45 protein-coding genes, 1 tRNA gene and 2 pseudogenes (1 of these 48 running past the window's edge) are annotated in these 57,671 nt (G+C 37.7%); 27 read left to right on the plus strand and 21 right to left on the minus strand.

The genetic code is table 11. The features are described from left to right. The first annotated feature begins 119 nt into the window (after positions 1-119). From sdhA to sdhE, 3 genes are read left to right on the plus strand one after another with little or no spacing between them, the layout of a single operon-like run. On the plus strand, positions 120-1,982 hold the full coding sequence (sdhA, locus tag CVT18_RS05430) for an 8-methylmenaquinol:fumarate reductase flavoprotein subunit (RefSeq protein WP_103629381.1): 1,863 nt from the start codon (positions 120-122) through the stop codon (positions 1,980-1,982). A 9-nt stretch (positions 1,983-1,991) separates the two neighbouring features. Beyond that, positions 1,992-2,957 carry an 8-methylmenaquinol:fumarate reductase iron-sulfur subunit gene (gene sdhB, locus CVT18_RS05435; RefSeq protein WP_103629380.1) on the plus strand — a complete coding sequence of 322 codons (966 nt, stop codon included), beginning with the start codon at positions 1,992-1,994 and terminating at the stop codon, positions 2,955-2,957. Positions 2,958-2,959: 2 nt separating this feature from the next. Further along, entirely contained in the window at positions 2,960-3,817 is an 858-nt protein-coding gene (gene sdhE / locus CVT18_RS05440) for an 8-methylmenaquinol:fumarate reductase membrane anchor subunit (RefSeq protein WP_107824321.1), read from the plus strand. Positions 3,818-3,953: 136 nt separating this feature from the next. Here sdhE and htpG read toward each other — a convergent pair whose 3' ends face one another. Beyond that, on the minus strand, positions 3,954-5,810 hold the full coding sequence (htpG, locus tag CVT18_RS05445; RefSeq protein WP_103629379.1) for a molecular chaperone HtpG: 1,857 nt from the start codon (positions 5,808-5,810) through the stop codon (positions 3,954-3,956). 309 nt (positions 5,811-6,119) lie between these two features. On the opposite strand from htpG, the pseudogene CVT18_RS10785 reads away from it, so the two are divergent. Continuing rightward, a pseudogene (locus CVT18_RS10785) lies at positions 6,120-6,953 on the plus strand (Cache 3/Cache 2 fusion domain-containing protein); the annotation flags it as partial. A gap of 27 nt (positions 6,954-6,980) precedes the next feature. Next, a pseudogene (locus CVT18_RS10790) lies at positions 6,981-8,033 on the plus strand (methyl-accepting chemotaxis protein); the annotation flags it as partial. A 144-nt stretch (positions 8,034-8,177) separates the two neighbouring features. Here CVT18_RS10790 and CVT18_RS05455 read toward each other — a convergent pair. Genes CVT18_RS05455 through CVT18_RS05480 form a run of 6 tightly spaced genes read right to left on the minus strand, consistent with a single transcriptional unit; the run spans position 8,178 to position 13,073 of the window. Further along, positions 8,178-8,852: a lysophospholipid acyltransferase family protein gene (locus CVT18_RS05455; RefSeq protein WP_234410300.1), complete on the minus strand. Its 675-nt coding sequence runs from the start codon at positions 8,850-8,852 to the stop codon at positions 8,178-8,180. Next, positions 8,833-10,128 carry an SH3 domain-containing protein gene (locus CVT18_RS05460; RefSeq protein WP_103629376.1) on the minus strand — a complete coding sequence of 432 codons (1,296 nt, stop codon included), beginning with the start codon at positions 10,126-10,128 and terminating at the stop codon, positions 8,833-8,835. Before CVT18_RS05460 ends, CVT18_RS05455 begins: the two co-directional genes overlap by 20 nt. Next, entirely contained in the window at positions 10,122-10,787 is a 666-nt protein-coding gene (gene purQ / locus CVT18_RS05465) for a phosphoribosylformylglycinamidine synthase I (RefSeq protein WP_103629375.1), read from the minus strand. The genes CVT18_RS05460 and purQ overlap by 7 nt, the downstream gene beginning before the upstream one ends. Next, entirely contained in the window at positions 10,784-11,020 is a 237-nt protein-coding gene (gene purS / locus CVT18_RS05470; protein ID WP_021091323.1) for a phosphoribosylformylglycinamidine synthase subunit PurS, read from the minus strand. The genes purQ and purS overlap by 4 nt, the downstream gene beginning before the upstream one ends. An 8-nt stretch (positions 11,021-11,028) precedes the next feature. Then, positions 11,029-11,739: a phosphoribosylaminoimidazolesuccinocarboxamide synthase gene (gene purC / locus CVT18_RS05475; protein WP_021091373.1), complete on the minus strand. Its 711-nt coding sequence runs from the start codon at positions 11,737-11,739 to the stop codon at positions 11,029-11,031. 17 nt (positions 11,740-11,756) lie between these two features. Next, positions 11,757-13,073: a S41 family peptidase gene (locus CVT18_RS05480; RefSeq protein ID WP_374048482.1), complete on the minus strand. Its 1,317-nt coding sequence runs from the start codon at positions 13,071-13,073 to the stop codon at positions 11,757-11,759. A 207-nt stretch (positions 13,074-13,280) separates the two neighbouring features. On the opposite strand from CVT18_RS05480, the gene CVT18_RS05485 reads away from it, so the two are divergent. Beyond that, positions 13,281-15,854, plus strand: a complete 2,574-nt coding sequence (locus CVT18_RS05485) for an ATP-dependent Clp protease ATP-binding subunit (protein ID WP_103629373.1) — start codon at positions 13,281-13,283, stop codon at positions 15,852-15,854. 106 nt (positions 15,855-15,960) lie between these two features. Here CVT18_RS05485 and CVT18_RS05490 read toward each other — a convergent pair whose 3' ends face one another. Beyond that, a complete protein-coding gene (locus CVT18_RS05490) occupies positions 15,961-17,499 on the minus strand; it encodes an inorganic phosphate transporter (RefSeq protein ID WP_103629372.1) in 1,539 nt (512 codons plus the stop codon). Positions 17,500-17,629: 130 nt separating this feature from the next. Here CVT18_RS05490 and CVT18_RS05495 point away from each other — a divergent pair, with 130 nt between their 5' ends. Both CVT18_RS05495 and CVT18_RS05500 read left to right on the plus strand, forming a co-directional pair. Next, the gene (locus CVT18_RS05495; RefSeq protein WP_103629371.1) at positions 17,630-18,532 is read left to right on the plus strand and encodes a disulfide bond formation protein DsbA; all 903 of its coding nucleotides are present in this window, start codon (positions 17,630-17,632) and stop codon (positions 18,530-18,532) included. 30 nt (positions 18,533-18,562) lie between these two features. Then, positions 18,563-18,994, plus strand: coding sequence for a GatB/YqeY domain-containing protein (locus CVT18_RS05500; RefSeq protein ID WP_054196646.1), 432 nt, complete (start codon positions 18,563-18,565; stop codon positions 18,992-18,994). Positions 18,995-19,547: 553 nt separating this feature from the next. On the opposite strand, the gene CVT18_RS05505 is transcribed toward CVT18_RS05500, so the two are convergent. Genes CVT18_RS05505 through CVT18_RS05520 form a run of 4 tightly spaced genes read right to left on the minus strand, consistent with a single transcriptional unit; the run spans position 19,548 to position 26,106 of the window. After that, complete coding sequence (locus CVT18_RS05505; RefSeq protein WP_103628203.1) at positions 19,548-20,894, minus strand: TolC family protein; 1,347 nt, start codon at positions 20,892-20,894, stop codon at positions 19,548-19,550. 1 nt (position 20,895) lies between these two features. Continuing rightward, entirely contained in the window at positions 20,896-22,824 is a 1,929-nt protein-coding gene (locus CVT18_RS05510) for a MacB family efflux pump subunit (RefSeq protein WP_103628204.1), read from the minus strand. Beyond that, positions 22,825-24,018, minus strand: a complete 1,194-nt coding sequence (locus CVT18_RS05515; RefSeq protein WP_103628205.1) for an efflux RND transporter periplasmic adaptor subunit — start codon at positions 24,016-24,018, stop codon at positions 22,825-22,827. 54 nt (positions 24,019-24,072) lie between these two features. Next, positions 24,073-26,106: an ATP-dependent helicase gene (locus CVT18_RS05520; RefSeq protein WP_103628206.1), complete on the minus strand. Its 2,034-nt coding sequence runs from the start codon at positions 26,104-26,106 to the stop codon at positions 24,073-24,075. A 65-nt stretch (positions 26,107-26,171) separates the two neighbouring features. Between CVT18_RS05520 and pbpC the strand changes: the two genes are divergently transcribed. The 8 genes from pbpC (at position 26,172) to CVT18_RS05560 (ending at position 40,463) form a co-directional block, all read left to right on the plus strand. Continuing rightward, complete coding sequence (pbpC, locus tag CVT18_RS05525; RefSeq protein ID WP_103628207.1) at positions 26,172-28,340, plus strand: penicillin-binding protein 1C; 2,169 nt, start codon at positions 26,172-26,174, stop codon at positions 28,338-28,340. A gap of 1 nt (position 28,341) precedes the next feature. Further along, on the plus strand, positions 28,342-33,462 hold the full coding sequence (locus CVT18_RS05530) for an alpha-2-macroglobulin family protein (RefSeq protein WP_107824322.1): 5,121 nt from the start codon (positions 28,342-28,344) through the stop codon (positions 33,460-33,462). Positions 33,463-33,582: 120 nt separating this feature from the next. Beyond that, positions 33,583-36,207, plus strand: a complete 2,625-nt coding sequence (locus CVT18_RS05535) for a valine--tRNA ligase (protein WP_107824323.1) — start codon at positions 33,583-33,585, stop codon at positions 36,205-36,207. Beyond that, positions 36,207-37,163, plus strand: a complete 957-nt coding sequence (locus CVT18_RS05540) for a methionine ABC transporter ATP-binding protein (protein ID WP_103628210.1) — start codon at positions 36,207-36,209, stop codon at positions 37,161-37,163. The genes CVT18_RS05535 and CVT18_RS05540 overlap by 1 nt, the downstream gene beginning before the upstream one ends. Next, positions 37,163-37,837, plus strand: a complete 675-nt coding sequence (locus CVT18_RS05545) for a methionine ABC transporter permease (protein WP_021086223.1) — start codon at positions 37,163-37,165, stop codon at positions 37,835-37,837. Before CVT18_RS05540 ends, CVT18_RS05545 begins: the two co-directional genes overlap by 1 nt. 258 nt (positions 37,838-38,095) lie before the next feature. Next, positions 38,096-38,878 (plus strand): MetQ/NlpA family ABC transporter substrate-binding protein, encoded by a 783-nt coding sequence (locus CVT18_RS05550; protein ID WP_103628211.1) that lies wholly within the window; start codon positions 38,096-38,098, stop codon positions 38,876-38,878. A gap of 76 nt (positions 38,879-38,954) precedes the next feature. Continuing rightward, positions 38,955-39,734: a MetQ/NlpA family ABC transporter substrate-binding protein gene (locus CVT18_RS05555; RefSeq protein ID WP_103628212.1), complete on the plus strand. Its 780-nt coding sequence runs from the start codon at positions 38,955-38,957 to the stop codon at positions 39,732-39,734. A 138-nt stretch (positions 39,735-39,872) separates the two neighbouring features. Then, positions 39,873-40,463 (plus strand): DedA family protein, encoded by a 591-nt coding sequence (locus CVT18_RS05560; protein ID WP_103628213.1) that lies wholly within the window; start codon positions 39,873-39,875, stop codon positions 40,461-40,463. Positions 40,464-40,535: 72 nt separating this feature from the next. On the opposite strand, the gene murI is transcribed toward CVT18_RS05560, so the two are convergent. Beyond that, positions 40,536-41,324, minus strand: coding sequence for a glutamate racemase (gene murI, locus CVT18_RS05565; protein WP_103628214.1), 789 nt, complete (start codon positions 41,322-41,324; stop codon positions 40,536-40,538). Positions 41,325-41,416: 92 nt separating this feature from the next. Between murI and CVT18_RS05570 the strand changes: the two genes are divergently transcribed. Further along, the gene (locus tag CVT18_RS05570) at positions 41,417-42,577 is read left to right on the plus strand and encodes an FtsW/RodA/SpoVE family cell cycle protein (RefSeq protein ID WP_103628215.1); all 1,161 of its coding nucleotides are present in this window, start codon (positions 41,417-41,419) and stop codon (positions 42,575-42,577) included. Further along, positions 42,574-43,596, plus strand: a complete 1,023-nt coding sequence (murG, locus tag CVT18_RS05575) for an undecaprenyldiphospho-muramoylpentapeptide beta-N-acetylglucosaminyltransferase (protein WP_107824324.1) — start codon at positions 42,574-42,576, stop codon at positions 43,594-43,596. Before CVT18_RS05570 ends, murG begins: the two co-directional genes overlap by 4 nt. Here murG and CVT18_RS05580 read toward each other — a convergent pair. Both CVT18_RS05580 and CVT18_RS05585 read right to left on the minus strand, forming a co-directional pair. Continuing rightward, the gene (locus CVT18_RS05580; protein ID WP_084041322.1) at positions 43,588-44,322 is read right to left on the minus strand and encodes an imidazole glycerol phosphate synthase; all 735 of its coding nucleotides are present in this window, start codon (positions 44,320-44,322) and stop codon (positions 43,588-43,590) included. The genes murG and CVT18_RS05580 overlap by 9 nt on opposite strands. Positions 44,323-44,393: 71 nt before the next feature. Then, positions 44,394-44,470, minus strand: a tRNA-Arg gene (locus tag CVT18_RS05585). A gap of 110 nt (positions 44,471-44,580) precedes the next feature. Between CVT18_RS05585 and CVT18_RS05590 the strand changes: the two genes are divergently transcribed. The 3 genes from CVT18_RS05590 to CVT18_RS05600 are packed head-to-tail and all read left to right on the plus strand — an operon-like array spanning position 44,581 to position 46,417. After that, a complete protein-coding gene (locus CVT18_RS05590; protein ID WP_054196631.1) occupies positions 44,581-44,766 on the plus strand; it encodes a hypothetical protein in 186 nt (61 codons plus the stop codon). Positions 44,767-44,816: 50 nt separating this feature from the next. After that, positions 44,817-45,647 (plus strand): adenylosuccinate lyase, encoded by an 831-nt coding sequence (locus tag CVT18_RS05595; RefSeq protein WP_107824325.1) that lies wholly within the window; start codon positions 44,817-44,819, stop codon positions 45,645-45,647. 26 nt (positions 45,648-45,673) lie between these two features. Beyond that, on the plus strand, positions 45,674-46,417 hold the full coding sequence (locus tag CVT18_RS05600) for a hypothetical protein (protein ID WP_103628218.1): 744 nt from the start codon (positions 45,674-45,676) through the stop codon (positions 46,415-46,417). Here CVT18_RS05600 and CVT18_RS05605 read toward each other — a convergent pair whose 3' ends face one another. From CVT18_RS05605 to CVT18_RS05630, 6 genes are read right to left on the minus strand one after another with little or no spacing between them, the layout of a single operon-like run. Continuing rightward, on the minus strand, positions 46,418-47,668 hold the full coding sequence (locus tag CVT18_RS05605) for an RNA polymerase factor sigma-54 (protein ID WP_103628301.1): 1,251 nt from the start codon (positions 47,666-47,668) through the stop codon (positions 46,418-46,420). A 3-nt stretch (positions 47,669-47,671) separates the two neighbouring features. Next, entirely contained in the window at positions 47,672-48,400 is a 729-nt protein-coding gene (lptB, locus tag CVT18_RS05610) for an LPS export ABC transporter ATP-binding protein (RefSeq protein WP_103628219.1), read from the minus strand. Then, positions 48,393-48,791 carry a tRNA (adenosine(37)-N6)-threonylcarbamoyltransferase complex ATPase subunit type 1 TsaE gene (tsaE, locus tag CVT18_RS05615; protein WP_021086198.1) on the minus strand — a complete coding sequence of 133 codons (399 nt, stop codon included), beginning with the start codon at positions 48,789-48,791 and terminating at the stop codon, positions 48,393-48,395. Before tsaE ends, lptB begins: the two co-directional genes overlap by 8 nt. Further along, positions 48,791-49,036 carry an RNA-binding S4 domain-containing protein gene (locus CVT18_RS05620; RefSeq protein ID WP_002940508.1) on the minus strand — a complete coding sequence of 82 codons (246 nt, stop codon included), beginning with the start codon at positions 49,034-49,036 and terminating at the stop codon, positions 48,791-48,793. The genes tsaE and CVT18_RS05620 overlap by 1 nt, the downstream gene beginning before the upstream one ends. Before the next feature lie 33 nt (positions 49,037-49,069). Continuing rightward, on the minus strand, positions 49,070-49,897 hold the full coding sequence (locus CVT18_RS05625) for an alpha/beta hydrolase (RefSeq protein ID WP_103628220.1): 828 nt from the start codon (positions 49,895-49,897) through the stop codon (positions 49,070-49,072). Further along, positions 49,891-52,002, minus strand: a complete 2,112-nt coding sequence (locus CVT18_RS05630) for a TonB-dependent receptor domain-containing protein (protein WP_103628221.1) — start codon at positions 52,000-52,002, stop codon at positions 49,891-49,893. Before CVT18_RS05630 ends, CVT18_RS05625 begins: the two co-directional genes overlap by 7 nt. A gap of 199 nt (positions 52,003-52,201) precedes the next feature. Here CVT18_RS05630 and CVT18_RS05635 point away from each other — a divergent pair, with 199 nt between their 5' ends. The 6 genes in view from CVT18_RS05635 to CVT18_RS05660 are tightly spaced (at most 59 nt apart) and all read left to right on the plus strand, a layout consistent with a single transcriptional unit that may run on beyond the window. Beyond that, positions 52,202-53,425: an argininosuccinate synthase gene (locus CVT18_RS05635; RefSeq protein ID WP_103628222.1), complete on the plus strand. Its 1,224-nt coding sequence runs from the start codon at positions 52,202-52,204 to the stop codon at positions 53,423-53,425. Positions 53,426-53,449: 24 nt separating this feature from the next. Then, positions 53,450-53,896 carry a 50S ribosomal protein L9 gene (gene rplI, locus CVT18_RS05640; RefSeq protein ID WP_107824326.1) on the plus strand — a complete coding sequence of 149 codons (447 nt, stop codon included), beginning with the start codon at positions 53,450-53,452 and terminating at the stop codon, positions 53,894-53,896. Next, positions 53,897-54,430, plus strand: a complete 534-nt coding sequence (gene hslV / locus CVT18_RS05645; RefSeq protein ID WP_021084582.1) for an ATP-dependent protease subunit HslV — start codon at positions 53,897-53,899, stop codon at positions 54,428-54,430. A gap of 8 nt (positions 54,431-54,438) precedes the next feature. Next, on the plus strand, positions 54,439-55,761 hold the full coding sequence (gene hslU, locus CVT18_RS05650; RefSeq protein WP_103628224.1) for an HslU--HslV peptidase ATPase subunit: 1,323 nt from the start codon (positions 54,439-54,441) through the stop codon (positions 55,759-55,761). Next, positions 55,758-56,627: a GTPase Era gene (gene era / locus CVT18_RS05655; RefSeq protein ID WP_107824327.1), complete on the plus strand. Its 870-nt coding sequence runs from the start codon at positions 55,758-55,760 to the stop codon at positions 56,625-56,627. Before hslU ends, era begins: the two co-directional genes overlap by 4 nt. A gap of 59 nt (positions 56,628-56,686) precedes the next feature. Beyond that, a protein-coding gene (locus tag CVT18_RS05660) for a C4-dicarboxylate ABC transporter (RefSeq protein WP_103628226.1) crosses the window boundary here: on the plus strand, positions 56,687-57,671 show its 5' portion. It continues 536 nt past the right edge of the window; 985 of the gene's 1,521 nt are visible here — the first part of the coding sequence; its start codon is at positions 56,687-56,689; its stop codon lies off the right edge, out of view.

Genomic DNA, 57,671 nt, shown 5'->3' on the forward strand with positions numbered 1-57,671 from the left:
ATTTAATGTAATCTTTCATTATTAATTATTTAATTAATATTGTTGTTTTAAAAAATATTAAGAAATGAACTGGCGGTGCGTTTTAAACGCTAAAAATTTACTAAGATAGGAAGTTATCAATGAGTGAAAAATTTACCAGAAGAGAATTTCTACAAAGTGCCTGTATCAGCGTAGGTGCGCTAGCTACAACGGCTGGTGCGACCAATGTTTTTGCTGGTGAGTTGCCAAAAGGTAATGAAAATGGCTTACCATCTGTTGATGTGCTAATAATCGGCTCTGGTGGTGCTGGACTTCGTGCAGCAACAGCCGTTCGCAAGCAATATCCAAACTCAACCGTCGTTGTTGCTACAAAGATGATGCCATCACGTAATGCGACCTGTATGGCAGAGGGTGGAATAAACGGCGTTACTGACTTTAGTAATGGCGATAGCTTCAAGCTTCACGCTTATGACACAGTTAAAGGTGCGGCTTATCTTGCTGATCAAGATGCAGTTGTGAAATTTTGCGAGGCAGCAGGCGCAGTCATCCACGAGCTAGACCACAATGGTATGCTCTTTTCTCGTATAGATAATGGTGACGTGTCCCGTAAAGATAATGGCGATGTTGCTTTTCGCTTCATGGGTGGTGCTAGTAAAAAGCGCTGTAACTACGCGGCTGATAAAACTGGCCACGTTTTGATGCACGCCTGTCTTGACGACGCTATCACAGCTGGCGTTAAATTTCTAATGGATCATGAGCTACTTGAGATCGGTCTTGAGGATGGCAAGGTTGAAGGCGTTGTTCTTCGCAACATCCAAGATGGTCAAATTTACCCAGTTCTTTGCAAATCTCTAGTCATTGCAACTGGCGGATACACTAGAATTTTTTATAACCGCACATCAGTTCCATTTATAGCAACTGGTGATGGCATCGCTGCTGCGCTTAAAGCAGGTCTTGGTTTTGAAGATCCTGAGATGCTTCAGTTTCACCCAACTGGCGTTCAAAATGGTGGCACACTAATCACTGAAGCAGCTCGTGGCGAGGGTGGATACTTGTTAAATAACAAGGGCGAGCGCTTTATGAAAAACTATCATGAAAAGATGGAGCTAGCTCCTCGTGACGTTGTCGCTCGTGCGATCGAGACAGAAATTCGCGAGGGTAGAGGCTTTGGTGAGGGTATGAGCGCTTACGTGCTTTGTGACGTTCGCCATCTTGGCAAAGATACTATTATGAAAAAGCTTCCAAAAATTCGCCACACAGCCATGCTTTTCCAAAATATTGATCTAATCGAGCAACCAGTGCCTATTCGTCCAACAGCTCACTACTCAATGGGTGGCATAGAGGTAGCTAAATTTGATGATATGAGCACAAAAATCTCTGGAATTTATGTAGGTGGCGAGGCTTCATGTGTATCTATCCACGGCGCAAACCGCCTTGGTGGTAACAGCCTAACTGACGCAGTTGTAACTGGCGATCTAGCTGGCAAGGGTGCTGGCGCTTACGCTCAAAATGCAAAATTTGCAAGCGGCAAGAAAACTTCTGAGCTAGCAAAAATGTGGCAAGATAAATTTAAATCTATCGCAACAGGCGAGGGCGGTGTGAACGACATGTACGCACTTCGTGAAGAGCTTGGTAAAAACAACTGGGATCTAATGGGTATCTTTAGAACTGGCGCAAAACTTGATCAGCTCTCTAAAAATTTAGAAGCTATCCAAGCAAAATATGACACCCTTAAAGTGCCAAATCAAAACCCAGTCATGAACACAGCATTTACTGACTATGTCGAGCTTGGCAACCTTATACTTCTTTCTCGTGCAGCATGCCTTGCAGCGCAAAATCGTCTTGAGAGCCGTGGTGCTCACACAAGAGAGGACTATCCAAAAAGAGATGATGTAAATTTCTTAAAACACAGCATAGTCACACTAAAAGACGGCAAGCTTGAGCTTAGCTACAAAGACGTTGTGACAGGCATATTTTCACTTGATGGCAAGAAGCCAGAGTAAGGAGCTAGGATGAAAATTATTATCGACCGTTTTGACGGAACTAAAAAATATGAATCAACTTATGAGCTAACAAATGAAGAGATCAAAGGCAAAACTCTTTTAACAGTGCTTCTTGATATCAAACAAAAAAAGGATGCGACGTTAAATTTCACAGCATCTTGCCGCTCAGCGATATGTGGAGCGTGCGCTGTTAGAGTAAATGGCCACTCATATCTAGCCTGTGATACGAAGATGAATGAGCTTTTGGCGGAGTATGATAACCCAGAGAGTATAAGAATTTCGCCTCTTGGAAATTTTAAAGTGATCTCAGACCTCATGGTGGACTGGGAACCAAGTATTGAAAATTTACGCAAGATTAGGCCTAGCATTACAGCTAAGTCAGAATTTAGCGCAGAAAAAGGCTGTAAGCAAAGTCAAAAAGAGTATGAAAAAGTAGCGCTTGAATGGGACTGCATACTTTGTGGAGCCTGTGCTAGTGAGTGTAATAAACTTGAAGCAGACGCGAGCGATTATATGCAGCCATTTGTATTTGTGCATGCTTATAGAGCTGCATTTGACTCACGTAGCAAAGATCCTATGCCGCACCTAAAACCAGCTATAGATAATGGCCTTTGGATGTGTGTAAAATGCCAAGAGTGCGCTGATCGCTGTCCAAAAGGCATAAGCGCATGCAAGGATATAACCGATCTTCGCATCATGGCTATACAAAAAGGCTTTGATGATGGCATGGGACCAGATCACGCTGAAGCGTTTTTAACCGATCTAGTTGATGGCTCAGGCAGACTAAATGAGATCAAGCTTGCACTTCGCTCTGAGGGAGTGTTTAGAAATATGGGCAAAATGGATATCGCTGCAAATTTAATGCTTGCAGGTAAGATGAATCCACTTCATATTTTCGGCGAAGAGGACATAGAAGGACATGATGATCTAGTAAAAATGATAAATGCGGCTCGCAAAGCTGCTAGTAAGGAGTAATTATGCAAAACGAATTCGCTTTTTTCCCAGGATGCGTACTCTCTCAAGCAGCTAAAGAGGCTAAGATGTCGCTTGAGGCTATCGCTCCGATACTTGGCTGGAAGCTTCACGAGATAAAGGGCTGGAGCTGTTGTGGTGCCCAACAAGCACAAGACGTCGATCCTATCGCTACGCTTGTGGCAAATGCTAGAAACATAGCGCTTGCAGAGCAGATGAATATGCCTATGCTTACGACATGCTCAACTTGTATGCTAACTCTAACAAGAGCTAAAACTACGCTTGATAAGGGCGCAAAGGATCGTATAAATACTTTCTTGGCTGAGGGCAATATGAAATATAATGGCTCAACCGAGATCACAAGCCTTCTTTGGGTGCTTTATCAAGACGTAGAAACACTAAGAGCAAAGGTTGTTAAGCCACTTAGTGGGCTAAAAGTAGCACTATTTTACGGCTGTCATAGCCTAAGACCTGAAAAAGATCTTCATAACAGGGAAAGCTCAGTCAATCCAAAGAGCTTTGAAACCGTTGTAGGCGCACTTGGCGCTACTATCGTGCCATTTGAGAAAAGACTTGACTGCTGTGGTTTCCATGCTAGCTACCCAGCCGGCACATCTGTAAGAAAAATGTCAAGTCAGATCGTAAATAACGCCGATGAAAACGGCGCTGACGTAGTTGTCACACCATGCCCACTTTGTCAAATGCAACTTGACATCTACCAAGAGAGATATCAAGATGAGAACCACTCAAATGTGAGAAAACCAATCATTCACCTATCTCAGCTTGTAGGTCTTGCACTTGGACTATCTGTTGAAGATCTTGGACTTGATCTAAACATCATCGACGCTACCAAGATAGCGTAAATTTTATCCCACGTCTTTTGGCGTGGGAAATTTAGCTTACACAATTAAATTTTTACCGTAATAAAGATAATAAATATAGGAAATTAATTTTATAGAAGCAGGTTAAAGCCCAAAATTTCTCTTGGGCTTTATAAAATTAGATAGCTTTTATCATCACTTTCGTTAATAGCTCTGAAAATTTAGCAGGATTTTCTAGGCTCATGCCCTCATTTAGCCTTGCCATATCAAGAAGCAAAGGTGCGATGTCGTAAATCATAGCTTCATTTTTCTCTAGTTTTGCAAAAATTTCATGATCAGCATTTATCTCCAAGATCGGTTTAACTTTTGGAGCGTTTGCGCCTTGTCCCATTTGTTTTAGCATCTCTTGCATAGCATAATCGGGATCGTTTTTATCGTAAATTAGCACCGCAGCCGAGCTTGATAGTCTTGAGCTTAGTCTTACATCTTTTACCTCGTCTTTTAAAATTTCTTTCATTTTAACAAGCGTATTTGCAACTTTGCTTTCGTCTACTTTTTCATCGCTTTTTATCTCGTCATTGATATCAGCGTGTGAGACTGATTTTAGAGGTGTTTTATCAAATTCATTGACCATTGGCATAACTATCGTGTCGACCTCTTCGTCCATTATTAACACTTCGATGTCGTTTTTCTTAAAGCTTTCAAGAAGTGGCGAATTTCTTAGCATATTTTCGTTGTTGCCGCTGATGTAGTAGATCGACTTTTGATCCTCTTTCATCGCCTCTTTGTACTCTTTTAGGCTGATAAGTCCATCTCTTTTTGAGCTTTTAAATATGCAAATGTCTAAAATTTGCTCTTTTTCAGCGTTAAAGCCGTAAAGTCCCTCTTTTAAAACCTTGCCAAATAGTTTGTAAAATTTTATGTATTTATCGCGGTCGCTCTCTTTTACTTTTGAAAGCTCGCTTAAAATTTTCTTCACGCTTTGCTCTTTGACGCTTCTCATGATCGCATTTTCTTGTAAAATTTCACGGCTAACGTTTAGCGGCAGATCCTCAACGTCGATCACACCTTTGATAAATCTTAGATAAGGTGGCAAAAGCTCTTTTGCATCGTCAGTTATAAAAACCCTCTTCACATAGAGCTTCACGCCACTTTGATAATCAACCCTAAAGAGGTCAAACGGCTCAGTGCTTGGCACATAGAATAGCGTCGAGTACTCGATCTTACCCTCAGCTTTTGTGTGGATATAAAGGAGCGGATCGCTGCTGTCATGTGAAATTTGCTTATAAAAGTCGTTGTAGTCTTGCTCTTTTAGGCTGGCTTTATTTAGCTTCCAAAGCGCATTTGCTTTGTTTATTTGCTCGTTTTTGGTCTCATAAGTGCCTTCTTTTTCGCCTTCTTTTGGAGCGACATAGCTTTGTTTATCCATAAATATAGGATAAGGAATGTGGTTTGAATACTTCTTGACTATCTCTTCTATACGCCAAGAATTTGCAAATTCATCGTCGTTTAAATGCAAGATAATATCCGTGCCAAAGCCATCTTTTTGAGCATCTTCGATCTCGTAGCTTTTTGCATCAGATGTCCATTTATAGGCCTTCTCGCTTAGTGCTCGTTTGCTTATGACTTCAATCTTGCTTGCCACCATAAATGCTGAGTAAAATCCCACGCCAAACTGACCGATCAGCGAGCTATCTTTTTTAGCATCGCCGCTTAAATTTTTCATAAAGCCTTTTGTGCCGCTTCTTGCGATGGTACCTAAATTTGCGATAAGCTCATCTTTATCCATACCGATACCATCATCGCTAATGGTTAAAGTCTTAGCCTTATCATCTACTTTGATGTCGATCCTTGGAGTGTAGCTTAGACTTTTATACTTTTCATCAGTCAAGCAAAGGTAGTTTAGCTTGTCAAGAGCGTCGTTTGAGTTTGAGATGAGCTCTCTTAAAAATATCTCTTTGTTTGAGTAAAGAGAGTGGATCATCAAATTTAAAAGGTCATTGACCTCAGTTTGAAATTCAAATTTATCTGCCATTTTGATTTCCTTATTTTAAAATTTTTGGCAGATTATAACACAAAGTGATAAAAATATACTTAACCTTGATAGTAATACTATCAAGGTTTTTAAAATAATTTTTTAAAATGATTTCAAAAAAGTTATAGTTTATGAATAAAATAATAATGATAATTTATTAATTATTATTAATTATGCATTCTTGTATAAAGTTTATTTAAAATAGTGCTATAATCAAGGCGAAATTTTTTGAAAAAAGGAGACAAAATGAATTTACGAAGCATTTTGGTAAAAGTTTCAGCAACGATTGCTACGGTTTTGGCAGTATCTATGACATGTTTTGTCATATATACATCAAATATTTTAGAGCGCGAGATAAAAGATGGTGTGCTTACGACAGTAGAACAAAACGTCCAGCTTGCTATGAATACGGTTAAATTATTTGAGAAAGATAATGTAAGTAGTGCAGAGCTAATAATGAGTGTTTTTAAAGAGATTATCGGAAAAATTTCAACTAATCACCAGATGAGCAAGACTGACAAATACGAAGCGATAGATCTAATGTCTCAAAATGGTATTTTAAACAACAACTACGATATTCTGGATAAATTTAATAAAGCTACAAAAGGTGGAATTTCAACGATTTTTGCAAAATCAGGTGATAATTTTTTAAGAGTTAGTACATCGGTAACGAAGGCTGATGGTAGTAGAGCTGTTGGTACTATGATTGACAAAAACGGTCAAGTCTATAAAAATATCATGAATAAAGAGAGGTATATAGGCGTTGTAAATTTATTTGGACGCAACTATATGAGCATTTATGATCCTATTATTGAAAATAACGAGGTAATAGGAATTTTATTTGTTGGCTATGATCCTACCGAGGGATTAAACAATATGAAAAAGACTTTTTCTGAGATGAAACTTGGTAAGCATGGATATTTTTCTCTTTACAATACTAAAACTGGTAAATTTGACTTTCATCCAACCAAGACAAATCAAGAGCTAAGTAGTGAATTAAAAACTACTATGGATAATATTGTTAAAAAAGGAAAGGGTATTGAGCCTATTATAATTGATGGGGTTGACTGCATAGTTGCTTTTGAGTCATTTGATAAACTAGACTGGATGGTTTTAGGTTCAGCTGTTACTGATGATTTTTTAACACCACTAAAAGTAGTTAGTAAAAATTTCATTATAGCAAGTACCATAGTTACCTTGCTTTTGATAGCTGTTTCGATGTTCTTGCTTAAGAAGATGGTTGCAAATCCTATTGATAGACTAGGAACAAATTTAAATGCGATAACATCGGACTTTACAATTAAAATTCCTATTTATGGTAAAGATGAAATAGCTAAAATAAGTAAAGATATAAATGATTTTATTGAAAGAATAAGGGTATTAATAAGTGATACAAAGCACCTTTCAAGTGAAAATAGTTCCGTTGCAAATGAGCTTAGTTCTACATCTCTTCAAACAGGCAAACGTGTAGAAAAATCAACTGAAATAGTAGAAGAGACAAATCAAAGATGTAAAGTAATGCAAGAAAATATGAAAGAATCTTTAGCAGTAGCTCAGGCCGGCAAAGACGATCTTCAAAAAGCAAGCACACATATAAAAACGGCAACTGAAGCTATAAGATCGCTATCAGCACAGATTATTGACTCTGCTAATGTAGAAAATCAAATGGCTGATAAGATCGATCAGCTTAGTCGTGATGCCGAGCAGGTAAAATCAGTCCTTGTTGTTATCAATGATATAGCTGATCAGACAAATTTACTTGCACTTAACGCAGCTATTGAGGCTGCAAGAGCAGGTGAGCATGGACGAGGCTTTGCCGTCGTTGCTGATGAAGTTAGACAGCTAGCTGAGAGAACTCAAAAGAGTTTAACTGAGATAAATGCTACTATTAACGTCATTGTCCAAGCGATCAATGATAGTAGCGAGCAAATGGGTATCAACTCTAAACAGATCCAAGATCTAACTCACGTGGCAAGCGACGTTGAAAAAACTATAAATGTTATGAGTGAGACGATGAATAACGCCATAGCAATGTCTGATAAGACTATGCAAGACTACATCGCAACTGGCAAAAATGTAAATGAAATCATGGAAGGCATCTCAAATATCAACCAAATTTCATCAGAAAATGCTAGAAGTGTCGAAGAGATAGCTTCAGCAGCAGAACATCTAAACAAGATGACAGATGCATTAAATTCAAAACTTAGTGTCTTTAGGACTTGAAAGCTTACCTCTTAAGCTAATATTTTTAGGTCTAGCTTTCGCCGGACCTTTTTAAATTTATTGATAAAAATTTCTAGTATATAAAATCAAATTTTTATAGATAATGATATAGAGTAGGGGCTTTGTAAATTTGCAAAACTAAATTTATTTTCTATTTTCGTCTAGGACTTTTTGCATACTCTCTCTAGTCGTCTCTAGCCAGTTGTCTTTTGAAGTATCGACTAAATCAAGACAAAAGAGCTTGATATCCGCTTTTTTAAAGCTAAATTCTTTTACTTTCATCGCGTCGCTTCCTACAATAACGATAGGCTGAACTTTTAAATTTAGCTTTTCAACTAATAGTTTTGCACCGCCCTTAAAAGGTAAAAGCTTATTAGTTTGAGATCTAGTTCCTTCGGGAAATATGGCTAAAACGCGACCATTTTCAACTCTATCTTTTGCTTCGCTTAAAAGCTTTATAAGAGAGTGTTTATTTTCACGCTCAACCGCTATCATTTTTGGCAAGCTTAAAATTTTACCAATTATAGGAATTTTACCGATCTGTGCCTTTGCAATCCAGCAGACATCTTTTGGGTGAAGCTCTTCGATGACGATGATATCAAGCATGCTTTGGTGGTTTATAAGTAAGATATTTGCCTCATCACTAAAATTGCCTATCACTTCAAGTTTATATCCACCAAAAAACCTTTGCGACCTTCCCCAAAATTTTCTTATGGCTCTATTTTTATCATTAAATAGCCACATAAAAAAGACGACTAGAATAACGCTGATAACAAACTCAATAGCAAAAAATAAAGCTCTAATTTTTAACAAGATTATCCTTTTTTACCCAGCCAATCTTACCATCAGCAAATAAAATTTTTGAGTAGTCACCTTTTGTGTCTAAAATTTCTACATTTTCATTTTTACGGGATGTGTAAAAGATGGTTGAGTTTTTTGTGGGCAAGATCGAAACGCTAATATCTGGTTTTAGAACAGCCTTACCAAAAGGGTTGTAGGTATAAATTCCAAGTGCTATAAAAATGGTTGCTACGAAAAAGTAGCTAAGCCTTCTGCGCCAAATAGCTAATAATATAAAAATTACCGCACAAGAGTAGATCGTGACATCTTTATAGGTGCTAAACTCGCTTTGTTTTGGGTTTAGTCCGATTTGTGTGCTGACATCGTCATCTTCGACACTCACTGGCAAAGAAAAGCTTTCAAATTTAGCCTTTTTTAGGTTGTAGTAGTTAAAGTCAAGCGATTTTTTGTTTGGCTTAAATACTGCAAAATAATATGCACTTTGTGAGTTAAAGTCGCCATTTATCGTATCTACGCCTTGCTTTAAAATTGTCTTATTTTCTATATTAAAAGCACTTAGATCTACGTTATTGCCATAAATTTCAACGACCATGATATTGTTTATATCATCAAATTTTGTTGTCTTAAATTTCTTAACTTCAAGATTATCAGCCACGATATGGTTGTAGTTCTCATCACTTCTAAGCTCTTTTAGCTTTGGCAAAAAGATATTTATATTTGAGCTTTGATAGTTTTCGCCATTTCTTTTTAGATCCAAGCCAACTTTTAAAGTCTTTGCGTCAATGCTTGTTGCCTCAAGATAAAAAGTACCTACATATTTGTTGTCTTCACTTTTTACCCATTGAAAATTTTTCTTATTTAGCCATTTGATATTTGTTTCATCAAGCTGTGTCTCAAACTCAAACTCAAAGTCATTTTGTGTATCAGCCACTATCTCAACACTAAAAATTTCTCCTATAACAACATTTTTTGGTACATTTGTGGCTTTTAAAAGAAGCTCTTTTACCTTGATCTTATCATATACTTGATTGTCTGGGACGCTAATATCTGGCTCGTTTGTTGGAACGATGTTTCGCATCTGCTCTGGAGTGATACGCTCTGGCTGTGGTGATACAAATTTTCTTGAAAAATCTTGTTCTTTTGGCGGTTTTTGAGTTTTTGGATTTGAAGTAGGGCTATTTACAAATTTATCCTCCCTAGCTTCGTCCATCATGTCAAAAACGCTTACTTCATCGGTATTTACAGCAAATAAATTTAGTACGAGTAGGGAGATAAAAAGAAAATGTTTTACCAAACTAGACCTTTTAGCATCTTCATACCATCATCTGTACCTAAAATTTTCTCACAAGCGCGCTCTGGATGAGGCATAAGACCAAAAATCTTTTTGCCCTCATCGCAAATTCCAGCTATATTGTCGACTGAGCCATTAGGATTTATTTCGTTGCCTTTAGCATCGCAATATTTTAGCAGTACTTGCTCATTGTCATATAGGCTTTTTAGCGTATTTTCGTCAGTGTAGTAGTTGCCTTCTCCGTGAGCGATAGGGATATTAACCACTTCATTTTTGGCTAAATTTGCTAAGAATTTATTGTTATTTGAGATTACCTTTAGGTGGTGATATTTTGAGACGAAATTTAAATTTTCATTTCTTCTCATCGCACCCTTTAAGAGTCCAAGCTCAAGTAGCATCTGAAAACCATTGCAAATCCCTAAGATATAGCCGCCTTTTTTTGCATGCTTTTTTACAGCTTGCATAGCTGGGCTAAATTTAGCTATCGCGGCTGTTCTTAGATAGTCGCCATAGCTAAAACCGCCTGGAAGCACGACCAGGTCAGCATCTATTTTATCTTCTTTGTGCCAAATGATCTGTGTTTGGCATCCAAGTAATTTAAATGCGTGAGCTGTGTCTTCTTCGCAGTTTGTGCCAGGAAAAAGTATTATCGCTACTTTCATAGCACGATCTCATAGTCTTCGATGACGGTATTTGCTAAAAGCTCTTCGCACATCACTTTTAGCTGCTCATTCGCTTTAGCTTTATCACTCTCATCGATATCTAAAACAATTTGTTTGCCTATCCTGACATTTGATACACCGCTAAATCCGAGAGAATTTAAAGCGTGCTCTACTGCTTTGCCAGCAGGGTCAAGGACCCCACTTCTTAATGCTATATTTACAACAGCTTTCATCTTTGTCCTTATGATAAAATTCTTCTTAAAACTTCTTCATAAGCAACTTTTACGCTACCAAGATCTTGTCTAAATCTATCTTTGTCAAGTTTTTCATTAGTTTTAGCATCCCAGAATCTACAACTATCAGGGCTTATCTCATCAGCTAAAATGATATTGCCATCTTTGTCGATACCAAATTCTATTTTAAAATCAACTAGTTTTAGATCTCTTTCGGCAAAAAATTTAAATAATATAGAGTTGATCTCTCTAGCTGTGTGTCTTAGAGTTTGAAGGTCTTTTTCACTCTTTACTAGACCCATGATGATGCAGTGCTCATCGGTTACTAATGGATCGTGTAAATCGTCATTTTTGTAGTAAAACTCAACAAGCGTAAAAGGTAAAACTGTGCCTTCTTTTATGCCAAGTCTTTTGCTTAGTGAACCAGTTGCGATATTTCTCACAACAACTTCAAGAGGTATGATCTCGCATTTTTTGACTACCTGCTCAGTGTCGCTGATAGTCTCAACTAAGTCAGTCACGATGCCTTTACTCTCTAAAAGCTTAAAAAGCTGTGTTGAAATTTTATTATTTAATGCGCCTTTACCAGCTTCGTTGCCTCTTTTTTGAGCATCAAATGCTGTTAGATCGTCTTTAAATTCAGCCACAAGTAAATTTGCATCGTCTGTGGCATACATTTTTTTACCTTTTCCCTCGTAAATAAGCTCTCTTTTTTGCATGGAGATCTCCTTCTAATTTATTGTTTTATTTTTAAAATTTTGATCGTATCAATTGCTGTTTTTAATTGAATATCTTCATCAACTTTTTTTTGCGTGATTATCTTTTTATCATCTTTTGCTTCAGTTTTATTGCCCTCGCTTGTAGGATTTATCTTGTTTAGCTCGCTTTTTAGGTGTGCTTTTAACTCGCTCTCTTTGATACTAAATGCACTATCGTCGCTTTGCGGTACTTTGCCAGGATGCACGACTACATCAGGTGTTACGCCAACTGCTTGAATAGTTCTGCCACTTGGCAAGTAGTATCTTGCGATGGTTAGCCTTAATGCTTCTGTGTCGTCTATTGGAAGGATTACTTGAACGCTTCCTTTGCCAAAGGTGTTTTCGCCGATTATTACAGCACGTTTATGGTCTTGAAGTGAGCCACTTACGATCTCGCTAGCACTAGCACTTCCACCATTTACTAGTGCAACAAGTGGTAGTTTTGAAAGAGTTTTACTCGTACTTGCTTTATACTCTACATTTTCAGATGCGTCGCGACCCTTTTGAGAGACGATGATGCCGTTATCTACAAAAAGATCAACTAGATCGACAGCTTGATTTAAAAGTCCGCCAGGATTATTTCTAAGATCAAGTATGATACCACTTGCTTTTGGATATTCTTTGATCGCTTCTTTTACCTTTGTAACAACATTTTTGTCAAAATTTGTAACACGCACGTAAAGAATGTTGTCATTTTCTATCATTTTTGCATAGACAGACTCAACTTTTATAAGATCTCTTATGATCTTTACGTCAAATGGTTTTTGCTCACCTTTTCGCAAAATTGTGATAGTTATTGGAGTTTTTGGCTTGCCGCGCATTTTATTTACAGCTTCATCTATTGTTGTGCCGATAGTTGAGTTCCCATCTATCCTTAAGATAATGTCGCCTGATTTTATACCTGCTTTATCAGCTGGGGTATCTTCTATCGGTGAGATAACGGTTAGTGCGCTATCTTTCATGCCAACTGTTATGCCAAGGCCACCAAATTCTCCACTTGTTTGCACCTGCATATCTTTGTAAGCTTTTTCATTTAAAAAGCTTGAGTGGGCATCTAAATTTTGCATTAAACCAGCAATGGCTTTATCGATGATCTCTTTAAATTTAATGTCATCAACATAGTATTTTTCAACGGTTGAAATTGTTTTTGTAAGCTTTGAAAGTGCTTCAAGCTTCGCACTTGCTTCGTCTTCACTCTTTGCAAAAAGTGCATTCACTGCTACGCTTGAGATAAGCAAAGCACCTGTAATTTTTAGTGCAAAAAATCTACTAAATTTATTCAAAATTTCTCCTATAATTTTTGGCTCAATTCTATTAGCTTTTGGCTAAAAAAAGTATAAATTTAAGCTTATATTTTTGCTTTTAGATAGTTTTTGATACAAATTTATAACAGCAAATTTTAGCAATTAAATAAAAAGAGTGACAAGCATTATAAAAATACTTGACAATATAAGACTAAAGTTATATAATGGCAACCATATAAAATAACCCAAGGAGATTTAATGGCTGATATAACAGAAAATTTAACAGCTCAGATGCAAGAAACTCTTGAAAAAGGTATTAGTTTAGCGATATTTTCTAAAAATCCGCAAGTTGTTCCGCTTCATATTTTTTGGGCTTTGCTTGCAGATAGCAATTCCATTTTAAACCAAGTGTTTAATAAAATGAATGTAAGTAAAGATGCTGTCGAGCTTGAAGTAAAAAGTAAAATTTCTTCACTTCCAAGCAGCTCAAATGTCACAAAAGATAATGTTTCAGTTTCAAGAGAGCTTATAAATTCTCTTGAAAATGCAAAAGCGTTGATGGTAAGCATGGGTGATAGTTACATCGCTGTTGATACATGGATCATCTCATCTCTTGAACTTAGTGAGATCAAACAAATTTTAAGTAAATTTTGCGATATCTTAGAGATCAAAAAGAACCTTGAAAGCATAAGAGGTGGTAAAAAGATAGATAGTCAAACTGGCGATGATACCCTTGATAGTCTAGAAAAATTTGGCATAGATCTCACACAAAAAGCACTAAATAAAGAGCTTGATCCAGTCATCGGCCGTGATGAAGAGATCACTAGAATGATGCAAATTTTAATAAGAAAGAGCAAAAACAACCCTATCTTGCTTGGTGAGCCAGGTGTTGGTAAAACAGCCATCGTTGAGGGGCTAGCTCAAAAGATAGTGGTTCGCGATGTGCCAACAAGCCTTGCAAACAAGCGTGTCATCGCGCTTGATATGAGTGCAGTTGTAGCTGGCGCAAAGTATAGAGGTGAGTTTGAAGATAGACTAAAAGCTGTCATCGACGAGGTTAAAAAAGCTGGCAACATCATACTTTTTATAGATGAAATTCACACCATAGTTGGAGCTGGTGCGAGCGAGGGTGGCATGGACGCTGCAAATATCCTAAAACCAGCTCTTGCACGTGGAGAGCTTCACGCCGTTGGTGCAACAACATTAAAAGAGTATAGAAAATACTTTGAAAAAGATGCAGCACTTCAAAGACGCTTCCAACCAATAGACGTCAAAGAGCCAAGTGTAAATGAGGCTTTGCAAATTTTACGTGGTATAAAAGAGCGCCTTGAAGTTCACCACGGCATCACCATAACTGATAGCGCACTAGTTGCCGCAGCAAGGCTAAGTGACCGCTACATCGCAAACCGCTTCTTGCCAGATAAGGCGATCGACCTTATCGACGAGGCAGCAGCTGAGCTTAAGATGCAAATAGAGAGCGAGCCATACGAGCTTTCAAAGATAAAACGTGAGATCGTGACGCTTCAGGTAGAAAAAGAAGCTCTAAAGATGGAGGATGCGGATAAAAATAAAGAAAGACTTGGTGAGATCGAAAAAGAGATAGCTAATCTAAATGAGAAAAAGCTGGCACTTGATACAAAATTTGAAAATGAAAAGGCTGTTTTTGGAGGAATTTCAAAAGCCACAAAAGAGATAGATAGCTTAAAATCACAAGCTGAAATAGCAAAAAGAAATGGTGATCTTCAAAAAGCAGCTGAGATAGAATACGGCAAAATAGCAGATGCCAAAAAGCATAAACATGAGCTTGAGGAAAAATGGGAAGGCATGAAAAAAGAGGGCGTGCTCCTTAAAAATCAAGTTGATGAAGAGCTTGTGGCTGAAATTTTGAGCAAATGGACTGGAATTTCAGTTAAGAAGATGCTAACAAGTGAAAAAGAGAAATATCTCCGCATTGAGGAGCATCTAAGAGAGAGCGTTGTCGGTCAAGATGACGCATTACACGCACTTGCACGTGCTGTTAAGAGAAATAAAGCAGGACTAAACGAAGGCCAAAGGCCGATTGGTTCATTTTTATTTCTTGGACCAACAGGCGTTGGTAAAACTCAGTCTGCTAAGGCTTTGGCTAAATTTTTATTTGATGATGAGAAGGCGCTCATTCGTTTTGATATGAGCGAATATATGGAAAAACACAGCGTGAGTAGGCTTCTTGGTGCACCTCCAGGATATGTTGGATATGACGAGGGTGGTCAGCTAACAGAGGCTGTTCGTAGACGACCTTACTCGGTCATACTTTTTGACGAAGTTGAAAAGGCACACAAAGACGTATTTAACATACTTCTTGGCATACTTGATGATGGACGTGCGACTGACAATAAAGGTGTAACAGTTGATTTTAAAAACACTATCATTATTTTAACTTCAAACATCGCTTCAAGTTTCATAATGGAGCTAAAGGGTGAAGAGCGTGACGCTGCTGTTAAAAATGAGCTTAAGAACTACTTTAAACCAGAGTTTTTAAATAGGCTTGATGACACCATCATCTTTAATCCTTTAAATGAAGAGGGTCTAATCTCTATCGTTGAAATCATGTTTAAAGAGCTTGAAAAAACTCTTCATAACCGCGGTATCAAGGCAATTTTGAGCGAAGAGGCTAAGAAATTTATCGCAAAAGCTGGCTTTGACATAGTTTATGGCGCAAGGCCTCTTAGAAGAGCGCTTTATGAGCTAGTTGAAGATAAGATCGCTGATATGATCTTAAAAGATGAGCTTGAAAGTGGCGATGAGATCACCATTGATAGCGATGGTGAGAAGATCATCATTAAGAAGAAATAACTTCAAATTTACTTGGCAGGTTGTATCAACTTGCCAAGCTCTCATATAAATTTTTATACAAAAAATATCTAAAAAATAGGGCGATTTTTGTTATTTAAAAATATATCTAAACGCCTAAAAATTTAGCAAGGGCAAAATAAAATATAGCTGATGAGATAGCAGCTGCTGGAAGCGTGATGAGCCAAGCAAGAATGATTGGTCTTACCATTTTCCAGTTTGCATTTTTATTTACGATGCCAATGCCCAAAACCGCACCTATTAGGATATGCGTCGAGCTAACTGGTATGCCAAGCTTTGTAGCTAGAAGTATAACGATACTTGAGGCAAGCTCCGCGCTAAAGCCAGTTGTAGGTAAAATTTCAGCTAGTTTTGAGCCGATAGTGGTGATGACCTCTTTACCTAAAAACCAAAGTCCAACGACAAGCGAAATTCCAAAGGTTACCATTGCGATGCTTGGTATGGGTGAACTTTCGTTTATAGAGCCAGTTTTTAGCACGTCGAGTACGGCGGCAAATGGTCCAACTGCATTTGCAATATCGTTTGCTCCGTGTGAAAACGCAAAAGATGAAGCGGTAAAAATTTGAAACCATGAGAAAATTCTATTGATACTCTTTTCGCTATCGTTTTTGCTCATGACATTTATGATAGCAAGGCTTGCAAGATACGCTAGAGCACCGATGACGAAGATGATCCAGATAGTTTGGATGATGCTAAAGGCTAAATTTATATGCTCAAGCCCTTTAAAAAGCATCATTGATGAGATGACCATTGCTGCAAATCCAGCGATAATTGGGATATGCTTTTTCATCGCTTTAAAAGTGTCTATCTCTTTTTCGCCGTCTTTCATAATGCGAATTTTTGAGCGGTACTCGCTGTATTCAGTGGTTTCGATCTCGTCCTCGTCGATAACTGCGATCTTTGAAAGAGTAGCTATTTGCTCCTCAGCCGGCTTTGTTTTTAGTGCCTTTATAAAGCTTTCTTTATAAGCTTTTCGCTCAGCTTTTAGAGCTTTTAGGTTCATTTTGAGCTCATGTGTTGGCTCAATAATCTTACTTTTTACGTAGCCAAATATTATGTAAGACATCACGCCGCCAAGTAGTGGTGAGATAACCCAACTTACGGCGATCCTGCCGATCTCGCTCCATGAGACCATGCTAAATGGCTCTGGATCTTTTATCATAAAACCCATAGCAAGTCCTGCGCCAACGATGCCACCAACGATCGAGTGGGTGGTTGAGACTGGCAGACCTTTTTTGGATGCGTAAAATAGCCAAAGCCCAGAGCTAAGAAGGGCTGAGATCATGATGATGACAAATTTCATCGGGTTTAGATCGCTTGGAAATTTCACGATCTCGTTTCTAATCGTATTTGTAACCTCAGATCCTGCAAATATCGCACCGCTAAGCTCAAAAATGGCTGCGATGATGAGAGCTTGCTTAAGCGTAAGAGTCTTAGCGCCAACGCTTGTGCCAAAGCTGTTTGCAACGTCATTTCCACCGATATTAAAGGCCATAAAAAGACCAAACATGCCGGCGATCAAGAATAAAAAGTAGTTATTTGTCGGGATGTACTGATAGCCCCAAACGAAAAATCCAACGCTACAAATTGCAAAAATAACAAATGCCAATAAGTTATCTCGAAGCAATCAAGCCCCCTTATAAGGTTTTTGATAGGGATTATATCTTGAAAAATATTAAAGTTTTTAGAATTTTTCAACTTTAAATGATACTAAATTATCATATGTTAGAATCTACAAAAAATTTTAAGGATAAATTTTGGTTATAGCGATCGATCTTGGTTCAAACACATTTCGCGTAGCACTTGTCAAAAAAAAACAAAATGGCTTTAGTAATGAGCAAATTTATGAAAAGATAGTAGGAGCTGCTAGAGGGCTAAATGAAAGTGGCAAGATAGCAGATGAGTCCAAAAATAGGCTCTTTAAAGCGATATCGGAGGCTAAAAGTAAATTTGACTTTGATAAATTTACATGCGTAGCAGTTGCAACTGAGGCTTTTAGGGTGGCGTCAAATAGTGAGGAAATTTTTAGCGAGATAAGAGAAAAATTTGGTATAAATTTTCATCTAATAAGTGGCGAAGCTGAAGCAAAGCTTACATTTTTGGGTGTTCAAAATGCTTTTAGAAAGCTTGGAATCAGTAAAAATTTTAGTATCATTGACATCGGTGGAGCAAGCTCAGAGATCGGTGAAGATGGAAATTTTATGAGTTTTAAATTTGGCATTATTACATTTTTTGAAAAATTTAAAACGCTTGATTTAATGCAAGAAAATGCAAAAATTTATACAAAAGATGCAAGAGAATTTTTAAATAGCTTAAAAAATAGATTTATCGTGCTGACTTCTGGCGTACCAACTACTATCACAGCGCTACGACTTGGACTTAACTATGAGAACTATGATCCGAAAAAAGTAAGCGGATATGAGCTTAAAAATGACGATCTTGCTTGGTTTGTAAATGAGCTTTTGAAGATGGATGATAAGAGTGCAGATTTGGCGGTTGGAAGAAACAGAAAGTATCCACTCATCGCTGGAACCTTGCTTTTAGAGGAGCTTTTAAGTAAGCAAGAAGCAAAATTTTTAGTTATTGACGATGGGCTTAGAGAGGGTGTTGGGGTGGCCTATCTACAAGGAAAATTTCAAGAAATTATCACAAATTTTTAGTTAATATTTCAAAAATTTAAAGGAGAGGAAATGAGTATAAGAGAGCAAATTTTAGCTGATATAAAAGAGGCTATGAAGGCAAAAGATGAGTTTAAAAGAGATACTTTAAGAACGCTAAATGCAGCACTTAAGCAGGTCGAAGTCGATCAAAGGATCGAAATGACTGATGAAGTGGTACTTCCGCTACTTCAAAAGGAGATCAAAAAGAGGGCTGACTCGGTTGAGCTTTATATAAAAGGTGCTAGAGAGGATTTGGCTAAAAAAGAGCAGGGCGAGATTGAGCTTATTAAGGCATATTTGCCAGCACAACTAAGCGATGAAGAGCTTAAAGAAAAAATAAAAAAGATTATTGAAGGAGTTGGTAGAAATTTAGGCGCTGTAATGAAAATGGCAAAAGATGAGATCGGAGCAAGTGCTGAAGCAAAACGCATAAGTATGATCGCAAAAGAGCTTTTGGCTTAAAATCCATAATCTTATAAAACGAAAACTTACTTTTAAATGTGTGTAAGTTTTCGAAAAATCAAATATGACTTTCATTTTAAAAAGATAATTTTAAAAGCATAATACTTATATGAATATGTTAAAAGGTAAAATACAAGCTTTTTTATATATTTGTATTGAAAACTATAATTTTCAAATTGTTATTTTAATTTTTTTATTTTTTCTTTTAGATGAATTTAAATATTGATTTATAGGCTTATTTTGGATTTTATCTTTTGTATGATTTTAATTTATCCATTAAATTTAATGTAAAAACATTTGTAAAAAATTAGTTAAAATTTTACAATTTTCAAAAATAATTGTGGTAGAAAATTTAGCTACCCTATTTTTTAAATTTAGCTATAGAAAAGTATGCGGACATTTAGTGTGTATTTTTTAGTATAAGGATTGGTGAGTCTAAAATTTCTAGCATATCTTCTCATAAATGATAGAAATTCCACAACTCTTTTTTGTTTGTTTAGTCTTATCTGCGCTACTCTCGTTAGTCTCATAGCTCTAAACAAAGCTTATAAATTTACCTATTAAATTTACCAGCCATGGCTTTGTAGATATTTAGCTCGTCTTGTAAAAGCGTGTATTTTGCTTTTAGTAACCCTATTTTGGCCTCTAGTTCGCTGTTTTTAGCCTCTAAAAACTGCTTTAGCTCGACCTTGCCGTAAGAGTATTTTAGCTCGTAAATTTTTGAAATTTCCTCGTAGTTTTTTATCTGCTCTTGGTAGTTTGCAAGCAGTGCTTCGTCGTTAAGGTAGCCTTTGTAAAATGCGTCTATCTCGTTTAATGCGCTATTTAGAGTGCTTATGTAGTTTAGCTTTGCAAGCTCGAAATTTGCCTCGCTAACCTTTAAATTTGACTTTAGCTTGTGGTAGTTTAAAAATGGTAAATTTAGAGCGACATTGCCATTTAGAAATTTAAGGCTAAAGGCTTCCTCTTTTTTGTCGGTGCTGCTTTTGAGGCTAGCTCCTAGCGTGATACTTGGGTAAAACTCTTTTTGGCTCGCTTTGTAGTTTAAGATGCCCTCTTCTATGCGGTAAATGGCCGCTCTTAGATCAGGCCGGTTTGCTATGGCGCTTGTTGGCACATCTAGATCAACGCCCACTCTTTTAACGGGACTTAGCGTGAGTACTTCAAATTTAAGCTCAAATTCTGGCCTCTCATTTAGCAATATCCTAAGCGTTTTTTTAGCACTCACAAGCTCTTTTTTGGCACTTTCTATCTTATTTTGAGCGCTTAAAAGCTGCGAGTTTATCTGTTTTAGGCTTAGAGCTTCCTCTTTGCCAAGCTCAAATTTAAACCTAACTATCTCATTTAGTTCATTATAAATTTCTAAAATTTGCTCATAAGTTTTAATGCTCTCATTTAGATATAAAATCTGAAAATAGGCGTCTGTTACGGAGTTTATCACGCTTAGTTTGCTAGCTTCCAGATCAAATTTAGTAGCATCTGCTTCAAACATCGCTGCATCTTTGCTATTTGCAAGCTTTTGCCAAAGATCAAGCTCGTAGCTAAGCCCTATGCTTGAGCCAAAACTTCTACTAGAAGCGCCGCCCTCTTTTATATTTTTGTTGCTTGATGCCTCAATGCCAGTGTTAAAGCTTGGGATTAAATTTGCCTGCAAAACGCCAGCTTGAGCGAGTGCTTTATTTATATTTATCGCTGCTTTTGCAAGGTCGGTGTTGTTTTTAAGCGCAAGTTCTACAAGCTCATCAAGATAGCTTTGCTCATACTGCTTCCACCAAAAAGTGTCTAAATTTAGCTCACTACTAGCATTATCTTCAAGTAAAATTTGCTTGTAGTTTTCATCTATATTTTTAACAGCGCAGCCGCTTAAAACGAGCACTAAAGCTAAGCTTAGAAATTTCATATTACTCCCTTGAAAGCGCATCTATTGGATTTAGTTTTGAGGCATTTTTGGCAGGCATGTAGCCAAAAATGATGCCAATGGCCATCGACGTGACAAGCGCAAGCACGATCGAGCCATTTGAAAAGATCATGCTAAAGCCATCTAAAAAGTTGTTAAAGATGTAGCCGATCGCGTAAGAAAAGGCTATACCGATAGCTCCGCCAATTAAGCAAAGTAGCACCGCCTCTATCAAAAACTGCTGCAAGATGTTGCTCTGCCTAGCTCCGATCGCCATTTTGATGCCTATCTCTTTGGTGCGCTCTGTAACTGAAACTAGCATGATGTTCATCACGCCTATGCCACCAACTACTAGTGAAACTACAGCGATACTTGATATTAGAAGGCGCATTGTGGAGATGGTCTCTTCGATAGTTTGCTTGATGCTATCAGAATTTCTAGTAAAGAAGTCTTTTTTTCCGTGTTTTATCGTTAAAAGATCAGTTAGGCTCTTTTCTGCAATTTGAGCATTTACGCTTTCATTTACTTTTACGGTTATTGAGCTAATAAATTTATCGCCCGTTATCTTGTTTATCACGGTCGTATATGGAGCATAAATTTTAAGTGAGCTAGCATCGCCGATTTTAAACTCATCTTTTTGCAAAACGCCTATAATGCGAAGTGGCTTTTTGTTAAAAAGAATAATCTTACCGATAGGGTCTTCGTTTTTAAATATGCTATTTTTAGTATTTTGGTCTATTAATGTGACAGAATCCGAGTTTAAAACCTCGTCGTCATCGTAAATTCTTCCTTTTTCTAGCTTTAGTCCATTTACGTCAAAGCTCCCTACTCCACCACCTTTTAATGTCGCTGTTAAGGAGATATTTTCATACGTTAGTACGCCTGAAGTGCTTGTATTTGGAGTGACTGAGTCAAGAAATGACTGCTTTGAGAGCATATTTGCGTCACTTATAGAGAGCGTTTTTACCCTGCCCGAGAGCATGTCGCCAAAGCCTTTTCCTGGCATTATGTCGATCGTATTTGTACCGATCTTTCTGATGCCAGCTAAAATTTGCTCTTGTGAGCCTTTGCCAAGAGCTACGACGCTAATGACCGCTGTGATGCCAATTATAATGCCAAGCATTGTAAGAAGCGATCTTAATTTATGAGCCAGCATCGCATTTACCGACATTTTAAAGCTTTCAATTAGCTGATCTTTATAGTAGGTAAATTTGCTCTTTTCTGGCTGGTTTTGCTTTTTGGCCTCAAAAATTTCACTGTTTTTTACATTATCACTTACGATATTGCCATCTTTTATCTCGATCACACGACTCGCGTACTCGGCGATCTTTGGGTCGTGCGTGACGATGATGATGGTGTGACCTTTTTTGTAAAGATCCACTAAAATTTCCATCACTCTTAGCCCACTTTTGCTATCAAGCGCGCCTGTTGGCTCGTCTGCTAAAATGATCTCGCCACCATTCATCAGCGCCCTTGCTATAGAGACTCTTTGCTGCTGTCCGCCAGAGAGCTTGTTTGGTAAATTTTTTGCTTTTTCGCTAAGACCAAGAGAGTCTAAGATATCCATCCCTCTTTTCTCTCGGTCGCTCTTATTTGCCCCTGCGTAAATGCTAGGAAGTGCGACGTTTTCAAGGGCGTTCATTGTGCTAAGAAGGTTATATCTTTGAAAGATAAAGCCAAATTTATCTCGTCTAAGCTTAGCAAGTGCGTCGCTATCAAATTTTGATATATCTTTGCCATCTAGCAGGTACTGCCCGCCACTTGGACTATCAAGGCAACCAAGGATATTCATAAGCGTTGATTTGCCAGAGCCAGACTGACCGATAATGGCTATAAATTCGCCCTTTTTTATCTCTAAATTTATGCCATGAAGAATTTCTATTTCATTCTCACCTAGCTTAAAGCTTTTTGTGATATTTTTTAGACTTATCACTTAAAACTTCTTATTTTCTTTTTCGATCATCTTGGCTATTTCGCTTGCTGAGCCTTGTGATGTGATGATCTCATCACCCTCATTTACGCCACTAATTATTTGCGTATCGAGGTTGTCTTTTATGCCAGTTTTTACCGCTGTTTTTACCGCTTTGTCATCTTTTAGAACATAGACAAAAGTGCCGTTTTCATCTTTTTTAATACCAATACTTGGTACTATGATAGCATCCTTTACGTTTGCTATTAAAAGCTCATTTTGCGTGGTCATGCCTATTCTTAAAATTTTATCTTTATTTTCAACTATGCTTTGCGCGTAATAATAAACAGCTGAGTTGCTTGAAGTGCTTGAGCTTGTGGATTTGCTACTACTACTAGAGCCGTAGCTACCATCGCTTAATGTCGTTAAGCCAGGGTCGATTGAGCTAACCGTCGTTTGAAATTTTTTTGTTGGCTCAGAGAGGATCGAGTACTCAACTGGCGTGCCGACTTTTATCTTTGTGATGTCGCCCTCAGCTATTTGCATCTTCATCTTGACATAGCTAAGATCTGCGATCTTTACGATAGTTGGCGTAGTTTGATTGGCATTTACGGTCTGTCCCTCCTCTACTTGCACGCTAACTACGACGCCGTCTCTTGGAGCGGTGATCTTTGTGTAGCCTAAATTTATCTTAGCTGTGCTTAGCTCGATATTTGTTTGCTTTATCTGAGCCTCGAGCTCCTTTATCTTGGCGCTATTTGCGCTATATGTGTTTTTTGCACTTTCAAATTCTTGTTTTGAAGTGGCGTTTTTGGCAAAAAGTGCGTTTTCTCTATCAAACTGTGTTTTAGCGATATTTAGAGCCACTTTTACGCTTTCAAGCTGAGCTTTGTAGATGGCTAGCTGTGCTTCTTTATTGTCTATGCTATTTTGCTGGGTCGAGCTATCGATACTTGCGATCATATCACCTTTTTTGACCTGATCTCCAAGCTTAACATAGAGTTTTTTTATCTGGCCACTCACCTGAGCACCCACATCAACTAGCTCTGTGGCAAAAATTTCTCCAGTCGCATCAACTTTTTTACTAAATGAACCTTTCTTCGCCTTTTTGGTGATAAATTCCACCTTTTCATCTTTTATCTTAAAAAAATTATCATAGATAAAATATCCACCGACGCCTAAAATAAGCAGGATTATTAAAATTTTAGATTTTTTCATTGCTTCTCTTTGTAAAAAATTGGTCAATTTTACTTAATAAGATTAAAATTCTCTTTAAACTTCCTCTTTTGCCATGCCAGCCTCTATCAAAAACCTACTTGGCTGATAATTCACCTTCTTTATCTTGTCGTATTTTGCATAACTAAGATATAGCTCGTCTTTAGCCCTTGTTACTGCTACGTAAAAGAGCCGTCTTTCTTCTTCTAGGCTGCCACCCATGCTCATTAGCTTTAAATTTGGAAAGCGGTTTTGAGCGAGATCTACTATGAAAACTTGGTCAAATTCAAGCCCCTTGCTCGCATGCACGCTAAGCAAGCTAACGCCCTGCCCTTCGCTCATCTCGTTGCTTCCAAGGGCTAAGAAGTTATAAAATTTACTGATATCTTGATATTTTTTAGCTAGCTCGCTTAGCACCACACTCTTTGCCATTATGCGCTCTTTGACCTCTTCTTTGAGCGCCAGATCGACGTTACCGTTTTTTAGAGTTGCCCTTTTTGTGCTGATGTTTTCGACGATTAGTGAGTAAATTTTGCTAGTTTTTATCTCATTTATCATCGTGGCTGGCTTTGAGATATTTCTCATGCCTCTTAAAAAGTTGTAAATTTCATATAAAAACTGCGCCCCGCTCTCGCTTAGCTTTTGTAGTTTTAGCACAGGATGACCTAGAAATTTATCGCTAAAGCCAAGCTTAGAAAACCTTGAAATTTCGGCAAATTCGTCAAGATCGTCAAAAAGTCCTAGCTGGTAGTTTCGCCTTTTATTTGATGAGATATTTACGCTTTCATCTGGCTCAAGTATCCCTTTTATCAAATTTCCATGTCCGAGCTTAAGCAGCGCGTCAAAAATTTCTTTGCTAACCGCGCTGCCAACGCCCTTTGCGTATTCGCAGATGTGGATAAATGCCATTATATCTTTTGGATTGACATAAATTCCCATGATGTCGATGAGTGCCTTGATCTCGCGGCTCTCAAAGAAGCTCACCCCACCCTTTCGCTTTGAACTGATACCTCGCTCTTTTAGTGCGACCTCGATGCCGTCAGCTGATGAGTTATTTCTAAAGATGATAGCAATATTTTCCCTATTAAATGGCGAAAGCGAGATGATGTCAGCGATGTTTTGATACTGATCAAAAAGCTCGTTATAAACAAGCAGTCTTGGGGGCTTGAAATTTCCCTCGCGGCTTACGGTTAAGTGCTTTTCATAAAGCCTTGGATTGTTATTTATCACCTTATTTGCAAGGGTAAGTATGCTTGAGCTTGAGCGGTAGTTTACATTTAAAGCGTAGATATTTGCGTTTGGAAAGCGATCTTTAAATGAGCCTATTATCTCGATATTTGCGCCATTAAATGCGTAAATACTCTGGTCAAAATCGCCCACGCAAAATAGGCTCTTCGTCGCAAATGCGTCTATGAGGCTACCTTGAAGCGTGTTTGTGTCTTGATACTCGTCGATCAAAATTTCATCATAAGCTAAATTTGCTCCCTTTTTTAGCTCGTCGCGCATTTTTATAAGAAGATCGTTAAAATCAGCGTAGGCAAATTTAGCCTTTTCGGCCTCAAACTCCTCTAAAACATCTTCATAAATTTCAGCATAAACGCCCTGCTCTTCGCTCTTATCGCTTATCCATTTGCCAAAAGTAGTGCCCTGCTCGCTGTTTTGAAAGAGCGAGTAAAGGTCGTATAGATAAGCTCCGCCATAAGGTTTGACGTCGCTTAAATGGTAAAATTTACGCCTCTCAACAAGACTTTTTAAAAGCGTCTTTAGCTCGCTTGGCTGCTTTAGCGTGACGCCTTTATCAAGGCTTTTTAAAAGCGAAAATGAGACCGAGTGGAAGGTGCCCGCTGTGATTTTAGAGGTGACTGATTTGTCAAAATACCTATTTAAACGCTCTATCATCTCGCTCGCTGCTTTGTTGGTGAAAGTTAGAAGCAAAATTTTCTCTGGCGAGATGCCTAAATTTAAAAGATGAGCTATGCGTGCGACAATGGTACTGGTTTTGCCAGTGCCAGCTGAAGCGATGATGAGATTGTGTCCAAAGGGCGCAGTTGCGGCGGTGTATTGTTCTTTGTTTAACCTAGATAAGGGCATGTCTTCCTCTTTTTTAAAAAGGCCTAATTATAGCTACTTAAACTTTAACAGCTATAATCACGCCGATGAAAAAGTTTAAATTTCTAAAATTTCTTGCCCTATTTTTGGCTCTTTTGGTTGCTATTTTTTTGATATTAGATCAAATTTATCCACTAAATTTAGATGCGCTTAAAAAAGATGAAGCCAAAATTTTGCTTGACAAAAATGGCAACATTATAAATATGAAGCTTAGTAGTGATGGAATTTGGAGATTTCACGAGCAAAGCTTTCCAAATTCGCTAAAACAATGCGTCGTTCTCTTTGAAGATAGATACTTTTACTACCATTTTGGCGTAAATTTTGCCTCCATTTTTAGAGCATTTTTTCACAACCTAAGAAGCGACAACCGCATAGGTGCGAGCACTATCACAATGCAAGTAGCCAGGATGCTAGAGCCAAGTGATCGAAGCTATAAAAATAAGGTAAGAGAAATTTTTAGAGCACTTCAGCTTGAGCTTCACTTTAGCAAGGATGAAATTTTAAATTTTTATCTAAATTTAGCTCCATATGGCGGAAATATCGAGGGTGCAAAAGCGGCTAGCTTTTTTTATTTTGGCAAAGAGCTAAATGAGCTTAGCTACGCTCAGGCAGCACTTTTAAGCACGATCCCTAAAAATCCAAATAAAAATAGACTAGATCATGTTTCAAACATAAATGCCCTAAAAAACAGAGTCATAAAGATGCTTTACAAGGCAAAGTTGATCGATCTTAGTGCGTTTAAAAGAGCACAGGCCGAGCCATTTAAAAATGTAAGGATAAGAGCCGTTGTAAACGCAGGCGACTACGCAAATGTCGCTTTTAAAAACCAAATTTCAAAGGCTAGCTTGGATCTAAATTTACAAAAAGATATGCTTAAAATTTTAAAAGATACGATGTTTTCGCTAAAGGCTAAAAATGCAAATAACGCTGCTGCGGTAGTCATTGATAATAAAAAAATGAGTGTTGTTGCCTTCATAGGCTCACACGATGAGCGCGCACGTGATGGCAAAAACTCAGCCATAAATATGAAGCGAAACACCGGCAGTACGCTAAAGCCTTTTATCTACTCACTTGCGCTTGATAGTGGGCTTATAACGCCAAATTCGCAGTTAATAGACACGCAAATTTATATAAAAGAGTATGCCCCAAAGAATTTTAGTAATGATTTTTTAGGTATCGTAAGCGCGAAAGATGCTCTAAATTTCAGCCTAAATATTCCGGTTATAAATTTAAACTTAAAACTAAAAGACAATTCCCTTTACGAACTACTTGAAAAGGTAAATTTAGTAGATGAAAATAAGGAGTATTATGGAGCTTCTATAACGCTTGGAAGTGCTGAAATGAGCCTGCTTGATCTTGCTCATCTTTATACTATTTATGCTAATGACGGCATTTATAGGCCACTTGAGTTTGCAGGAAAAAACTACAAAAATGAAGAGAAAAATGTAACTCTAATCTCGCCTCAAAGTGCCTATTTAACTGCTAAAATGCTAAGCGAAGCCTCAAGATCATATCTAAAAAATGCTTGGCAGTACGCCAAAAATACGCCCAAAATAGCCTTTAAAACTGGTACAAGCGCAAACTCACGTGATCTTTACGCCATAGGCGTTGATGAAAATTACACAATTGCTATTTGGATTGGAAATTTTAATGCCAGTAAAACTGATAAACTAACAGGACTAAATGACGTATCAAAGAGCCTTTTTGATATGTTTAAGATAATCGCTCAAAAAGAGAAGTTAAGATTTATGAGTGAGCCAGATGGCATAGAAAAGCTGCCAACTTGCATTGATGCCTTTAACTATGAAAAGTGTAAAAAAATGGCGCTTGATGATAGGATAAATGGTGTAGATTTAAAGGATAAGTGCGAAAGTTTAAGGGGCGAAGAGCTTGATTTTTTGGTTAAAAATGAGCTTTTGGATAAAGATGAGATACAAAAAAGCCCTTGTGCTGAAATTTTTAAAGATAAAAAGCCAGTTTTTGCCTATCCGTATGACAATGAAGAGATAGTGACAGATGAAAATATTACACAAGTTATGGTAAAATGCTACGCGTTTTTAGGCGATGAAATTTACCTAAAAATAGATGATTTGAACTTTTCTAAGATAGAAAATGCAAGCGAAAAAAAGTTTGATCTAACTCTTGGCGAGCACAGCATAAAATGCCTTGATCAAAACTCAAATCAAAGTGAAATAACAATAAAAATAAGGAGATAAAATGTGGCAAAAAGTAGCGCTTCTAGCACTTTTGGGAATGACAAATTTATATGCTTTGAGCCTAAATGGCACTGCGCAGATAAAATCGCCCCTAAGCGTAGAGTTTGGACTAGAAGATAAAGTCGATAAAAATTTTGTTGGTATGCTAAGTGATAAAAAGCTACTTTTGTGCCAACCAGCATTAAATGGTACGGTTAGATTTAATAGTCAAAGCTTGCTACTTTTTACAAAAGATATGCATGCTGGTTTGGATTACAGCTGCAAGCTTGAAAATGGAAGCACTGCTAGTTTTGCCACGAAAGAATTTGAGCTAACAAAGATAGAAAAAATAAGCGATAGTAAATATATACTTAAATTTAATGATGAAGTAAATATTGAAGCTATCAAAAATATTGCCGTAAAAGATGCAAAATTTAAAGTGATTGAGCTTTCTAACAATAGCTTTGAGCTTAATCTTGATAAAAATTTAAGCAATCCAGTTTTTGATTTTGGTGAAAAATTTGAGAGCAAATTTGGTGCAACGCTTTCAGGTGAAACGATAGTAAATTTTGCCGATGAAATAAGCGAAGAAAGCGTAAATATAAATGATAATGCAAAGAGTCTTGAGATACCAGAAATTTATCCAGTGAGCCTTGATAATGGTATCTTGGGCTTTAGAATTTATCTAAAAAATTGGCTTGATGACGATATTAACTTAAAAAAATTTATAAACATTAAAGGTGTAAAAAACTTTAGCATTAGTGACGTTAAATATAGTGACAACTATGAAGAAAACTCAGAGCTTAGCGAGTATTATTACTACATTGATATTACAAGTGACGATTTTAAGCCACAAAATAGTTATGAAATCACCATTAAGCCCGGTTTTGGCGATGATAGAAATGTAGTAATAGAAGAAAGTAGCTATGAAGTAGTAGCTGGCAATTTCACTCCATTTGCAAATTTTATAAATAATGAGCCATATATCTCAAGTGTCGGTGAGATCGGTATCAGAAGTGCAAATTTGCCTGAGTTAAATGTAAGCATTGAAAAGCTAAGCGATCAAAATTTTAGATATTTCTTAAATTTTAATGACAATAACGAAGAGTTAAGCAACTTCAGCACAAAAGTGGCAAGCAAAAGCTATAAACTTGATGGCGCATTAAATGAAATTTCGCTAAATAAAATCAAACTTGACTTTGCCGGAGCTGGAGACGGCGTTTATAAGATAAATTTAAACTACGGCAAAGATAAGAGCGTCTCAAAAGTAGTCTATCTAAGTGATATCGCCGTAAATGCAAAGCTTGGCAAGGATGAAATTTTTGTATTTGCAAATCGTCTTGGCGAAAATACAATGCTTCCAAATGCAAATGTGAAAATTTATGGCAAAAAGAACGAAGAAATCGCAGTTGGTGCGACAAATGATATAGGTGTTTTTAAATTTAACAAAAAAGATATTTACAAAGATATCTCCTCAGTGGTTGTCTCTCTTGGAAAAGAGCAAAATTTTCTTATTTTAAAAGAAGACGAAGCGCTAAATGAAGCAAAATTTATGAGTCAAAATGCTAGTGAGAGTATCGATGCGTACGTTCATTTTGCTTCAAATATCATAAGACCAAATGAGAGTTTAAAGGGTGCAATCTATCTAAGAGATAGAGATTTTAATCCTTTAAAAAATATGCCTATAAAGATAAAATTTTTCGATCCACAAGGCAAAAGTAGTGCTGAAATTTCAAAAAATACAAATGACGTTGGCTTGGTAAATTTTGAAAAAGAGATATTAAGCGATCTAAGCGGTAGATTTAATATGCAAGTAATTTACGCAAGCAAAGTGATCTCAAATGTGCCATTTTTTGTTGAGAGTTTTATGCCAAATAGGATAAAAAATGAGATAACGCTTGAGAGGGATAAATTTTTCGCAAATGAGCTTGTTAGAGCCAATCTAGCCAGTAACTATCTCTTTGGTGGCGCTGCTAGCGAGCTTGATGGTAGCATGCAGGTTAGCTTTTTTGATGATGAATATAAAAATAGCGAGTTTAAAGAGTATAAATTTAAAAACAATACACTAAAGCCAAGCGCTTATCCATCTTTTGAGAATGATCTCACTCTTTCAAAAGATGGTAAATCAAGTCAAATGATAGATCTTAGCTTTAGCACTAAAAATGCCTCTTCTATCATAACAGGTGTGATAAATTTCAATGTAAATGATGATGGTAAAAACGTAAGCGACACAAAAAGCTTTACGCTCTATCCTTACAAAGATATGGTCGGTATCGCAGCAAGCACGACATTTGCTGAGCCAAACGAAGATGTAAAAATAAGAACGGTTGTAGTAGATATGTCAAGTCAAAAGGCCGTAAAATCAAATTTAAAATTTGATATAAAACGTGTTACTTGGCAATACCAAAGAGATGCAAATGGCTATATAAAGTGGTTTCAAACGCTAGAAGATGTGGATAATTTTTATAAAGACAATGGCGAGTTTAGCTACAAATTTACACAAAGCGGCTCATATATGATCATCGCTACAAATCTAGTAAGTGGAGCAAGCACAAGCCTTGATATGGACGTAAGTGGCTACAACTACTCTACTCTAGCGCCTACAAAAGAGCTTAGTAAATCTCAAATCAAACTAAATAAAAATATCTACAAAAAAGGCGATGAACTAAGTGCTGATATAAGCTCAGCTATAAAAGAAGGTATCGCCCTTGTTACACTTGAAGATGGTGGCGTGAAAGCTTACAAGGTCGTTAAGATAAAAAACAACTCGGCAAATGTGAAATTTAAACTTGACTTTGATTTTAGCGGACTTTACGTGAGTGCAAATATCTACCGCATGACAGATGGTGGATTAACTCCATTTAGGACTTACGGTAAGGTTTATGCTAAGGCCGATAAGTCATCAAGGATACTTGATCTAAGCCTTGATGCACCAAATACAGCAAAAAGCGATGAAAATATAAAAATTTCACTAAAAACAAAGCCAAAAGCTTATGTAAATTTATTTATCACAGATGTTGGCGTACTTGATATAACGTCACAAAAGCCAGCCGATCCACTTAAATTTTTTGACAAAATTTTACCAGATGGCGTTTTTGACTATGATATTTATAATATGCTCACAAACTATAAAGTCGAGGGTAAAACTTTAAGCTTTGGTGGCGATATGGCAGCACTTGCCATGGAGGCAAAAATGGCAAAACATGCTAGCCCGGTCGATAGCAAGAAGATAAAAACATATGCAAATTTAGTAAGCCTTCAAGCTGACGATAATGGTGAAATTTCATACGAGTTTAAAACGCCAAATGGCTTTAACTCTGCCATTAGAGTAGATGTCGTGGCAAATAATGAAACTGGCATGAACGCTGTAAATAAAGAAATTTTAGTAAAAGATGATGTGATTATTAAGCCAAGTGCGTTAGTTTATCTGTTAAAAGGCGATGAGCTAAATGCAAACTTAAGGCTCATAAACACAACAAATGAGGATAAAAATTTAACCATAAAAGTGGCTAGCAGTAAAAATTTAAACATCAAAACAAAAGAAAATGTGAATTTAAAGCCGCTTGAAAATAAGGCCTTCACATTTAAAATTTCAGCTCTTGAGGCTGGTGCGGCCGAGTATAACGTGACTATAAGCGACAAAAACAGTTCAAAAACTGTTCAAAGCTTGCTTGATGTAGTGAGCCCTTATACTATCAGCACCTACGCAAAAAGTAGTGTCTTTGACAAAGAGAGTGTGATCTCACTTCCAAAAGGCTTTCATAATGTTAGTATAGATGCGTCAAGCTCTGTCTCAAGTGTGCTTTTGGCAGCTTCTAAAAATTTAGTCGAGTACCCTTACGGATGTGCGGAGCAAAGGAGCTCAAGGCTACTTGCGCTTTTAAATTTAAGGCCAAAAGATGAGCTTGAAAAAAATGATCAAAAGAGATTTATTGCAAGCGGTATGAGTGAGCTAATTAAGATGCAAAAACCAGATGGTAGCTTTGGCTACTGGAGCGATCTAGGTAGTACAAATGCATTTGCTTCGATCTATGCAACTGATGTGCTGCTTGATCTTGAAGAGGCTGGATATGAGCTAAATAAAAATGTAAAGCAAAGAGCATTAAATTCGCTCTTAAAATATACAAACACAGACATTGAAGCCCTATATGCTATTTATGTAAGCTCCCGCGCAAATGTTGCTGATAAATCGGTGCTAAATAAAATTTATGACCACAAAGCTTACAATACGACCGCACTTAATAAATATCTAATGGCAGCAGCTTTAAAAATAAACGGCTTAAATGACGAAGCAAAGGTGGCGCTAAAAGATATTAAAAAAGCTCAGATAGCTGATTACAGCAGGGATTATTCTAGCTTTGGCTCAAAGATGAGAGACAATGCATTTATCTTGTATCTGCACGCAAAATATTTTGAGAAAAACGACTACTCAGATGATCTTGCAAATTTCTTGATCACAAATTTAAATGAGCTTAGCTCAACGCAGGAGCGCGCTTTTACACTTAGAGCGCTAAATGCCTACTTTGGTAAAGATGTTGGCGAGAAAAATAATAAATTTAAGCTTAGCTACAATGGCGAAAGTAAAGAATTTGATGGCCTTTTAAGCGTATCATTTACAGCAAAAGATGGAAATTTTACCATTACACCACTTGGTGAAAACAAGCTATATGCCACTATTTTAAGCTACGCTTATGTGCCACTTGAGATTAAGCATAAAATAGAGCCAAAAGAGCTTGATATTTATAGAACGTTTGTCGATGAAAAAGGCAAAGAGCTAGGTCTTGACAGCCTAAGAGTAAATGATGTTATCTATTCAAAAATAGTGATAAATTCTAAAGCTATGGTTAAAAATGGCGTAATAAACGAGATAGTAAGTAGCTGCTTTGAGCCAATAAATGAAAATTTAAGTGGCTTTAATAAGAGTCTTAAAGATAGCATTGAGCTTGAATATCAGAGCATAAAAGATGATCGCGTTTTAAGTTTTTATGCACTAGATAGTGACAAGAGAGAGGCTGTGCTTTACACACCTTATCGTGTAAGACTTGGCGGCAAATGCTCACTTGGTGCAGTCACAACTGAAAATATGTATAACGAAAGACAAAACGACTACGACCTAGCTCAGCGAAGCTTTACTGTCAAATAAGCTATATAAATTTTGGGGCGTTTAACCGCCCCAAGCCCATATTTCCCCACTTTTGCAAAGATTTTTTTAAACAAATTTTAGATAACATTAAGCATTTTTTAAACGAAAGAGGATACAAAAGTGGCAGAATTTTACAATGCAAAAGAGATAGAAGACAAATTTTATAAAATTTGGGAAGAACGCGGATACTTCGAGATAGACACAAACAAAGATATCCAAAAAGATGGACGTAAATTTTGCATTATGATGCCACCTCCAAACGTGACTGGCTCGCTTCACATCGGACACGCCCTAACCTACACACTTCAAGATATCATGACTCGCTACAAGAGGATGGACGGCTACAAGACACTTTGGCAGACAGGACTTGACCACGCTGGCATCGCTACTCAAAACGTCGTTGAAAAGCAGCTTTTAGCCCAAGGCATCAAAAAAGAAGAGCTTGGACGTGAAAAATTTGTAGAAAAAGTGTGGGAGTGGAAAGAAAAAAGTGGTGGCATGATCGTTCATCAGATGCGCAAGCTTGGCATCACTCCGGCTTGGTCTCGCCAGAGATTTACTATGGATGAGGGTTTAAGAAAAGCTGTGAAAAAAGCATTTGTAAATTTGTACGACAAAGGACTGATCGTTCAGAAAAACTACATGATAAACTGGTGTACGCATGATGGTGCGCTTTCTGACATCGAAGTTGAGCACAAAGAAAACAAAGGCAAACTTTATCATTTGAGATACTACTTTGCAGACAAGCCAAGCGAATTTGTTGTAGTTGCTACGACTAGACCAGAAACATATTTTGGCGACACCGCTGTAATGGTAAATCCAAACGACGAGCGCTATAAAAATTTAATCGGCAAAAAAGTGGTGCTACCTATCATAAATAGAGAGATCGAGATCATCGCCGACGAGCACGTTGATATGGAGTTTGGAACGGGTCTTGTTAAAGTCACGCCTGCGCATGATCAAAACGACTATGAAGTTGGCAAAAGGCACAACCTTGAGTTTATTACTGTATTTGACGAAAAGGGCATTTTAAACGACAAGTGCGATAAATTTGCAGGACTTGAGAGGCTTGAGGCTAGAGATATCGTCGTGGCCGATCTTGAAAAACTTGGCAATGTCGAAAAGATCGAGGACTATGAAAACCAAGTAGGATACTGCTATCGCTGCAAAAACGTCGTCGAGCCATACATCTCAAAGCAGTGGTTTGTCAAAAAAGAGATCGCAGATGAGGCGATACAAAAGGTCTCAGAGGGTCTTGCTAAATTTTACCCACCGCACTGGATAAACAGCTTTAACGCATGGATGAGAGAGCTAAGAGATTGGTGTATCTCACGCCAGCTTTGGTGGGGACATCAAATTCCAGTATTTTACTGCGATGATTGCGGTTATATGTGGGCTGACGAGGGCGAGCCGTGTGAGTGCAAAAAATGTAAAAGCAAAAACATCCACCAAGACCCAGACGTGCTAGATACATGGTTTAGCTCCGGTCTTTGGCCATTTAGCACGCTTGGCTGGGGCAATGATAATGAGCTTAAAAATGAAAAATGGTTTGAAGGCGATTTGGCTGAATTTTATCCAAACAACCTTCTTATAACTGGTTTTGATATATTATTTTTCTGGGTTGCTAGGATGATGTTTCAGGGTGAAAATGCCCTTGGCAAGCTACCATTTGACGACATCTACCTACACGCACTTGTAAAAGATGAGTTTGGTAGAAAGATGAGTAAAAGCCTTGGTAACGTCATCGATCCGCTTGATAGCATAAATGAATATAGCGCCGATATATTGCGCTTTACGCTAACACTTCTAGCCGTTCAAGGACGTGACATCAAGCTAAGTGATGCCAAGATGAAGCAGGTAAGAAATTTCACAAACAAACTTTATAACGCAAGCAAATATCTCATGCTAAATGAGAGCAAATTTGAAAATTTAGAAGACATCAAGCTTCAAACAAAGCTTGGAATTTATATGAATAGCCGCTTTAACGAGTGTGTAAGAGAGGTACGCGAAAATATCGACGCCTACCGATTCAATGACGCAGCAAACACACTTTATAAATTCCTTTGGGATGAGTTTTGCGACTGGGGCATCGAGCTTAGCAAGGCTGATAAAGCGAGCGTAAAAGAGCTTGGAAGTATATTTAAAGAGGCGATGAAGCTGCTAAATCCTTTCATGCCGTTTCTTTCAGAGTACCTATTTCAGGAGCTTAGCGGTACACAGCTTGAAAATGCAAAATCGATAATGGTGATGAGCTACCCAGAAGTAAAAGAGCGAAATTTAGATGTTGAGAAGAAATTTGAACTAGTTATCGAGGCGATTGTGGCTATTCGCCGTGCAAAAGCGACCATCGATCTTGGCAACTCAAAGATCGCAAAAGCCTTTGTTAAATTTAATGAAAAAATCGATCTTGACGAGGTCAAAGAGTATATCAAGCTGCTTGCAAAATGCGAAGAGATTGGCTTTGTAGGTGAGAAAATAGAAAATTCAATAAGAGACGTGAGCGAAAATTTAGAGGCATTTGTCCCACTTGAAGGGCTTGATATGAGCGGTATCATCACAAGGCTCAAGTCTCAAAAGACAAAGCTTGAAAAAGAGATAGCCAAACTCTCAGGTATGTTAAATAATCAAAATTTCGTGGCAAACGCACCAAAAGAAGTTATAGAGACAAACAAAGAGGCTTTGCAAAGCGCTGAGGCTAAATTTAAAAAAGTATGTGAAGAATTAGAAGCTCTTGGAGAAAAATAGTGATAAAAATAGAGAAATTAAGCAAGTTTTATGGTGATACGCAGATCCTTTTTGATGTAAATTTAGAGGTTAAAAAGGGTGAAATTTTTGCTATCGTGGGACATAGTGGTGCTGGTAAATCAACGCTTTTAAGGTGCATAAACGGGCTTGAAAGCTATCAAGGTGGCAGCTTAAAAGTCTTTGATAAAGAGATAAAAAATTTAGATGAGACGCAGCAGAGACATTTAAGGCGAGATGTTGGGATGATATTTCAGCATTTTGCATTAATGGCTAGAAAAAACGTCTTTGAAAACGTCGCTACTCCGCTTAAATTTTGGGGTTACAAAAGCGATGAAACTGAAAAAAGAGTGAGAGAGCTTTTAAATTTAGTCGGTCTTGAAAGCAAGGCAAAAAGCTATCCAAGCGAGCTAAGTGGTGGTCAAAAACAGCGTGTGGCGATCGCTAGAGCGCTTGCTTTAAATCCTAAAATTTTACTAAGCGACGAGGCGACTTCGGCTCTTGATCCAAACACGACAAATCAAATTTTAGAGCTACTTGAAAAGATAAACAAAGAGCTAGACATCAGCGTCGTCATCGTCACACACGAGATGGAGGTTGTAAAATCGATCGCAAAACGCGCGATACTGCTAGAAGGCGGCAAGATCATAGGCTCTGGAAGCATTGAGGAGCTATTTTTAAAGCCAGATGAGAAGATGAAAGAATTTTTGGGCGAAGTTGAAATTTTGCCAAGCACTGGCACAAATATCAGGCTATTTTTCCCAAAAGAAGTGGCCCAAAATAGCGTGATCACGCATATGGCTAGAAGCCTAAATATCGACTTTAACATAGTTTGGGGCAAGCTTGAGAAGCTAAACGAAAATGTTCTTGGCTCGCTTGTCATAAACATAGATGAAAAAGATAAAGAAAACGTACTTAACTACATCAAGCAAAGTGGCGTTTTATGGGAGGTTGCTTGATGTTTGGTATTGATTTTTCTAAATTTCCAGATGTTTTTTCTAGGATACTGTTGCCAGCTATCGGCGAGACGCTATATATGAGCATCGTCTCTACCCTGCTCGCCTTCGCTATAGGCCTCATACCTGCGGTTTTGCTCATACTTTCAGATAAAGATGGACTAAAGCCAAACAAGCAGCTTTATTTTGTACTTGATATCGTTATAAACGTGCTTAGAAGCTTTCCGTTTATCATTTTAATCATCGTGCTCTTTCCAGTTACAAAAATGATCGTAGGCACAAGTATCGGTACTACGGCTGCGATCGTTCCGCTAACTATTGGAGCGGCTCCGTTTGTAGCAAGGCTCATTGAAAATGCGCTAAAAGAGGTTGATAAAGGTATAATTGAAGCCGCTCAAAGTTTTGGTAGTTCGAAATTTCAGATCATCTTTAGAGTGATGTTTGTAGAGGCGCTTCCTGGCATCATCTCGGCATTTACACTAACGCTTATCGTAAATATCGGCTTTTCAGCAATGGCTGGTGCAGTTGGTGGTGGCGGGCTTGGCTCAGTCGCTATAAACTACGGCTATCAAAGATTTCGCCCAGATATCATGCTCTACACGGTGGTTATTCTTATCATTATGGTTCAAATTTTCCAAGTTTTAGGCAACTATCTCTATAAAATTTCCAAAAAATAAGACCACGTTTTTATCTGATTTTAAGCTTTTTTTCTTAAAATTGCCAAATTAATTTTTAGCTGAAAGGACAAAAGATGAAATCAGATATGTGCCAGATGTGCCGCCTACTAAAAAACGCGTCGTCGAAAGACTAACCTCTAAGCACAAAATTTCTTTTTAAGTGCTTAGAAATAGCTTAAGTACTTAAAAAGAAATTTAACCTTTTAACTTAAATTTATCCTTTTTTGGTGCTTGGCAAATTTTAAAAAAGGATAATAAATGAAAAAACTACTTCTTACCTCTTTAGTTGCCCTAGGCCTTAGCGTTAGCGCAAATGCTGCTGATAAATCAAAAACAATAATTGTTGGTGCTACACCTATCCCGCATGCTGAAATTTTAGAGGTTGTAAAGCCTATTTTAGCAAAAGATGGCTACACACTTGAGATCAAAGAATTTAACGACTACACCACGCCAAATCTTGCGACAGAGGACGGCGACCTTGACGCAAACTTCTTTCAACACATCCCATATCTTGAAGAATTTAACAAAAACAAAGGCACTCACCTTGTAAAAACAGTAGGAGTTCATCTTGAGCCAATGGGTGTTTACTCTAAAAAGATCAAAGATATCAAAGATCTAAAAGATGGTTCGACCGTATCTATCCCAAATGATCCGACAAATGAAAGCCGTGCTTTAGATATTCTTGCAAATGCTGGACTTATTAAGCTAAACAACAACCCACTAAAAACTCCGCTTGATATAGTTGATAACCCTAAAAAACTTAAATTTGAAGAGATAGAGACCGCTCAAGTACCAAGAACGCTTGATGACGTTACTATCGCAGTTATCAACACAAACTACGCACTAAATGCAAATCTCAATCCAACAAAAGACGCGCTTGTGATCGAGAGCAAAGATAGCCCATACGTAAACTACGTAGTTGTAAAAGCTGGCAACGAGAACAACCCTAAAACTAAAGCACTTGATAAAGCGATAAACTCACCAGAGGTTAAGAAATTTATCGAGACAAAATATAACGGCGCTATCATCCCAGCGTTTTAGCCAAATTTATAAAAAGCGACGTAAAAGCTTTTACCTTTTTAGCGTCGCTTCAAATCAAATCAAAAAAGGAAAAACAATGAAATTTATCAAACTTTTAACCGCATCTTTAGTTGCTCTAAGCCTTCACGCAGCCGATAAAGACCACACTATCACTGTTGGCGTCTCGCCAGTGCCACACGCTGAAATTTTAGAATTTGTAAAGCCAAAGCTAAAAGATAAAGGCTATGACCTTGTTATCTCTGAAATTTCAGACTACTCCATCCCAAATGTCGCCACAGAAGATGGCAGTTTGGATGCAAATTTCTTTCAACATTTGCCGTATCTTGAGGAGCAAAATAAGGCTAGAGGCCTGCACCTTGTAAGCGTTGCAAACGTCCATGTCGAGCCACTTGGCTTTTACTCTAAAAAGATAAAAGATATCAAAGAGCTAAAAGATGGCGCAAAAGTGGCTATCGCTTATGATCCATCAAATGGCAACAGAGCGCTTAGAATTTTAGAGAAAGCTGGTCTTATCGAGATCGATAAAAACGTAAAAGTTGCAACTATAAATGACATAACTAAAAATTCTAAAAATTTACAATTTGTCGAGCTAGAAGGCGCTCAGATCCCAAGAACGCTTGATGATGTTGATATCGCTGCCATTAGTACAAATTTCGTCCTTGATCTTGGCATGAGCGTGGCAAAAGACGCACTTTTGCTTGAAGACGCCAACAGTCCTTATGCTAACATCATCGTCACAAAGGCTGGCAACGAAAATAACCCTAAGATCAAAGCTTTGATTGATGCGGTGCTTAGCCCCGATACTAAAAATTTCATCCTTACTCGCTATAAAGGCGAGGTTATACCTGCATTTTAAAAACGGGGCGAGCTTTCGCCCTATTTTGCTTCTACTTTCATCTGGTTTTAATAAGCTACAAACTCTCTTTATTTTTGTCAAAAAGCTTAAGCTATGCTTTGCTAAAATGGCTCACTTTAAAATTTTTCAGGAATTTAAATGCTGCATGATGTTATTGATTTTATAGTTGCGAGCGTGAGTAGCTGGGGTTATGCTGGCATATTTATCATGATGTTTTTAGAAAGCTCATTTTTTCCATTTCCAAGCGAGGTCGCAATGATACCTGCTGGCTATTTGGCACATAAAGGTGAAATGAGTTTAATTTTGGCCTTTCTTGCAGGTACGCTTGGAAGCCTGCTTGGAGCTATTTTTAACTATTATCTTTGCTATTTTTTTGGGCGTGAGATCGTTTTAAAATACGGCAAATTTGTGGGAATCACTCACGAAAAAATGGATAAATTTGAAGCATTTTTCAATAAACACGGCGAAATTTCTACATTTAACTCACGTCTGATTCCTGGCATTCGCCAATACATCAGCCTACCAGCTGGGCTTGCTAAGATGAATATATTTAGATTTTGCCTATTTACCACGCTAGGAGCTGGGATTTGGTGTGCTGTTTTGCTTGGAGTTGGCTATTTTCTAGGTTCAAATCCTAGCAAACAGACACTTTTAATAATCACGATCGCTCTTTTAGCGGTGGTTGTAGTAATAAGTGTAGTCTATATAATAAAGCAAAGAAAAGCCTAAATACATATAAAAGTATGTAAAATTTAGTGTATTTTATAAAATTTTTATTTGTGGTATTTAGTTAGATTTAACCTAGCAGATCGCCCTCATCTTATCTAATCTAGCTAAATTTCTTGAAATTTTATCTAGCTCAAATTTACTGAATACTTCATTGCCAGAATAAAAAAATCTAACTTTTGGAGCTTTATTTAAAGTAGAAATTTTTAGTCCAAGCTCACTTATAAGGCGATTTATTGTCCCTTCGTTGCCATCAATTATGCTTATATTTGACGGCAAAATTTCTCTTAGGCTATCTTTAAAATAGTTAAAGTGCGTGCAGCCAAGCACCAAAAAGCCAAATTTGCTTAGATCAAATTTAGCTAACTCTTCTTTTAGATATGATTTCACATTCTCGGTGTCAAATTCTCCATTTTCAGCAAAATTTACAAGGCGAGGTAGAGCGAGCAGCTCAGTCTTATCTTTTGCGTGTAAATTTGCGATCAGCTCTTTTAGTTTTGCACCATTTACGGTGACTGGAGTGGCTATGACAAGCGTTTTTAAGGCATCATTATGGCTTAAGTCATGAGCCTTTTTTACGGCTGGCTCCATGCCGATTATGGGTACATTTAAATTTGCTCTAAGCTCTTTTATTGCCACGCTTGTTGCCGTGTTGCAAGCCACTACAACGGCGTTTGCGCCATTTTCTATGAGAAATTTCACCGCATCAAAGCTAAATTTTAAGATCTCATCCCTGCTCTTTTGTCCGTATGGAACATTTTTAACGTCTGCGTAATATAAAAATTCATGCTCGCTAAGCTTGCTTAAAGCTTCATTTAAGACGCTCAGCCCGCCAAGTCCTGAGTCAAATATACCTATCTTCATACTCTTCCTTAAAGCCTGCAATTATAGCAAATAATATCTTTGTAAGCCGTTTTTTATTATACTTTGGCACTTTTTAAACTTGGAGTTAAATTTTGGCAGTTGATAAGATCATTTTCTATCTTTGTTCGACTTTGATCGCTATAAGCATTATTTTTTCACTATCTTTGCCAGTTTTTACGGTTTTATTTTTTAATTATGACGAGTTTCACTTTTTTATACGCCAATTTATCGTCGGCTGCATAGGAATTTTTCTCATGTGGTGGCTCTCCAGGCTCAATCCCGAAAAAACGCTTGTTTGGATAGGGTTTGGGCTCCTCATATCTTGTGGTATCGCTATGGGGTTAATGCATGCCTTACCAGCTTCTATGGTAACTGACGCTGGTGGTGCTAGGCGTTGGATCAGGCTACCTGGCTTTTCGCTAGCTCCAGTCGAGTTTTTTAAAATCGGTTTTGTCTACTTCTTGGCTTGGAGTTTTACTAGAAAATTTAGTGAAGGCAAAAGGACCTTGCTAGATGAGGTTAAGATACTTATGCCTTATATTATTCTTTTTGGTGTTGCTATCTTTCTTATCGCTGTTATGCAAAATGACCTTGGTCAAGTGGTCGTACTGGCGCTTACATTTGTGACGATGGCACTTTTTGCAGGAGCAAGTGCGAGACTTTTTAGCATCGGTATCTTAGGAGCTGCTTTTGTTATGACAGTAGCGATAATCAGCTCTGAGCATAGAATTTTACGTATAAAGTCATGGTGGGGCACGATACAAAACATGGTGCTTTCTTTCTTGCCTGATAGCGTTGCAGATGTATTAAGAGTGGCTGATGCGCCAGAGCCATATCAAATTTCTCACTCGTTAAACGCTATAAAGCATGGCGAATTTTTCGGCGAAGGGCTTGGCGCTGGTATCTTTAAACTTGGCTTTTTAAGTGAGGTTCATACTGACTTTGTACTAGCTGGTATCGCTGAAGAGGTTGGTGTATTTGGTATTTTGTGTATTGTAGCTATATTTATAACGCTACTTTATAGAATTTTTAGAATTTCAGCTAGAAGCGAAAATAAGGTCTATCATCTATTTACGCTTGGTGTCGGGCTTATCTTATCGTTTTCGTTTTTAATGAATAGCTATGGTATCACGTCGATCACGCCTATCAAGGGTATTGCTGTGCCATTTCTTAGTTACGGCGGTAGCTCCGTGCTTGCGATTTGTATCGGTATCGGCATGGTTTTGATGGTTAGTAAAAGGGCAAAATTATGATTATTATTTGCGGTGGAGGCACTGGTGGACATTTAGCTATCGCAAGAAGCTTTTGCGAGGAGCTAAATAGACGAGATATCAAGCCCATTTTTATTGGTTCAACTAGTGGGCAAGATAAATTTTGGTTTGAAAATGACGAGAATTTTTTACAAAAATTTTTCTTACCAAGTAGTGGCGTAGTAAATAAGAAAGGCTTTGCTAAGCTAAAATCACTAACAAATATCGTAAATCTTGCCTTAAAATGTAGAAAAATTTTTAAGCAAAATGACGTTAAGGCAGTCATTAGCGTTGGTGGCTATTCAGCAGCTCCAGCGGCTATTGCAGCCATTATCTCAAAAGTGCCGCTTTTTATCCACGAACAAAATGCTGTAATGGGCAAATTAAATAAGATTTTAAGGCCTTATGCGAAAGGCTTTTTTAGCTCTTATGATGAAGCTTCGCCCTACCCTTACCCTGTGGCAAAGAAATTTTTTGATAGTGCAAGAGTGAGAGAGGAGCTAAAGACTATTTTGTTTTTAGGAGGCTCGCAAGGTGCAAAAGCGATAAATGAACTAGCTATAAATTTAGCTCCATATCTTAAAGAAAAAGGCATAAATATAATTCATCAATGTGGCAAAAATGGCTTTGATGAACTTAAAAAAAGATATGATGAACTTGGCTTTAATGAAACGAATTTAGAAATTTTTGAATTTAGTAAAGAGATAGAAAATAAGATGAGCAAGGCCGACCTTGCCATATCAAGAGCAGGAGCTAGCTCTCTTTGGGAGCTTTGCGCAAATGCTTTGCCATCTATCTTTGTGCCATTTCCTTATGCTGCTGGTAATCATCAGTTTCATAACGCTAAATTTTTAAAAGATAAAGGCATTGCTGAAATTTGCTTGCAAAATGGAGAAATTTTAGACAAAGACGAAGTTATAAGAATGATAGAAAATTTTGATCTAAACAAAAGCAGTAAAGCTCTAAAAGAGATCCTTTTGCCAAATGGAGCAAAAGAGATAATTGATAAAATTTTAAACTAGCTCCTCGCCTATTGCACAAGCTTTTAGTTCTTTTAGCTCAAAGATTAAGTAGTGATAAATAAGCTCATTTGTATTTAAAATTTTTGCACTAAAGACCGGTTTTATCATAGTTATTATCTTGTCAGTTATACCCGCGATCTCCACTAGCAAAAGCTCATCTTTGCGTTGTTTTGCTGCCTTAATACAATTATAAAAGAACGTATAAATTATCTTAAAATTTTGCAAAATAACATTTGAAACTATCCTAGAATGAATATGCAAAACATTATGTATGCGCTCTTGTAGAGTATTTAGCTCCGCAAGTATTGATTTTATTTGAGTAGTATCTGTTGTCCTAGAAAAGAGATTTTTCGCTTTATTTTTGTTTTGTATTTGATACTCTGCTACCAAAATTTCTATTATATTTAAAATGGCAACATAGCTTTCTTGTAAATTTTCATTTGCCTTAAAGCTCACACCGTTTTTCTCAATTTTATAATTTAAGCTTCTCTTTATCTGCTCCAAATAAGTACTAATGTTTTCATAATAGTCCTCTGTATTGAAGACACTTTTAAAGAAATCGCTTTCACCTTTTAAATTTGTAAGCTTTTTTTTAAGTTCATCAGCATTTTTATTAAACTCAACAACTCCAACCGCCAAGCCGATCTCGTGCTCGCTATTTTGTTCCAATGCCGTCAAACTTTCTTTTAGTACCGAAATTTGTTTTTGAATATTTTGAAAATCCATTTTTTCTCTTTTAATTTTTTTGCTTATTTTACTATAAAAATTATGAAGTTTGTCATTAAGAATTAAAAAGATGGTGCGCCCGAGAGAATTCGAATCTCTGACCTTTTGAACCGCAATCAAATGCTCTATCCAGCTGAGCTACGAGCGCACAATAAAGTTAAGTCGAGATATTAGCCAAACTTTCCTTAAAGAAAAATTGTATTCATTTTAATTTTATAACTGTTTTAGTAAAATCCGATAAAAACAAAAGGAGCAAAGATGAATGATTTTTTCGATAGTTTAAAAGAGATAAAAAAAGAACTTACTAAAGAGCAAGGTGAGATCAAAAAAACTCAAAAAGAAGCCGTTTCTCATACAAAAGAAGAGGCGATCTCATATAAAGAAAATAAGCTAAAAAACGAATTTGCAGAGTACATTAAAGGCCAAGATATAAGAAAAATATAAATTTGGAATGCTTATTGCTAAAACATGTAATATTTTATGTGGAGTAGGCAATGAAAGTTACGCAAACATTAGAATCTCTAAGCATTTTAACTGATAATGACACTTTGTTTCGTGAGCTTAGAGATATGATAAGCAGAAATTTTACAAAAATTTTATCTAATAAAAATAAGGTTATTTCGTTTTACGAAGAGAGCGAGATCCCGCAACGCAAGTGCTTTTTAAAATTTATAAAAAAACTTTATGAAAAGCAAAGTGATGATAAGCTCGATATTCGTTTTGCAAACTATAAAACCATAAAGCTTGGCTTTGTTCAAAAAAATACCCTAACTCCAGTCATTAGCCTAAACATAAATTTTGTAAAAAATGAAGTTAAATTTGAACTAAAAGATACACTTTGCAGAGATTTTGCTAGCTACATCAGTGAGAGTCTAGTAAAAAGCAATGTTGCTTTTAGCAAAAATGATGATTTTTTAAACATCACTATCTCAAACGACAACGACATAAACACATTAAACAAACTGCTCTACAAAAGAAGCTATCCAAAATTTAGCGTAAATTTTATTTATGATGAAAAAGACTACAAAGCCTTTAAACAAGGCATAAAAATAAAAAGCTCATCTAAATTTGTAAGCAGATTTTCTGTGCTTGCAAATTTACTTGAGGAAAATTTTGGGATTTTGGGTTGCAAAAAAGATGATGACTTTGAAACTATCAGACAGAGCTATCTTTCACTCGTAAATATCTATCACCCAGACAGGCACGCCAACAAAAATCCTCTCATACAAGAAGAATACGCAAAGAAATTTAAAAATATTCAATCTGCTTATGAGAGCCTAAAACCATACTTTAAAAATCAAGAAAATTTTGTGATGGTTGGCTAGAGCACGGCTTACCATAGAGCTCAAAAATGAATGGTGAAATGTTTAATATATGCGCCATTATTGTTGCCGCAAAGCAGGCCATAAAGTCAAATTCTCCTATCCTATATAATGGCACTAGTTACGAAAATAGTATAAATTTTCACTTTCTCTCAGGCTATAGGGCAAATAGCGTAAATGAGTGGTTTGAGCACGCATTAAAACTCGGATTAAGCGATGTAAGACTTACTGCAAATTTAACTGGCTCATCAGATGAACGTTTATTGCTTAGCTTTTCAAACTCTACCGCAAAATCGATCATCTGCATTTTTAAAGAGCACATAAGCCGCTTCGCACCCTACTGGAAATACAACAAAGACCAAAGAGACTGGGACATAATATATAAAGAATTTGGTCTTGAAAAAGATGTAAATTTAGAAAATTTCAGTGACAACACAGAGGCTTTTGTGGACACACTTACCAAGATAGCGGCCTTTGCAGATGAGATAGAGTGTGAGAATTTTGGTGAGTGTTTTCGCAGGGCATTAAAATCACTTATATCTTCAAGTAATGATGATCAAAAGATATTTAATGCACCGCCTATGCCAAAGAAAAATTTAGCTCTTTTTGCTACGGCAAGCTCAGCTGATGTTTTTGGTGGTATGGGCTCTTGGAACGACGATGCAGCAGGTATGGCACAATATAAAAAACGTGGTAAAGAGTACGAAGAGCTTAGCAACGAGCTTTTTACGCAGATACGCAAGGCCATACTTTTTGCTGTAAATGAGTGGTAGTTAGCCGTTTATCTGATAGACTCTTTTTCGCTGGCTTGAGCTGCCGATGTTTAGAATTTTGCGGTATTTTGTGATAGTGCGGCGAACTATTTGGATGTTAAATTTAGCTTGGATCAGCTCTTGGATTTTTAGATCAGAAAGTGGCTTTTTGTGGTCTTCGCCTTTAATGAGCTCTAGTAAAAATTCCTTTATTGCAGCATTTGAAGTCTCCTCGTCAAAGCCAGTTGAAAAGAAATTTTTAAGCGCAATAGTGCCCCTTGCACAGCTTAGATATTTATTTGAAATAGCTCTTGAGATGGTTGACGGATTGCGTCCAAGCTCGTCTGCTAGATCTTTTAGCTTCATAGGTTTTATGTCGCCGCCCAAGAAGTAGTCGTACTGATACTCAACTATCATAAGCCCTATTTTATAAAGCGTTGATTTTCTCATTTCAAGGGCATCTATGAGCTCGCTTGCCTCTTTTATACGTGAGCTTACAAAGGCCTCTTTCTCATCTAATCCTTCGGTGTCAATCGAAATTTCGGGATAGTACTCGTCATTTATCTGCACGCTTATGCCACTACTTGTGCTTAGCACGAAGATATCAGGCACTTTTTGACTAGCCTCTTCTAGATATTCAATAGCTGGTGGATTTTTAAATTTTTTTATGATCTTTAGTGCATCGTCGTAAAATTTAAGCTTTCTAAGCTTTTCTATATTTTCAAAATTTAAGATAATCTTTTTCGCGCACTCTATGATCTCATCACTTGCCTCTGCCTCGCTTAGCTGAAACAAAAAGCTCTCTTTCACATCCTTTGCGCCCACGCCACATGGCTCAAGGTAGGCAAATCTAGCCCTCACTCGCTCAATTTCGCTCTCGTCAAAGCCCACAAAAATTTCATCATCATATGAAAAATAACCCTCGTCATCTAAACACTCAATGATCTTATATGCGATATCTTGTGACTTTTGCGTGGGGAAAAGTGGTGGATTGATCTGACTAATTAGCTTTTCATAAAGGCTTTCTTTATAAATGCTTAAAGCCTCGATGCTCTCACTTACCGAATTTTTACTGGCTTGCTCGAAAAAATTTCGCTTTTTTTCGCTTTTTTCTAAATTTTTATGTTCGATCGTGGCGAAGGGATTATCTTTTATAAAAGGCTCAAGCGTCTCTTTTAGCTCATCAAGCCTACTTTGAAGGATAGGAAGCCAGCTTCGTAGCGTTTGGTTTAGTTTGATCTTTGGCGCTAAAGTTTGCTTTTGCCTTAGCATCATCTACTCAAGTAGCTTAAATTCTTCACCAAGATAGTGCGTTCTAACGAGCTTGTTGTTTGCCACTTCGCTCGCACTACCGCTTGCTAGCAGTGAGCCGTCCTTGATGACGTAGGCTCTGTCGCAAATGGCTAGCGTCTCACGGACGTTGTGGTCAGTTATCAAAACACCGATGCCTAGCTTTTTAAGGTCTCTAACGATACTTTGGATGTCGCTAACTGCGATAGGATCGACGCCTGCAAATGGCTCATCAAGAAGTAAAAATTTTGGCTTTATGATGAGGCTTCTAGCGATCTCACAGCGTCTACGCTCGCCACCACTTAGACTAACGCCCTTTCTTAGGCGGATAGGCTCGATATTTAGCATATTTAGCATCTCATTTACTCTTTTTGCTATCTCTTCTTCGCTTTGATTTAAAATTTCAGCCCCAAGGAGTAAATTTTCTTCTACGCTTAGCTCTTTAAATATACTTGATTCTTGCGGTAAATAGCCGATACCAAGGTGCGCCCTTTTGTGAAGCGGAACGCTTGTAATCTTTTGATCATCCAAAAAGACATCTCCACTAGTTGGTGAGATGAGTCCGCAAATCATATAAAAAGTAGTCGTCTTTCCAGCACCATTTGGCCCAAGAAGCCCCACCACTTCGCCACTATTTACCTCTAAAGATATGCCTTTTATGATCTCAGTTTTTTTGATCGTCTTTTTTAGATCTTTTACTTCTAGTTTATGCACTTATAACCTCGTATTTTCTACCATTTTTGCTAGGAGAAATTTTTACTAATGTATAGCTCTCGCCGTTTTTCTTTAGAGCTTTTTCTAAATTTTCATCGCCCCACTCTACTAGATGAAGCCCCTCTTCAAATAGATTTTCAAAAAGGCCATTTTTAGCCATCCCGTCAAATCCGATCTGATAAATGTCGTAGTGGTAGATATCTTTGCCGTAAATTTGCATCAAAGAAAATGTCGGCGACGTCACGCTCTCATCTATGCCGTGAGCCTTGATGATCGCCTTTACAAGCGTTGTTTTGCCACTTGCTAGATCGCCACTTAGTAGCACCACGCCACTTTTTGGCAGCACCCGCACAAGCTCATCAAGCTCATTTTCTAAAAGCTCAAAAACCATCAAAGCTCTTTCACGTATTCGCTCTGAGCGCTTTTTGGTATGCTTTTTGTAGTTGGGATCGCTAGCACCTCATATCTCGCCTCGCGAGCTAGAAATTTGATGGTGATCACGTCGCCGATCTTTACATCTTTTGCCGCTTTTGCCTGCACGCCGTTAATGCTCACAACGCCACTTTTGCACATATCTTCGCTGACAGCACGCCTTTTGGTGATATTTACTACGTTTAAAAATTTATCTACTCTCATGTGGCGGATTTTAACAAAAATAGCCTTAAATTTTTAATCCTTTAGATATTTTAAAAGCTCTTTTAAATTTAGAGGTATGACGCTGCCATGGGTTTCATTTTTAAAAAGCTCAAAGTGAGAATTTGCCCCACTTTGTTTTAAAATTTGGGCTAAATCACTCGCCTTTAAAATGCCAGGTTTGTCGGTTTTGCCTTTTCTCTTTTCAAGTTCGCCAACGCTGAGAAAGACAAATTTAGCTTTTAGTTTCTCTTTAAATTTACCATCGCTCACGTTTTGTTTTAATATCTCAGACTCGCCCCACCAAAGAGATGGTGAAGCGATAAAGAAATTTGCAAATACGCCCTCATTTTTAAGCAAAGCGTAAAGTGTAAAAAGCCCGCCAAAAGAGTGTCCATAAAGGCTCTTTTGGCTATTTTGCACATTAAATTTCTCATTGATTAGCGGCACTAAATTTTTAGTTAAAAAGTGATAAAACGCATCTGCGCCCCCGCCTTTACTAAACTCCTCGCCATCCGCCTTTGGCGTGAGATCTCTTGTGCGTTTTTCTACTTCGTAGCTTTTATCTGTGTCATATCCTATGCCTACTATTAGCGGAGCAGCCTTGCCATCAAATTCATTTAAAAGCATATTAAACTGGGCGTTTGCGTCAAGTAAGAAAAGCACGTTTTTAAACTCGTTTTGCCCCTTTAGCTTGGCTGTGAAAATTTTATAAATTTCATCATTTGCACTCATTTTAAAGGTTGAAATTTCAAATTTACTAGCAGCCATCTCGCTTAGCGGTTCTGGCGTTTGTTGTGGGGCTGCGTACAAAATTTGAGTCACACCAAGCGTAAAAAGCAAAAATTTAAACGCTTTTACCATTTTGCAGCAACCTTAAACCAAAATCTCCTGCCCTCTTGCGGATACCAGTAATAGTTGCCGTCATTTGCTAGCGCCTCCTCGTATCTCACATTATCAAAGATATTGTAGGCATTTAGGCTAAGCGTTAGGTGCTTGTTTGCATCCCAGCTGACGCCTGTATCAAAGGTGAGTAGGTCTTTTGTGTTCTCTCTTACTTTATTGCCAGCACCAAAATTTACGCTTGTTAGCTTGCTCTCGTAGTTTGCGCCAAAAAATGTCTTAACGCTTTTTATAGGCTTATATGTAAGCGTGGTGTGAAGTGTGTGCTCTGGCGTTGCTGTTAGGCTTTTGCCGTCAAGTCTGCCAAGATTTGTCTCACTAAATTTCATAGGGCCTCTTGGCGTATTTATCGTTGGGTTGCCAGTTTTTATCTTTGACTTATTGTAGGTGTAGTTTGAGCTTAAATTTAGGTTTGAAAGGATGTCATAGTCGCCACTTAGCTCTACGCCCCAAATGGTCGCACCTTCTATGTTAAAGTAAGTTCCCCAGCCAGGACAACCAACAGTTCGGACTCTAGTGCCTACTGGGCAAGTGCCAAAGGCTGGTATGTTATTGACATTACTGCCGTCTGTGTCTAGGATTTTATCCTTAAATTCGTTTCTAAAAAGCGTCACCGAGCCTCTGAAATCAGCCTGATTGTCATAATATGCCCCAACTTCATAAGTTGTACTCTTTTCTGGTTTTAGATCTTTGTTGCCAAAATCAACTATGCTCCAGCCACCTTGGATAGTGCCTACTTCTGGAGAAATTTGATTAACATTTGGTGTTTTATAGCCAGTCGCTACGCCGCCTTTTAGGCTTAGCGTATCTGTAGCGTTATAGACTAGATAGGCTCTTGGGGAGAGGTGGTTGCCAAAAAATTCGTTGTGTGTAAGCCTTGAGCCAAGCGTTAAAAATAGCTTCTCGTCTAAAATTTGCCACTCATCTTCGATAAATCCTGCATGCTCGCTCATCGAGTAGGTCTTTGGGTCTTTTAAGCCGTTTTTTGAAGCGTTTGAGACGATGAAGGTCGTGCCGACATTTTGCTTGCTAAAGTCATAACCAAAAGTTAGAGTGTGTGCGCCAAAAAACGTTGTAAATTTAGAGTTGAAGTTGTGATTTTTAGCTTTTGCAGGTATAAATTTGTCAAAAAGACTACTTCTTTGCGTTTCATCATAAATATAGCTAAGATCGGCATTTAGGCTATCAAATTCGCCAAGATAGCCCACACCATAGCTCTTTTTCTCATAATCATAAGCGTTTAAGACGTCCTTTCTTGGATTTGGATCGGCTGTTTTGCCATGTGTGCGCGAGTAGTCGTGTTTTTCATCTGAGCCAAGGATGAAGAATTTATTATGTTCATCTGGCGTTATCCAAAGCTTTGCACTTAAATTTCTCTTATCGCTTTTTTGGTAGCCACCAACGTAGCTATCCTCATCTCTTAGCTTTTTGTATCCCCAAAGCTGAAGCGCTAAAAACTCTTTGTAAAGTGGCAAATTTAGATAAAAGTCCCCCTGTCTACCATCGCCTATACCTTTATGCGTGTTTATCGTGGTTGAGATGCCGACATTGCCGCTAAATTTTGAAAAATCCTTTTTGGTGATGATATTTATCACGCCACCAACTGCGTCGCTACCATAAAGCGAGCTCATAGGACCACGGATGACCTCTATACGCTCGATCGCTTCAGCTGGCGGAATGAAATTTGAGTTCATATCCCCTGCTCCGCCCTTTGGATTTGCGCTGCTTGAATTTACTCTTTTACCATCAATTAAAACTAGCGTTTGAGACTTCTCCATGCCACGTATCGAGATACCGCTAGCTGCCCCGTCTTCGCCGCCAACGACATTTACACCTGGTACTTTTTGGGCGATAGAGTGAAGTGAGGTAAAGCTATCTTTTGTAAGCTCATCGCCACTTATCACGCTTATGCTCGCGGGTGCTTCTTTGATCTGCTGCGAAAAGCCACTCGCACTTACTACGACGCCATCAAGCCTTGTTTCGTTATTGTCTTTATGCTCTGCTGCAAAGAGAGAATTTGCCACACAAACACTAAGGCAGATGGCAATAAATTTTATTTTTCTCATGACTATCCTTTTAAAATTTAATTTGAAAAAGTTTGAAATTTAACAAAGTGTCTTTTAAAACAATATTAATTATCATAATTTTAAACAATAACCTTTTTTGTAAAAATTTCTAGTAAAATCTTAAATTATTCATTAAATTAATTTATTAAAAATTAATCAATTTAGGCTAAAATACGACCATTTCAACAAAAGGACAGCTATGAAAAAAGATGTAAAAAAAGTTGTTTTAGCATACTCAGGCGGACTTGACACAAGCATTATTTTAAAATGGCTTCAAGATGAATACAACTGCGAAGTAGTCACATTTACGGCTGACATCGGACAAGGCGAAGAGCTAGAGCCTGCACGCAAAAAAGCCCTAGCACTTGGTGTGAAGCCTGAAAACATTTTTATTGAAGATTTAAGAGAAGAATTTGTACGTGATTATGTATTTCCAATGTTTAGAGCAAACGCAGTCTACGAGGGCGAGTATCTGCTTGGCACATCGATAGCGCGCCCATTAATAGCAAAACGTCAAAGTGAGATCGCAAGACTTGTTGGCGCTGATGGCGTGAGTCATGGGGCAACAGGCAAAGGCAACGACCAAGTTCGCTTTGAGCTTGGATACTACGCACTTGGCGATAATCTAACTATCATCGCTCCATGGCGTGAATGGGATCTAAATAGCCGTGAAAAACTTTTGGCATACGCTGAGAAAAACGGCATAGATATCACTAAAAAACCAGGCAAGAGCCCATACTCAATGGACGCAAATTTACTTCACATCAGCTACGAAGGTCTAGTGCTTGAAGATCCGAGCCACGCACCAGAAGATGATATGTGGAGATGGAGTGTTGACCCTAAAAATGCTCTAGATAAGAGCGAGATCATAGAGATTGGCTATGAAAAAGGCGATCCAATGAGCATAAACGGCAAAAAAATGAGCCCAGCTGAAATTTTAACCGAGCTAAACCGCCTTGGCGCAAAACACGGCATCGGCAGACTTGACATCGTAGAAAACCGCTCAGTTGGCATGAAGAGCCGCGGCTGCTACGAAACACCAGGCGGCACGATAATGCTAAAAGCTCACCGCGCGATAGAGAGTATCACGCTAGATCGCGGTGCTGCTCATTTAAAAGATGAGATCATGCCAAAATACGCCGAGCTAGTTTACAACGGCTACTGGTGGTCACCTGAGCGAAATATGCTCCAAGCACTCATCGACAAGAGCCAAGAGCACGTAAATGGCTCAGTTAAAGTTGAGCTTTATAAAGGCAATGTGATCATCCTTGGTAGAAACAGCAAAGATGATAATCTATTTAGCGAGGCGTACTGCACGTTTGAAGAGGATAGCGTTTATGACCAAAAAGATGCAGAGGGATTTATCAAGCTAAATGCACTTCGCTTTATAATCGCACGCAAAAATGGGCGAAAATTTGACTAATAATAAAATTTAAAAAGGACAAAAATGAAAGTATTATTAATAAAAGATGTAAAAGGACTTGGAAAAGCTGGCGAGATAAAAGAGGTAAAAGACGGCTACGGCAACAACTTCTTAATCGGCAAAGGCTTTGCAAAAGCAGCCACTCCAGATGTGCTTCGCCAATACGAAGCGGCTCAAAAAAGAAAGGCTGAAGAGCTAAAATATGAGATCGCAAATTTAGAAAAACTAAAAGAAGAGCTTGCAAAAGTGACAGTCGTCATCAAAAAAACTCTTGGCGCAAATGGCTCACTTTTTGGTTCGGTTTCAAAAGAGGAGATCGTAGCAGAGCTTGAAAAAACTCACCATTTAGTCGTAGAAAAAAGAGCGATCGACATGGACACTCACTTAAAAGCAGTCGGCCTTTATGACGTTCATGTAAAGCTTGGACACTCGATAAATGCGAGCTTAAAGGTTGATGTGCAAGGAGAATAGATGTTTCATGCGACAACCATCTTAGCCTACAAAGGCAAAAACAAATCAGTCATCGGCGGCGACGGCCAGGTAAGCTTTGGCAACACCGTCTTAAAAGGCAATGCCGTAAAAATTCGCAAAATTCATAACGGCAAAGTCCTAGCTGGCTTTGCTGGCAGCACTGCTGACGCGTTTAACCTCTTTGATATGTTTGAGAAAAATTTGGAACATACAAAGGGCGACTTGCTAAAGGCGGTGATAGAATTTAGCAAAGAATGGCGCAAAGACAAGTATCTAAGAAAGCTTGAAGCGATGATGCTTGTGCTTGATAGGGATAAAATTTTCTTACTTAGTGGCACTGGAGATGTAGTAGAACCTGAAGATGGTAAGATAGCAGCTATCGGAAGCGGTGGCAACTATGCCCTTTCAGCAGCCCGTGCCTTAGATAAATTTGCCGATATAGACGAAGAAGAGCTAGTCAAAGAGAGTCTCAAGATCGCCGGCGAAATTTGCATCTATACAAATACAAACATCAAAACTTATGTTTTAGAATAAGAGAGAAAATGAACTTAACACCAAGAGAAATTGTTAAATTTTTAGATGACTATGTGATCGGTCAAAAGGACGCCAAAAAGATCATAGCGATCGCACTTCGCAACAGATATCGCCGCATGAAGCTTGAAAAAAGCCTGCAAGATGACATCATGCCAAAAAATATCTTGATGATCGGCTCAACTGGCGTTGGTAAAACTGAGATCGCAAGGCGACTTTCAAAGATGATGGGACTGCCATTTATCAAGGTTGAGGCTAGTAAATATACTGAGGTTGGCTTTGTTGGCCGTGACGTTGAGAGCATGGTAAGAGACCTTGCAATGGCCTCATATAATCTCGTAAAAAACGAGCAAAGCGAAAAAAACCAAGATAAAATCAACGCCTACATCGAAGAAAAGATCGTCTCAAAGTTACTTCCGCCACTTCCAAAAGGTGCAAGTGAAGATAAACAAGCAGAGTACTCTAAGAGCTATGAAAAAATGCTAAATAGGCTAAGAAACGGCGAGCTTGACGAGCTAAGTATAGAGATAGAGGTACAGCAAAACCCGCTTGAAGCTGGCTCAAATGTGCCACCTGATATGGCGCAGATGCAAGAGAGCTTTATAAAGATAATTGGCATTGGCGGTAAAAATATCAAAAAAGAGATGAAGGTAAAAGACGCCAAAAAAGCTCTTCAAAGCGAGGCAAATGATAAAATTTTAGACCTTGAGAGCGTAAAAACAGAGGCTTTAAGAAGAGCTGAAAACGAGGGCATCATCTTTATAGACGAGATCGATAAGGTGGCCGTTGGCTCAGGTAGCTCAAATAGACAAGATCCTAGCAAAGAAGGCGTGCAAAGAGACTTGCTACCGATCGTTGAGGGCTCAAATGTAAATACAAAATTTGGAAATTTAAAGACAGATCATATTTTATTTATCGCTGCTGGTGCCTTTCATATAAGCAAGCCAAGCGATCTCATCCCAGAGCTTCAAGGCCGTTTTCCACTAAGAGTCGAGCTTGATAGCCTTGATGAGGACGCGCTTTATCAAATTTTAACTCAGCCAAAAAATTCGCTTTTAAAACAATACATCGCCCTACTCTCAACCGAAAATGTTGAGCTAGAATTTGACGATGAAGCGATAAAAGAGATAGCCAGGATCGCTCACGCAGCAAATGAAAAGATGGAAGACATCGGCGCTAGACGCCTTCATACGGTGATCGAGCGCGTGATAGAAGATATCAGCTTTGAGGCTAGCGAAAAAAGCGGCGAGAAGATAAATGTGACAAAAGAGCTTGTAAAAGAGCGCCTAAAAGACGTGGTTGAGGATCAAGATCTAGCGAGGTACATACTTTGAAATCAGGCTTTGTTAGCATCATAGGACGCACAAATGCTGGCAAAAGCTCGTTTTTAAATGCCTTATTGAACGAAAAGATCACCATTGTCTCGCACAAGCAAAACGCAACTCGCAGAAAGATAAATGGCATCGTGATGAACGGTGAAGATCAGATCATCTTCACCGACACGCCAGGACTTCACGAGAGCAACAAGGCGATAAATCAACTACTAATTAGCCAAGCTATAAAATCGATGGGAGATTGCGATCTCATCGTATTTTTAGCACCTATTCATGATGGCACAAGCGACTATGAGAAATTCCTAGCTCTAAATCCTGAAAAACCGCACATCTTAGTGCTAACAAAAGTCGATGAGAGCTCAAACGCTAAAGTCTTAGAAAAGATCACTCAGTACCAGAAATTTCAAGATAAATTTGCAGCTTTGCTTACTTTTAGCACCAAGCAACCTACTTATAAAAAGCCGCTTCTTGATGAAATTTGCAAGCTTTTGCCAGAGCATGAATATTTTTACGATCCAGAATTTCTTACTTCAACAAATGAAAAAGAAATTTTTAGAGAATTTATATTAGAAGCGATATATGAAAATTTAAGCGATGAGATTCCATATCTTAGCGATACGATCATAAAAAGTGTAAAAGAAAAAATAGGTATAACTGAAATTTTTGCAAGTATCATCACTGAGCGTGAAATCCATAAAAGTATGATCATCGGTAAGAATGGTGAAACGATAAAACGAATAGGAATTTTTGCAAGAAAGTTAATACAAAATTTAACCGGATCAAAGGTCTTTTTAAAGCTTGATGTAGTCGTTAAAAAAGGTTGGAGCAAAGAAGAAAAGAGCCTTAATAAAATAATTGGTTATTGATTTTTTATTGTAAAAATATTAAAATACAGCCCAATTAGAGCATTATGAGGTAAATTTTTATGTTAAAGCTTAGAAAAATTAACGATAATCCAATCGTTACACTAGATCCTTATGAATATGAAGGTTTTAGATTTTCTAATAGCAATGTCGATACGCTAAGTCTTTCAAAGAATATTCTAAAGCGAGACTTTTTTATATCTTATATCGAGTACAAAGATATAATAACAGCTACCATAAACATCTCAAGAACAATAGATGATGAGGATATTGAAAACAATATCTCTATCAAAATTTACGAAGAGCTCTCTCTTGATCCTGCGATTGACTATAAAATAGTTTATTTTGAAAGCAATGTTGAAAAAGAAGATAGGATTTTTAATGTTTTTATTGCTACAAATGAAACGATAAATAAAATTTTTAAAAATATTTCTAAAAGAGTACCTTTTATAGATTATGTCGTTGTAGAGCCACTTTTATATAGTGCTATATATAAAAAAGGCTTGCTTCCTAGCACTCAGAGTGATTGTTTTTTGACATTTAGGGCCGATGAAGCATTTATAAGCATTTATGTAAATGGAGAATACCTTACATCAAGAGGTTTAAGATACACACTAAATTATCTAAAAGATAAATTTATAGAGCAAAGCGGCGAAAGAGTAAGCCTAGAAAGTTTTTTAGATATCCTAAAGACAAGAGGACTTTTAGATAGCAATGAAGAAGGCTTTAGCTACGATCTAAATACTGTTTTTGAGGACTATATATTTTACGTAAATGACACGATAAATGTTGTCAATAGAATCTATAGCATAAATATAAAAAATATCTATATTGACTGTGACTATAAAATAGAGCGTTTTGAAAAATTTATCAATACAAAGCTTGGCACAAATGCTACGAAATTAAATACAAGCACTGTAATAAATTCTAAAAATTTAGCCATTAGTGAACGATATAACATGATGGCTTTGTATGCAAATTTTTATAAAAAAGAGGCCTTTAATGCTGATTTTAACTTCTCAAATTTGCTCAGGCCTGATCCGTTCA

Origin of the sequence: Campylobacter concisus (assembly GCF_003048405.1) — a bacterium.
Taxonomy (GTDB): domain Bacteria; phylum Campylobacterota; class Campylobacteria; order Campylobacterales; family Campylobacteraceae; genus Campylobacter_A; species Campylobacter_A concisus_Q.

Bases quoted from the DNA above. Each gene is read 5' to 3' on its own strand.
- CVT18_RS05485 (WP_103629373.1), top strand. From the start codon at position 13,281: ATGGCTGATATAACAGAAAATTTAACAGCTCAGATGCAAGAAACTCTT.
- CVT18_RS05555 (WP_103628212.1), top strand. From the start codon at position 38,955: ATGAAATTTATCAAACTTTTAACCGCATCTTTAGTTGCTCTAAGCCTT.
- purQ (WP_103629375.1), bottom strand. From the start codon at position 10,787: ATGAAAGTAGCGATAATACTTTTTCCTGGCACAAACTGCGAAGAAGAC.
- sdhE (WP_107824321.1), top strand. From the start codon at position 2,960: ATGCAAAACGAATTCGCTTTTTTCCCAGGATGCGTACTCTCTCAAGCA.
- CVT18_RS05635 (WP_103628222.1), top strand. From the start codon at position 52,202: ATGAAAAAAGATGTAAAAAAAGTTGTTTTAGCATACTCAGGCGGACTT.
- CVT18_RS05530 (WP_107824322.1), top strand. From the start codon at position 28,342: ATGTGGCAAAAAGTAGCGCTTCTAGCACTTTTGGGAATGACAAATTTA.
- tsaE (WP_021086198.1), bottom strand. From the start codon at position 48,791: ATGGTTTTTGAGCTTTTAGAAAATGAGCTTGATGAGCTTGTGCGGGTG.
- murI (WP_103628214.1), bottom strand. From the start codon at position 41,324: ATGAAGATAGGTATATTTGACTCAGGACTTGGCGGGCTGAGCGTCTTA.
- purC (WP_021091373.1), bottom strand. From the start codon at position 11,739: ATGCAAAAAAGAGAGCTTATTTACGAGGGAAAAGGTAAAAAAATGTAT.
- CVT18_RS05560 (WP_103628213.1), top strand. From the start codon at position 39,873: ATGCTGCATGATGTTATTGATTTTATAGTTGCGAGCGTGAGTAGCTGG.
- CVT18_RS05580 (WP_084041322.1), bottom strand. From the start codon at position 44,322: ATGGATTTTCAAAATATTCAAAAACAAATTTCGGTACTAAAAGAAAGT.
- hslV (WP_021084582.1), top strand. From the start codon at position 53,897: ATGTTTCATGCGACAACCATCTTAGCCTACAAAGGCAAAAACAAATCA.
- CVT18_RS05590 (WP_054196631.1), top strand. From the start codon at position 44,581: ATGAATGATTTTTTCGATAGTTTAAAAGAGATAAAAAAAGAACTTACT.
- hslU (WP_103628224.1), top strand. From the start codon at position 54,439: ATGAACTTAACACCAAGAGAAATTGTTAAATTTTTAGATGACTATGTG.
- CVT18_RS05625 (WP_103628220.1), bottom strand. From the start codon at position 49,897: ATGGTAAAAGCGTTTAAATTTTTGCTTTTTACGCTTGGTGTGACTCAA.
- CVT18_RS05515 (WP_103628205.1), bottom strand. From the start codon at position 24,018: ATGAAAAAATCTAAAATTTTAATAATCCTGCTTATTTTAGGCGTCGGT.
- murG (WP_107824324.1), top strand. From the start codon at position 42,574: ATGATTATTATTTGCGGTGGAGGCACTGGTGGACATTTAGCTATCGCA.
- CVT18_RS05550 (WP_103628211.1), top strand. From the start codon at position 38,096: ATGAAAAAACTACTTCTTACCTCTTTAGTTGCCCTAGGCCTTAGCGTT.
- CVT18_RS05500 (WP_054196646.1), top strand. From the start codon at position 18,563: ATGAGTATAAGAGAGCAAATTTTAGCTGATATAAAAGAGGCTATGAAG.
- pbpC (WP_103628207.1), top strand. From the start codon at position 26,172: ATGAAAAAGTTTAAATTTCTAAAATTTCTTGCCCTATTTTTGGCTCTT.
- CVT18_RS05620 (WP_002940508.1), bottom strand. From the start codon at position 49,036: ATGAGAGTAGATAAATTTTTAAACGTAGTAAATATCACCAAAAGGCGT.
- CVT18_RS05505 (WP_103628203.1), bottom strand. From the start codon at position 20,894: ATGAAATTTCTAAGCTTAGCTTTAGTGCTCGTTTTAAGCGGCTGCGCT.
- CVT18_RS05630 (WP_103628221.1), bottom strand. From the start codon at position 52,002: ATGAGAAAAATAAAATTTATTGCCATCTGCCTTAGTGTTTGTGTGGCA.
- sdhA (WP_103629381.1), top strand. From the start codon at position 120: ATGAGTGAAAAATTTACCAGAAGAGAATTTCTACAAAGTGCCTGTATC.
- CVT18_RS05520 (WP_103628206.1), bottom strand. From the start codon at position 26,106: ATGCCCTTATCTAGGTTAAACAAAGAACAATACACCGCCGCAACTGCG.
- CVT18_RS05595 (WP_107824325.1), top strand. From the start codon at position 44,817: ATGAAAGTTACGCAAACATTAGAATCTCTAAGCATTTTAACTGATAAT.
- htpG (WP_103629379.1), bottom strand. From the start codon at position 5,810: ATGGCAGATAAATTTGAATTTCAAACTGAGGTCAATGACCTTTTAAAT.
- CVT18_RS05545 (WP_021086223.1), top strand. From the start codon at position 37,163: ATGTTTGGTATTGATTTTTCTAAATTTCCAGATGTTTTTTCTAGGATA.
- CVT18_RS05600 (WP_103628218.1), top strand. From the start codon at position 45,674: ATGAATGGTGAAATGTTTAATATATGCGCCATTATTGTTGCCGCAAAG.
- rplI (WP_107824326.1), top strand. From the start codon at position 53,450: ATGAAAGTATTATTAATAAAAGATGTAAAAGGACTTGGAAAAGCTGGC.
- purS (WP_021091323.1), bottom strand. From the start codon at position 11,020: ATGAAAGCTGTTGTAAATATAGCATTAAGAAGTGGGGTCCTTGACCCT.
- sdhB (WP_103629380.1), top strand. From the start codon at position 1,992: ATGAAAATTATTATCGACCGTTTTGACGGAACTAAAAAATATGAATCA.
- CVT18_RS05605 (WP_103628301.1), bottom strand. From the start codon at position 47,668: ATGCTAAGGCAAAAGCAAACTTTAGCGCCAAAGATCAAACTAAACCAA.